The 57,671-nt window shown below is 64.4% G+C and carries 46 protein-coding genes and 1 pseudogene (1 of these 47 running past the window's edge); 25 read left to right on the forward strand and 22 right to left on the reverse strand.

The window, feature by feature from the left end:
• From GXH28_RS08660 to GXH28_RS08670, 3 genes and pseudogenes are all read right to left on the reverse strand, one after another.
• Positions 1 to 3,419 (reverse strand): annotated as a pseudogene (locus GXH28_RS08660) (hypothetical protein); the annotation flags it as partial.
• A 155-nt stretch (positions 3,420 to 3,574) separates the two neighbouring features.
• Positions 3,575 to 6,217: an NB-ARC domain-containing protein gene (locus GXH28_RS08665; RefSeq protein ID WP_169238632.1), complete on the reverse strand. Its 2,643-nt coding sequence runs from the start codon at positions 6,215 to 6,217 to the stop codon at positions 3,575 to 3,577.
• 64 nt (positions 6,218 to 6,281) lie between these two features.
• Positions 6,282 to 8,180 carry a hypothetical protein gene (locus tag GXH28_RS08670; RefSeq protein ID WP_169238633.1) on the reverse strand — a complete coding sequence of 633 codons (1,899 nt, stop codon included), beginning with the start codon at positions 8,178 to 8,180 and terminating at the stop codon, positions 6,282 to 6,284.
• Positions 8,181 to 8,628: 448 nt separating this feature from the next.
• Here GXH28_RS08670 and GXH28_RS08675 point away from each other — a divergent pair, with 448 nt between their 5' ends.
• The 9 genes from GXH28_RS08675 to GXH28_RS08715 all read left to right on the forward strand — a co-directional run bounded on the left by GXH28_RS08675 (position 8,629) and on the right by GXH28_RS08715 (position 19,198).
• Complete coding sequence (locus GXH28_RS08675; RefSeq protein WP_169238634.1) at positions 8,629 to 9,876, forward strand: ROK family protein; 1,248 nt, start codon at positions 8,629 to 8,631, stop codon at positions 9,874 to 9,876.
• On the forward strand, positions 9,873 to 11,228 hold the full coding sequence (locus GXH28_RS08680; protein ID WP_169238635.1) for an L-fucose/L-arabinose isomerase family protein: 1,356 nt from the start codon (positions 9,873 to 9,875) through the stop codon (positions 11,226 to 11,228). The genes GXH28_RS08675 and GXH28_RS08680 overlap by 4 nt, the downstream gene beginning before the upstream one ends.
• A gap of 218 nt (positions 11,229 to 11,446) precedes the next feature.
• A complete protein-coding gene (locus GXH28_RS08685; RefSeq protein ID WP_169238636.1) occupies positions 11,447 to 12,871 on the forward strand; it encodes an extracellular solute-binding protein in 1,425 nt (474 codons plus the stop codon).
• Between the two features lie 74 nt (positions 12,872 to 12,945).
• On the forward strand, positions 12,946 to 13,869 hold the full coding sequence (locus GXH28_RS08690) for a carbohydrate ABC transporter permease (RefSeq protein WP_169238637.1): 924 nt from the start codon (positions 12,946 to 12,948) through the stop codon (positions 13,867 to 13,869).
• The gene (locus tag GXH28_RS08695; RefSeq protein WP_169238638.1) at positions 13,869 to 14,756 is read left to right on the forward strand and encodes a carbohydrate ABC transporter permease; all 888 of its coding nucleotides are present in this window, start codon (positions 13,869 to 13,871) and stop codon (positions 14,754 to 14,756) included. Before GXH28_RS08690 ends, GXH28_RS08695 begins: the two co-directional genes overlap by 1 nt.
• A gap of 57 nt (positions 14,757 to 14,813) precedes the next feature.
• A complete protein-coding gene (locus GXH28_RS08700) occupies positions 14,814 to 15,476 on the forward strand; it encodes a transaldolase family protein (RefSeq protein WP_169238639.1) in 663 nt (220 codons plus the stop codon).
• A gap of 62 nt (positions 15,477 to 15,538) precedes the next feature.
• On the forward strand, positions 15,539 to 16,966 hold the full coding sequence (locus tag GXH28_RS08705; protein WP_169238640.1) for an aldehyde dehydrogenase family protein: 1,428 nt from the start codon (positions 15,539 to 15,541) through the stop codon (positions 16,964 to 16,966).
• A gap of 48 nt (positions 16,967 to 17,014) precedes the next feature.
• Positions 17,015 to 18,241 (forward strand): threonine synthase, encoded by a 1,227-nt coding sequence (locus tag GXH28_RS08710; protein WP_169238641.1) that lies wholly within the window; start codon positions 17,015 to 17,017, stop codon positions 18,239 to 18,241.
• 9 nt (positions 18,242 to 18,250) lie between these two features.
• Entirely contained in the window at positions 18,251 to 19,198 is a 948-nt protein-coding gene (locus GXH28_RS08715; RefSeq protein ID WP_169238642.1) for a hydroxyacid dehydrogenase, read from the forward strand.
• Positions 19,199 to 19,202: 4 nt separating this feature from the next.
• Here the strand turns inward: GXH28_RS08715 and GXH28_RS08720 are convergent, their stop codons facing one another.
• The 3 genes from GXH28_RS08720 to GXH28_RS08730 form a co-directional block, all read right to left on the reverse strand.
• Positions 19,203 to 20,159 (reverse strand): NAD-dependent epimerase/dehydratase family protein, encoded by a 957-nt coding sequence (locus GXH28_RS08720; protein WP_169238643.1) that lies wholly within the window; start codon positions 20,157 to 20,159, stop codon positions 19,203 to 19,205.
• 97 nt (positions 20,160 to 20,256) lie between these two features.
• A complete protein-coding gene (locus tag GXH28_RS08725) occupies positions 20,257 to 22,005 on the reverse strand; it encodes a long-chain-fatty-acid--CoA ligase (RefSeq protein WP_169238644.1) in 1,749 nt (582 codons plus the stop codon).
• Positions 22,006 to 22,196: 191 nt separating this feature from the next.
• Positions 22,197 to 23,387 carry a mandelate racemase/muconate lactonizing enzyme family protein gene (locus GXH28_RS08730; RefSeq protein ID WP_169238645.1) on the reverse strand — a complete coding sequence of 397 codons (1,191 nt, stop codon included), beginning with the start codon at positions 23,385 to 23,387 and terminating at the stop codon, positions 22,197 to 22,199.
• Between the two features lie 129 nt (positions 23,388 to 23,516).
• Here GXH28_RS08730 and GXH28_RS08735 point away from each other — a divergent pair, with 129 nt between their 5' ends.
• A complete protein-coding gene (locus GXH28_RS08735) occupies positions 23,517 to 23,699 on the forward strand; it encodes a hypothetical protein (RefSeq protein WP_169238646.1) in 183 nt (60 codons plus the stop codon).
• 31 nt (positions 23,700 to 23,730) lie between these two features.
• Here GXH28_RS08735 and GXH28_RS08740 read toward each other — a convergent pair whose 3' ends face one another.
• A complete protein-coding gene (locus GXH28_RS08740) occupies positions 23,731 to 24,534 on the reverse strand; it encodes a polyphosphate kinase 2 family protein (protein ID WP_169238647.1) in 804 nt (267 codons plus the stop codon).
• Positions 24,535 to 24,627: 93 nt separating this feature from the next.
• Positions 24,628 to 25,569, reverse strand: a complete 942-nt coding sequence (locus GXH28_RS08745) for a glycosyltransferase family 2 protein (RefSeq protein WP_169238648.1) — start codon at positions 25,567 to 25,569, stop codon at positions 24,628 to 24,630.
• A gap of 41 nt (positions 25,570 to 25,610) precedes the next feature.
• Between GXH28_RS08745 and GXH28_RS08750 the strand changes: the two genes are divergently transcribed.
• The 5 genes from GXH28_RS08750 to GXH28_RS08770 all read left to right on the forward strand — a co-directional run bounded on the left by GXH28_RS08750 (position 25,611) and on the right by GXH28_RS08770 (position 29,647).
• Positions 25,611 to 26,273 (forward strand): RNA polymerase sigma factor, encoded by a 663-nt coding sequence (locus GXH28_RS08750; RefSeq protein WP_169238649.1) that lies wholly within the window; start codon positions 25,611 to 25,613, stop codon positions 26,271 to 26,273.
• A gap of 5 nt (positions 26,274 to 26,278) precedes the next feature.
• Positions 26,279 to 26,557: a hypothetical protein gene (locus tag GXH28_RS08755; protein WP_169238650.1), complete on the forward strand. Its 279-nt coding sequence runs from the start codon at positions 26,279 to 26,281 to the stop codon at positions 26,555 to 26,557.
• Positions 26,554 to 27,759, forward strand: coding sequence for a sensor histidine kinase (locus GXH28_RS08760; protein WP_169238651.1), 1,206 nt, complete (start codon positions 26,554 to 26,556; stop codon positions 27,757 to 27,759). The genes GXH28_RS08755 and GXH28_RS08760 overlap by 4 nt, the downstream gene beginning before the upstream one ends.
• An 81-nt stretch (positions 27,760 to 27,840) precedes the next feature.
• Positions 27,841 to 28,572 carry an HAD family hydrolase gene (locus GXH28_RS08765; RefSeq protein WP_169238652.1) on the forward strand — a complete coding sequence of 244 codons (732 nt, stop codon included), beginning with the start codon at positions 27,841 to 27,843 and terminating at the stop codon, positions 28,570 to 28,572.
• A 181-nt stretch (positions 28,573 to 28,753) separates the two neighbouring features.
• A complete protein-coding gene (locus tag GXH28_RS08770) occupies positions 28,754 to 29,647 on the forward strand; it encodes a class I SAM-dependent methyltransferase (protein WP_169238653.1) in 894 nt (297 codons plus the stop codon).
• A 12-nt stretch (positions 29,648 to 29,659) separates the two neighbouring features.
• On the opposite strand, the gene GXH28_RS08775 is transcribed toward GXH28_RS08770, so the two are convergent.
• From GXH28_RS08775 to GXH28_RS08790, 4 genes are all read right to left on the reverse strand, one after another.
• Entirely contained in the window at positions 29,660 to 31,777 is a 2,118-nt protein-coding gene (locus tag GXH28_RS08775; protein ID WP_169238654.1) for a hypothetical protein, read from the reverse strand.
• Positions 31,767 to 33,869: an NAD-dependent DNA ligase LigA gene (gene ligA / locus GXH28_RS08780; protein ID WP_320447938.1), complete on the reverse strand. Its 2,103-nt coding sequence runs from the start codon at positions 33,867 to 33,869 to the stop codon at positions 31,767 to 31,769. The genes GXH28_RS08775 and ligA overlap by 11 nt, the downstream gene beginning before the upstream one ends.
• On the reverse strand, positions 33,866 to 34,828 hold the full coding sequence (locus GXH28_RS08785) for an alcohol dehydrogenase catalytic domain-containing protein (RefSeq protein ID WP_169238655.1): 963 nt from the start codon (positions 34,826 to 34,828) through the stop codon (positions 33,866 to 33,868). The genes ligA and GXH28_RS08785 overlap by 4 nt, the downstream gene beginning before the upstream one ends.
• Positions 34,829 to 34,902: 74 nt before the next feature.
• Positions 34,903 to 36,249, reverse strand: coding sequence for an aspartate aminotransferase family protein (locus GXH28_RS08790; RefSeq protein WP_240550292.1), 1,347 nt, complete (start codon positions 36,247 to 36,249; stop codon positions 34,903 to 34,905).
• A gap of 265 nt (positions 36,250 to 36,514) precedes the next feature.
• Here GXH28_RS08790 and GXH28_RS08795 point away from each other — a divergent pair, with 265 nt between their 5' ends.
• Positions 36,515 to 38,653 carry a carbohydrate binding domain-containing protein gene (locus GXH28_RS08795; RefSeq protein WP_169238656.1) on the forward strand — a complete coding sequence of 713 codons (2,139 nt, stop codon included), beginning with the start codon at positions 36,515 to 36,517 and terminating at the stop codon, positions 38,651 to 38,653.
• A gap of 23 nt (positions 38,654 to 38,676) precedes the next feature.
• Here GXH28_RS08795 and GXH28_RS08800 read toward each other — a convergent pair whose 3' ends face one another.
• Genes GXH28_RS08800 through GXH28_RS08820 form a run of 5 tightly spaced genes read right to left on the reverse strand, consistent with a single transcriptional unit; the run spans position 38,677 to position 42,726 of the window.
• A complete protein-coding gene (locus GXH28_RS08800; protein ID WP_240550293.1) occupies positions 38,677 to 39,516 on the reverse strand; it encodes a Fumble domain-containing protein in 840 nt (279 codons plus the stop codon).
• Between the two features lie 14 nt (positions 39,517 to 39,530).
• The gene (gene wecB, locus GXH28_RS08805) at positions 39,531 to 40,667 is read right to left on the reverse strand and encodes a non-hydrolyzing UDP-N-acetylglucosamine 2-epimerase (RefSeq protein WP_169238658.1); all 1,137 of its coding nucleotides are present in this window, start codon (positions 40,665 to 40,667) and stop codon (positions 39,531 to 39,533) included.
• A gap of 37 nt (positions 40,668 to 40,704) precedes the next feature.
• Positions 40,705 to 41,595 (reverse strand): disulfide oxidoreductase, encoded by an 891-nt coding sequence (locus GXH28_RS08810; RefSeq protein ID WP_169238659.1) that lies wholly within the window; start codon positions 41,593 to 41,595, stop codon positions 40,705 to 40,707.
• Positions 41,596 to 41,650: 55 nt separating this feature from the next.
• Entirely contained in the window at positions 41,651 to 42,133 is a 483-nt protein-coding gene (locus GXH28_RS08815) for a pyridoxamine 5'-phosphate oxidase family protein (protein ID WP_169238660.1), read from the reverse strand.
• A complete protein-coding gene (locus GXH28_RS08820) occupies positions 42,130 to 42,726 on the reverse strand; it encodes a UbiX family flavin prenyltransferase (RefSeq protein ID WP_169238661.1) in 597 nt (198 codons plus the stop codon). Before GXH28_RS08820 ends, GXH28_RS08815 begins: the two co-directional genes overlap by 4 nt.
• Before the next feature lie 68 nt (positions 42,727 to 42,794).
• On the opposite strand from GXH28_RS08820, the gene lysW reads away from it, so the two are divergent.
• From lysW to GXH28_RS08840, 4 genes are read left to right on the forward strand one after another with little or no spacing between them, the layout of a single operon-like run.
• Complete coding sequence (lysW, locus tag GXH28_RS08825; protein WP_169238662.1) at positions 42,795 to 42,983, forward strand: lysine biosynthesis protein LysW; 189 nt, start codon at positions 42,795 to 42,797, stop codon at positions 42,981 to 42,983.
• A gap of 51 nt (positions 42,984 to 43,034) precedes the next feature.
• Positions 43,035 to 43,883 carry a lysine biosynthesis protein LysX gene (gene lysX, locus GXH28_RS08830; RefSeq protein WP_169238663.1) on the forward strand — a complete coding sequence of 283 codons (849 nt, stop codon included), beginning with the start codon at positions 43,035 to 43,037 and terminating at the stop codon, positions 43,881 to 43,883.
• Positions 43,880 to 44,965 carry an N-acetyl-gamma-glutamyl-phosphate reductase gene (gene argC / locus GXH28_RS08835; protein ID WP_169238664.1) on the forward strand — a complete coding sequence of 362 codons (1,086 nt, stop codon included), beginning with the start codon at positions 43,880 to 43,882 and terminating at the stop codon, positions 44,963 to 44,965. Before lysX ends, argC begins: the two co-directional genes overlap by 4 nt.
• 9 nt (positions 44,966 to 44,974) lie before the next feature.
• Positions 44,975 to 45,781, forward strand: coding sequence for a [LysW]-aminoadipate kinase (locus tag GXH28_RS08840; protein ID WP_169238665.1), 807 nt, complete (start codon positions 44,975 to 44,977; stop codon positions 45,779 to 45,781).
• 215 nt (positions 45,782 to 45,996) lie between these two features.
• Here the strand turns inward: GXH28_RS08840 and GXH28_RS08845 are convergent, their stop codons facing one another.
• The 4 genes from GXH28_RS08845 to GXH28_RS08860 form a co-directional block, all read right to left on the reverse strand.
• Positions 45,997 to 47,292, reverse strand: coding sequence for an MFS transporter (locus GXH28_RS08845; RefSeq protein WP_169238666.1), 1,296 nt, complete (start codon positions 47,290 to 47,292; stop codon positions 45,997 to 45,999).
• 78 nt (positions 47,293 to 47,370) lie between these two features.
• Positions 47,371 to 47,781, reverse strand: coding sequence for a hypothetical protein (locus GXH28_RS08850; RefSeq protein WP_169238667.1), 411 nt, complete (start codon positions 47,779 to 47,781; stop codon positions 47,371 to 47,373).
• 370 nt (positions 47,782 to 48,151) lie between these two features.
• The gene (cobS, locus tag GXH28_RS08855; protein WP_169238668.1) at positions 48,152 to 48,937 is read right to left on the reverse strand and encodes an adenosylcobinamide-GDP ribazoletransferase; all 786 of its coding nucleotides are present in this window, start codon (positions 48,935 to 48,937) and stop codon (positions 48,152 to 48,154) included.
• A 43-nt stretch (positions 48,938 to 48,980) separates the two neighbouring features.
• Complete coding sequence (locus GXH28_RS08860) at positions 48,981 to 49,643, reverse strand: histidine phosphatase family protein (RefSeq protein WP_169238669.1); 663 nt, start codon at positions 49,641 to 49,643, stop codon at positions 48,981 to 48,983.
• A gap of 117 nt (positions 49,644 to 49,760) precedes the next feature.
• On the opposite strand from GXH28_RS08860, the gene GXH28_RS16965 reads away from it, so the two are divergent.
• The 3 genes from GXH28_RS16965 to GXH28_RS08875 are packed head-to-tail and all read left to right on the forward strand — an operon-like array spanning position 49,761 to position 53,153.
• The gene (locus GXH28_RS16965) at positions 49,761 to 50,078 is read left to right on the forward strand and encodes a ferrochelatase (protein WP_445082649.1); all 318 of its coding nucleotides are present in this window, start codon (positions 49,761 to 49,763) and stop codon (positions 50,076 to 50,078) included.
• Entirely contained in the window at positions 49,960 to 51,930 is a 1,971-nt protein-coding gene (locus GXH28_RS08870) for a glycosyltransferase family 39 protein (RefSeq protein WP_169238671.1), read from the forward strand. The genes GXH28_RS16965 and GXH28_RS08870 overlap by 119 nt, the downstream gene beginning before the upstream one ends.
• A gap of 2 nt (positions 51,931 to 51,932) precedes the next feature.
• Positions 51,933 to 53,153, forward strand: coding sequence for a 2,3-bisphosphoglycerate-independent phosphoglycerate mutase (locus GXH28_RS08875; protein ID WP_169238672.1), 1,221 nt, complete (start codon positions 51,933 to 51,935; stop codon positions 53,151 to 53,153).
• Positions 53,154 to 53,210: 57 nt separating this feature from the next.
• Here GXH28_RS08875 and GXH28_RS08880 read toward each other — a convergent pair whose 3' ends face one another.
• A complete protein-coding gene (locus GXH28_RS08880; RefSeq protein WP_169238673.1) occupies positions 53,211 to 53,819 on the reverse strand; it encodes a DUF305 domain-containing protein in 609 nt (202 codons plus the stop codon).
• A gap of 641 nt (positions 53,820 to 54,460) precedes the next feature.
• On the opposite strand from GXH28_RS08880, the gene GXH28_RS08885 reads away from it, so the two are divergent.
• Both GXH28_RS08885 and GXH28_RS08890 read left to right on the forward strand, forming a co-directional pair.
• The gene (locus tag GXH28_RS08885; RefSeq protein ID WP_169238674.1) at positions 54,461 to 57,079 is read left to right on the forward strand and encodes an FtsK/SpoIIIE family DNA translocase; all 2,619 of its coding nucleotides are present in this window, start codon (positions 54,461 to 54,463) and stop codon (positions 57,077 to 57,079) included.
• A 30-nt stretch (positions 57,080 to 57,109) separates the two neighbouring features.
• A protein-coding gene (locus tag GXH28_RS08890) for a PHP domain-containing protein (RefSeq protein ID WP_169238675.1) crosses the window boundary here: on the forward strand, positions 57,110 to 57,671 show its 5' portion. Its footprint extends 95 nt past the window's final position; the window shows 562 of its 657 coding nt (coding positions 1-562); the start codon lies at positions 57,110 to 57,112; its stop codon lies off the right edge, out of view.

Here is a 57,671-nt window from a genome sequence, read left to right on the forward strand (position 1 = left end):
TACGTCGCGCTCGCCGAACCGGGCACATACGTCGTGTTCATCGGAATCGGGTCGAACACCTGCGCCTCCGACGCCGCCGCCGTGCTGTTCCGCACCACCACCTGCCACGTCAGCGTCCCGCCCGGCGCCGTCGTCCCCGGCGTCACCGCCTTCACGCTCCCCTCCAGGCTGCCAAAGTTCGCCACCAGAATGCTATCCGTGAACGTCGGCCCGGAGGCGTTCGCCCCTTTGTAGCTGATCACCTCCAGGAAATACCGCCGCCCCGGGATCAGGTTCGACACCAATCGCCGCTGCGGGTTGGGGTCGTTCACGCACAGCGTCACCCCCATCACCGTCGCACCAGGCGTGTGCGCCACGTTCAGGTAGCCATCGGTCATCAGCGCGCCGCCCTCGTCGCGCAGCGCAACCCGATACCCCGCCGGCTGACCCAGGAACGGATCGCTCGTCGCCCGCCAGTGGCCGGTGTAGCACGCCTGCGACACCTGCACGTCGGCGTCGTCGTTGATCACCGGACTGGGGCCGTCCCACGCGCTCTGCGGCTTGGCAAAGCTCTGCTGCTCCAGCGCATACAGGAAGCCGTCCGCCACGCTCACCAGCACCTCGAGCTGCGGATCAGCGTCCACGTTGGCGGCGATCACCCGGCGGGCGGGATAGTAGAAGTTATAGCCCCACAGCAGGCTGCCGTTCTCAGCGTTCAGCGCATACAGGTAGCCGTTCTCCGAGGCGGCCAGGATTTCGTCCTTGCCGTCGCCGTCCACGTCCGCCACAACCATATCGTTGATCTCCGCAAAGCGCCCCGCGCCGGGGCACAGCGCCTCGAGCGTGGCAAGCTGATGGCCTGCATAGGACATCGGGTTATTGATGTTCGTCTGACACGTGCCCGTATCAAACGACACACCCAGCGCGCGGGTGTAGATGTCCGCGCCGTCGATGCCGGACATCGCCCCCAGCACCCCCTCAACGCGATACAGGATCTCCAGCCCAGGCTCGCTCAGGCTGGCGTCAGCCAGCGCCGCGACCCGAGATGAACCAGGAATCCAACGTGAGAAACTCACCCCCCCTGAAAAGCTTGGCGCATAGTTGGCCACCACAAATTGGCCGCCAGTAGAAGCAGCATACACGGCCTCCAGCGTCGGGTCAGCGTCCACGTTGCCGAGCATCGGTTGGTGGAGCCATTCCATACCGGCATTGGCGATGACATTGCCGTTGGTGCCGTCAACGATGGACGCATTGAAACCCTGATAGTCCCACGCAAGATCGTCGGCACCGTCCCCGTTGGCATCCGCCACGGCTCCTTGCAATGAATTATTGGCAGTCCACCATGTGTTGCTATACGCCCACATCACCTGAAGGCTGGTGCCGCTGCGTTGTAGCATCCGGCCATGACTTAGATAACCGAAGGACACAAACATCTCCAGGTTGCCATCGCCGCTGCCGTTGAAATCGCCTATCGCCAGTAGGTTTATGGGGCGCCATGAGGCATCTGCGACCAACGTGCCGCTGGCCAGAATGCTCTCTACGCCGCTGATCGGATCTTTCTGCAGCAAGAACAGCGTCAGCGTGGGGGCTTGCGAGCGATCCACCAAGGGATACTCCCAGGGCCCGGCCGAATCCAGATTCACCGGGTGCCATTTTCCAAGCCAATCGTCAGCCAGCGCCCGCCCGGCCAGCCCGAGCGGATAGGACCAGTTGACGCGCGGTGCCGCCTGCTGCGTGGCGGTGAACGGATCGAGGTTTTGCAAGGAGTCAGCGCCGTTGACCAGCACCACCTCGTTCTTGTTGTCGCCGTTGGTGTCCACCACGTACGGGATGACCACGCCCTGGCCGGCGTAGAACGCGCGCTGCACCGTCAGCGTGTTGTCCAGGTAGCGCACGTAGCCATCGGCGCCCGTCACCACCAGCTCAACGGTGCCGGCGACACCCACCGCGCCGACATAGCTCAAGTTATGCGACACCCCACCCGGGAAATTAAAGCGGCGGATCTCCTGACCGTCAATGCCACGATACACCACAAAGGCCAGGCCGCTCCCTTCCAGCGCCAACACGTCGTTCTGGTTATCGCCGTCGAAGTCTGCGTCCACCCGCAGCACGCTGCGCACGGTGCGCTGCCATTTGAGTTGCAGGCTGCCGTTGATCGAATCGTAATCGTAGACATAAGCAATGGCATTGGCCCCCGCCAGCTCGCACAACACCAGCTCGTCGGCAGCATCCGCATCCAGGTTCGACGTCCCACAGTACTGCTGGTTACTTGCGGTGGCCAGCACATTGCCGTTCAACGCATTGCGCACCTGAGTGGTCCAGGCGCCGCTCATATAACGCGACACGATCACCTCGCGGTCGCCGCTGCCGTCAAGCTGCGCCACCCCCAGGCTGTGAGGAATGTAAACCGACGGCGAGCCATCCACCCAGTAGGTGGTGACAACATAGGTCGGAGCTATGCCACCGATGCTAGCCAACGCCACGCCAGCGTAGCTTGTATCTCCCGGATTTGTTAAACTGATCAGCACCTCTTCGCCGGGATAACTCGGGCCAACCAGGACATCAGTGATGATGACCTGTTTTTCGTAAAGATAAGTATTCTGCATACCGGTTATCGTGACCGGCACGAAGCCCCAGGTGTTCGGATCAACCACATAGATGCGCGGGCTGTCGTTGGGATACAGAATTTCTTTGTTGCCGTCCCCGTTCACATCACCCACGTAAGGCCAGCGGGCCCGAGCTGGGCCGGGGCCATCGCCGAAATTCAGCGTCGCCACCTGGACGGGGTTGCTCGCGCCGCCGGCGAAGCTGAACACGGCCTGAGCGTTGTTGAAACCCGTTTGCAGCGCCGCGTATTTGCCGTCACCGTCGGCGTCGAGCACTCTATAGCCGTATGAGTCACCAGACGCAGCAATAGCAATGGTGGACAACAAGGCGCCGCTCGCGCCGGCCAGGATATATGCCCGCGCGAACGATGCGTTAAACACCAGTTCGACGCTGCCATCGGTGCTGCCGTCCACGTTGGCTGCTGCAGATATCCCATGCAGATTGGGAAGCAGGTTGCTTATCCACAAGAGATTGCCGTTGCGCGGGTCAAAGGCGCGCACGCGCCCGCCGGCCGCGACGATCACCTCCGGCTGGCCGTCGGGTAGGCCGCCCGGGCCGGTGATGTCCTCCACCCAGGCCCCCGGCGCGCCGCCTACGGGATACGACCACTTGATCGCCGGCTGGCTGATGTTCGCGCTCGCCACAGCCGGCGGCACGCGGTTGGTGCGCTGCATGTCGTAGCGGAAGAACGGCCAGCTCCCGGCCGGGGGGGTCGGGGCGGCCTGGGCCGGCCGGGCCGGCATCGCGCCCCACACACCGGCCAGCAACACGGTGCCGGCCACGACTAAACCCAATCGTCGTCGCGTTTGCATCGCTTTTAACTCCTTCGACATATCTAGCCTCTTTCAGCAGCGCAACCGCTGCGCATCTTTGAGCAATAGCGCGCCTGAGCAGTCACCACACGACAATTCTAATACTTCAGGCGTCGCAGCGCAAGGTCACAAAAATGACAAAATAACGTAACGCCCAGGCCCAGCGCGCCGCACGCTCACGCGAGCGTCGCCGCTGCCCAGGCTGCAATCTCCCCCGCCCGATAGTGCCCAGAGCGTTGCACCTGGGCCAGCGTCGCCTCCGCCAGCCGGCGCGCAGCCTCCACCTCGCCCCGCGCATAAGCCGCTCGAGCCAACACATACTTCAGCAACGCAGCCACGTCGGCGTAGCCCCCCGCCTCGGCGCGCGCCAACCCCTCCCAGCACACCGCCTCGGCTTGTGCCGGCTGTCCCATCGCCAGCAGACATTCCCCCAGCTCGATGGAGACATTGCCCGCCAACCCGCTCCAGCCCGCGGTCATACTATGAGCCAGCGCCTCGCGCAAGGCGGCCTCGGCCCGCGACCAGTCTTGCTGCCGCATCGCCAACACCCCTTGCGCGTGCCGCAAGAAGATCAGAAGATAAGGCAAGCCCAACCGCCGCGCCGGCGGCTCTGCCTGGGCAAAGCAGGTCGCAGCGCGCGCTGGCTGCCCGCGCTCGTTCGCCACGATGCCCAGCAGCGTCAAGGCGAGGACCTCCTGCTCGCTCATCTCGGCCTGCTGCGCCAGGTGCAGACACTGCTCGGCCACGATCTCGGCTTCATCGTAACGCCGCTGTTGACGCGCCACAGCCGCCAGCGCATACGTCAGCCGCGCTTGTTCCTCCAGCAGCCCATGCGCCCGGGCAAGCTCCAGTGCCTGGCGCAGCACGTCCGCGCCCTCGGTATAGCGCCCCAGGTTGACCAAGGCAGAGCCGCGCAAGCGCAGCAGCAACAGCTTGACCTCCGGCGCAGGCGGGTCAAGCGCCAGCCCACGCGCACACGCTTCCAACGCACCGGCCACATGGCCGCTGCTGAGCCTGACCTGGGCCTGGGCCGCCAGCGCCAAGGGAAGCAGCGCCGGCGCGTTGACCTCGGCCAGCGCCAATGCCTGTTCGGCTTGCGCCTTGGCTGCATCCAGCCGCCCCAGTCGCGCCAGAATGCGCGCGTGGCACGCTTTCAACTGCACTGCGTCGGCATCCTGCGCGCCGCTCGATCCGCCCAAGGTCAGCAGCGCGTCGGCCATGTGCAGCCGGCCGCAGGCGTCCAGGATGGGTGCGACGCGCAGGGCCAGGGCGCGCGCCACCGCAGCGTGGCCCTCCTCTACCACCGTGTTGACGGCGGCCAACAGCAACGCGCGCTCATGCGGGGCAAAATCGGCGATGCGCGACTTGCCCTCGGCCACGGCCTGCGCGATCTCCAGCAGGCGCGCTTGGCCAATCTGCCGCGCTTCGGCGGCGCGTGCATCAGCCCACATCACATCGCGCACCACCGGGTACAGGCTGTACCACCCGCCGGCGCAGGTCAGCAGGCCGGCGTCCACCAGGGCATCGAGCGCGCTCACATCGCCGGCCAGCATCGTCAGCACCGTCGTCTCGTCAAATTCTGCCGGGCGCGGCGGCAGCGCCGCCAGGCTATACAGCGCGCGGGCATGCGATGGAGCAAGCTGGGCGATCTGGGCCTGCACGATTCGGCCTAATTCACCCCAGGGCGCGCCCTCTGCGCCGGTAAATAAGGTTTGGCGACCGCGCACGTCGCGAAGCTGATCTAAGACCGCACGCAGGCGACGGGGTTGTTGGGCATGCGTCACGCGCGCCAGGTAACGCCCCACCAACACAAGCGCCAAGGGCAGCCCGCCGCACCATTCCAAGATCGGCTCTAGCGCTTCGGCCCCCACCTCGGCCAGCACAGGGGCCAGCGTGGTCAGCAGCGCGCGCGCCTGTTGCGGGGAGAACAAAGGAACTGCAACATGATGCACCGGAGCAAGCGCGACGGCGACCTCGACGCGCCGCGCAGCGATGAGATAGCCACACGCCGGCCCGCCAAGCAGCAGCACCCGCGCCCGCGCGATGTCGTCCACGTCGTTCAGCACGATCAACATGCGCCGATCGGCCAAGGCGCGCTGCACCCACCCGGAGAGCATTCGCACATCGTCGCCGAGCGCCGCCAAGTCGAGCACACTCGCGCCCAGCGCGCTGCTCCAGTTTCGCAATAGCTCGGCCGGCGTGGCCTGCGCCGGCCCCAAGTCGGCCCACAGCACGCCGTCGGGAAATTGCCGGATCACCTGCGCATGATTGGCCGCGTAGGTCAACAACGCGCTCTTGCCGATGCCGGGCATGCCCCACAGGGCGACCACCGGCGCAGGCTGGGTGAGCCGATCCACAATCTGGGCCAACAGCTCCTCGCGCCCGATGAGCAACGGATGTTGAGCCAGCGAGGGCGCCAGGTTGACGCGCAGGGCGGCCGGCGTTTCAAGCGCGCGCTGTTCCAGTTGGTTGATGGCGGCAGCCAAATCGTCCAGCGCCTCGCCCAACACGCGCCGGGCGCTGCGCTCGTTCAAGTGGAGGGCCTCGGAGACTTGCTTGAGGGGTTCGCCGCGCAGGTAATGCGCCTCAATCAACATGCGCTTGCGGCGGCCGCGCCATTCGGCCATATCGTGCGGCCAGGCCAGCTCGATGGCGCGTTCGATGAGATGGCGCAGCGCCGCCACGGCATCGCAGCCTTGCTCGGCCTGCACAGCGGCAACCATGTGTGAGCGGGCCAGCGGATGCTGCGCCAGCGCCTGCGGGCTGGACCAGAGGCGCAGCATACCGCGCACAAGCTGGGGAGAAAGCAAACCAGACATCAGCCAAGCGCATTGTAAGCCCGCTGTAAACAGGCTGGCGCACGACCAATGCCGAGGCAGGGGTTCAGCGCACAACGGCCAGTGTGGGCAGCAGCACCGAACCGTGCAAGGAACGCGCGGGCGGCGAGGCAAACGTGGGCGGGCGCTGGCCGGTCCAATAATCGTACAAGCCGACGAAGACAGGGTATGAGCCAGGGGGCGTATCGGGCGCGATGTAGAGCGGCATCTCGTCGCGCACCACCTGGCCCAATTGCCAGCACGTGGTGGGGAACTGAGAGCGCATCGGCATTTCATCGTGCTGGGCAACGCGCACCTGATCGCTCTCATCTATGGCCACATGCACAAAGCCCTTGTAGGGCACGGCGATCGGCCGCTCGGACATTCGTTGCCAAAACAAGACGATGCGTCCCTCTCTGCCGCGTTCCAACGGCTGAAGCTGATACGCCAGCAGCGCGATATGGCCATCCGCGCCGAAGCGCGTGTCCACTGCGATGGCGTCGGGCGGCAGCTCGGCGCCGGGCAATGACTCTGGCGTGTGGCCGTAGTCCACCAACACGCGCAGCACTGCCGACTGAACGATGAGTTGCAACGCTAACAGCGCCAGCACCGCCGCACGCGCCGGGCGTGATAGGTTCACCCACACCCACGCCGCCGCAGCGACGCCGAGCGGGCCGAAGTACAACCACACGCGGCCGGTCTCGGCGCGGGCCACATGCGCCAGTGAAAGCACGACCAGCGTCGTCGTGAACGCCGCAGTCAACGGCAGCGTGTGTCGCCAGCCAGCAAACAGTGCCAGCATCCCAACCGGCAGGCCGATCATCGTCAGCATGTCCCAGGGGTGCCAAAAGACAAACGGCCAAAAGGGAAATTCGATGCCCAGGTGACTGTCGAACACTACGCGGTACAACGCGAGCGGGTCTAACCCCGCCCAGGCGTAAACTGCCAACCAGATGGAGGCGCTGCCGATCAGCGCCATCGCCCCCGCCCCGGCCAGCCAGCGCACCGCCTCGTTGCTCAGGCCGTTGCGCAATTGCCACCATCGCGCCAGCGTGTAGGTCGCCGCCATCAGCGCAATCGGCGCTGCGCCAAAGGTCACAAACGTCGCTGCCGAGAAGGCCAACCCCGCCAGGAACGCAAAGCGCAACCGTCGCTCGACCGCCAGGCGCTCGCAGCAGTATAAGATGGTCGGCGTCGCCAGCGCCACGCCACGGTCGAACTGCGACACCCACAGGCTGAAGCCGGGCATCAACGGATAAAGCACCACCGCCCAAGCCGCCGTTCGCTCATCGGCAATGCGGCGCACCCACGCAAAGAGCGGGATCATCACCGCCATCGCCGTGACGATCTCCACCGCCATGCCCAGCGCTGCGCCGGCCATCATCGGCGCGGGCGCGTCCACGCTCACCCAACTCAGGCAACTGTGCGGGCGAAGCCAATCGGCGATCGGCTGCGCAATCCCGGGCCAGCGGGCGAACAGCCACGTGCCGAGTGTGAAGACCAGGGCCAGTGCAGGCGGATGGCGGGACACATGCACAGGATACGAAGGCGCGCGCTCCACGTAATGCGCAAGGAACTCGCGCACATCGGTCACGCCTGCGCCGACGGTCCAGTAGCCGCCGGTCGCCCAGGAGAACGTGCGGCGGGCGAGGCCGGCGAGCACATCGGGCTCGGTTGCCGCCGTCACGAACCACTGCAACGCCAGACTAACGGCGAGCACAAGCCCGACCAACGCCCATCGTCGCAGACGGCCCAAGCGTCCGGGGCGGCGCTCTAACAGCAGCCAAGCCAGGATGAGATGTATGCCTGTGGTCAGCGCGATGGCCAGCGCCACTGCCGGCGCGATGCCAAAGTCGCGCTTCCACAGGATCAGCAGGTCGCGTTGGGGATACCCCAGCAACATGCCGACGTAAATGAGCGTCGGCGCGGCGCACAGCAGCACGACGCCGATTGTCGGCGAACGCAAAGCACGCAGCGGGTTCATATCACGCACGCAACCATTCATGCCTGCAACCCTCGCCGGCAAAGTAGCCCGCCAACTCCGCCGCCTCAGCCTGAGGCAGTCCGCGCATCGCTTCCACAATTGATTCAGAATCCCCAACCCCCGGCTCACCAACGCCTGCCGCATCGGGCAGGCCCGGGCTTCGATCTCAGCGGACGCGGCGTCCGAAGGCTGGTCATCCCATGTCTCCCATTCTTCATAGGCTTAGGCGCCAGGGCCAGGAACGGGCCGCGCCGCTGCGCGTCGTTAGGTGCGGGTGATGTCTTCATTGTCCCCTATTTTGCCCCTGCCGTAGAAAAGCTCGCCCACATTTCTGCGCTACACCCTCTATCCGGGCCACATTTGACATCCGCCACGCCTGCCCTTACAATCTGATTACTTTCTCAATTTGAGAAATTATCGAGGCGCCGCCGTGTCCAAGCCGACATTCGCCGGGAGCAATGCCAGCCTGGTGCGCGCGCACAACCTGCGCGCCGTGCTCAACCAGTTCCTCGACGCCAGCAGCGTCTCGCGCGTTCAACTCGCCGAGCGCACGTCCCTCTCCAACACCACGATCACCCATCTGATTGACGACTTGCTGGCGCACGGCATCGTCGTGGAAGACGAAAGCGAAACCGCGCGTCACAACGGCCACCGGCGGGTGGGCCGACCGCGCACCGCGTTGCGCATCAACCCCAACGCGCGTCACGCCGTCGGCGTGCACATCGGCATCGGCATCTTGCGCGTCGCCGTGGTCAACCTGCACGCCGAGATCATCCACAACACCATCGCCGAATTCGACGTGGGCGCGCCAGCCGCGCGCGTCTTGAGCCAGATCGCCGTGCTGGTGAAGCGAGCCATCGCCAATAGCAACATCCAGCTCGACCGTCTGATCGGCCTAGGCATTGGCGCATCAGGGCTGGTGGACTATGAAGCCGGCGTCAATGTGTTTGCGCCCAACCTGGGCTGGCGGGACGTGCCGGTGCGGGCGTGGATGCACGACCGCCTTGGCCTGCCCACCACGGTAGATAACAACGTCCGCGCCATGGCGCTGGGCGAAGCATTGTTCGGCAGCGGGCGCGGCGCCGGCGTGTTGGCGTTCGTCTACGGCCGCATCGGCGTGGGCGCCGGCTTTGTGGTCAACGGACGCCCCTTCCGCGGCAGCGGGGCGGGCGCCGGTGAGATCGGCCACACCGTGATGATCCCCGACGGCGGCGACCGGTGCATGTGCGGCCGGCGCGGCTGCCTGGAGACGCTGATCTCCGAGCCGGTGCTCGTCCGCGAGGCGGAGCGGCTGGCGCGCCGACGTCCGCGCGGCGCGCTGGCGCGCGCCCTGCGGCAGGACGGCCGGGCTAAACCCATCGAACGCATCTTCGCCGCCGCCCGCGAAGGCGACGCCTCAACGCTTGGGCTGCTCGAAGATCGCGCGCGTTACCTGGGGATCGCACTGGCCAACTTGGTGAACGTGCTCAACCCTGAGTTAATCCTGCTGGGTGGCATGTTCGCCCAGGGCAGCGAGTTCTTCCTGCCGGTGGCCGAGCGCGTCATGCGGGAGCAGGCCTTCGCCAGCCTGGGCGACCGGGTGCGCGTGCGCCCCACCCAGTTCGGCTGGCGCGCCGGCGTGATCGGCGCGGCCGCGTTGGCGCTGAGCAAGTTCTTCTACCAACTGGAGGACGCATGATCGCAGCGCACTGCGCCACAGACAAGCTCCGCGCCGGCTTCGTCGCCTACGCCCGCACGACGTTCGACCTCGCACGGGCCGAGGAGGTCATGCGCGCCGCGCGCACAGCGCTCGAACGCGCTGGGTTCGAGCTGATCGGCAACGCGCACCTGGCAACCGACCTGGACACGTTGGACGCCATGACGCGCGCGCTTGCCGATAACCCCCTCGATGTGCTGATCGGCTTCCAAGCCACCTTCACCGATAGCACATTCGCGGTGCGATTGACCGAGCGCTGCGACGCGCCGCTGCTGATGTGGGCGATGCCCGAGGCGCGCACCGGCGGGCGATTGCGGCTGAATTCGCTATGCGGCATCAACCTGGCTGCGCACGCGCTGAGGCTGCGCGGGGTGAACTACCACTGGGTGTATGCGCCACCCGACGACGCGCAGGCGATCGCGCAGATCACCGCTGTCGCCAAGGCCGGCCGCGCACGACGCTTGCTGCACGCGACGCGGCTCGGCGTCGTCGGCGAGCACCCGCCCGGCTTCGAGAGCTGCCGCCTCGACGTCGAACGCCTGCGCCGGCGACTGGGGGTGGAAGTGGCGCATTTTGAACTCACCGAGGTCTTCGCGCGCGCCCGCGCGGTCAACGGGCAGGTCGGCGCGCTGCGCGAGCAGCTCGGCGCGCGCATCGCCGGCCTCGACGCGCTCCCGCGCGAACCGGTGGACGGCACGCTGGCGGTCTACGTTGCGCTCAGACAACTGGCCGAAGCAGCGGGGTGTGACGCGCTGGCCGTGCGCTGTTGGCCGGAGTTCTTCACCGAGCTGGGCTGCGCCGCATGCGGCGCCATGGCCCTGTTGAACACCGATTGCCTGCCGTGCGGTTGCGAGGCCGATGCCAACGGCGCGCTCACCCAGCTCATTTTGCAATGGATCAGCGGCGAGCCGGCTTTCGGCACCGACTTGGTCGAATGTCACACACAAGAGAACAGCGCCGTCGTCTGGCATTGCGGACAAGCGCCGTTGACGATGGCCGATCCCAGCGGCGCAGTGCGGGGCGGGCTGCACGCCAACCGCCGGCTGCCGCTGGTGATGGAGTTTGCCTTGAAGCCGGGCCGGGTGACGATTGCGCGCCTGAGCCAATCGGGCGGCGATCTACGCCTGGTCATCGGTGGCGGCGAGATGTTGGCTGCGCCGCCTAGCTTCAGCGGCACATCCGGCGTGCTGCGCTTCGACCGGCCGGTGGGCGACGTGCTCGCGACGATCATGGCGGAAGGCCTGGAACACCACATTGCCCTGGCTTACGGCGATCACACCGCCGCGCTGCGTGCGCTGGCCAGGATGCTCGACATGCCGACGCTATCGCTCTGACGGGCAGGACACAAGAGACGACGGCAAAGGGCCACCCGAAAACAGACAGGACGGAGCAATTCTGGGTCGGCGCAGGCGCTGCCCTCGCTGACTTGACAGGCGCTAAGGAGGTGATCGTTTGGGAAAGGAAATAGGCGGTTGATTCCACGCAGCGCGCTATCGCGATTGACCGAAAAGTTGGCTATTGCTCAAGCAATGAATTTCCAGGAGGAAAGGATATGAACTCGAAGAAGACTTCATCTGTCCGAATTTCGCGCCGCCGCTTTCTCGTCCTAGGCGCACAAGGCGCAGGATTGGCTGCGCTGGCCGCGTGCGCTGCGCCGCCTGCCATGCCGGCTGCACAGCCCCCTGCCCAAGCGCCATCGCCGCCCGAAGCCGCGCCGACCACGGCGCCGGCCGCAGCGCCGGCCACAGTGGACTTCCTGGCCTGGGGCGACAACGCCGATATCCCGGCCTGGGAGGCGCTGGTGAAGCGCTACAAGGAAATCGCGCCCAACGTGACGGTGAACGTCACGCCGGTCGCCGAACCCAACGCGAACTTCTATCCCAAACTGCAGACCAGCATCGCCGGCGGCACGCCGCCCGGCGTGTCTTCGTTCCAGGGATGGGAATGGCAACCCTACGCCGATCAGGACGTGCTGGCGCCGATTGACGAGTTCGTGAACGCTAACCCGTACTTCAAAGACGTGTACCCCGAGGGCGTCGCAAGCATCGAGGGCACGACGATGCGCAACGGCAAGCGCTATCTCATCCCACTGCAGCGAGCAGCGATGTTGATGTTCTACGCGCGCAAGCCGTTTGAAGAAGCCGGCTTGGAGTTCCCCACCGACGATTGGACGTTCGACCAGTTCATTGATCTGGCGACCAAGCTGACCAATCCCGAGAAGAAGATGTACGGCTTGCAGGCCAACGGCAACTGGTTCCGCGACATCGGTTGGATTCGCCTGACCGGCAAACAGGAGTTCGACCAGCTCTACGATCCGAAGAAGGCGATGTTCAACCAGCCGGAGATCGTGGATATTGTGCAGAAGATGGCATCGGACGTGTATTACAAGATGAAGATCGCGCCGACGCCGGCCGACCTGCAAGGCGGCGCCAACACCATCCAGACCGGCAACGTGGCGATGAAATACGAAGGCCCGTGGTTCTTCCCTGCGCTCAACAGCCCGCAACTGCGCGAGGACAAGAAGAACGTGCCGTTCGATATCGTGCTCATGCCGAAGATCGGCGAAGGCAAACGCCGGCACCGCGGCTGGACCGAAGGCGTCGCGCTGCTCAAGGGCGATCAACTCCAAGCGGCGTGGGACTTTGCCTCGTTCATGGCCGGCGAGGAGGGCAACAAGATCTACTCGCAGATCACCGGCCGCATCCCCAACACCAGCGCGCTGATCGAAAACTTCTGGCTGCCGGTGGTGACCGAGCGCTTCGAGGTGAAGAACGGCAAGGCGCTGCTGGAGGCCTTCAACCTTTCGGAGGTGGACGTCGTGGGCGGCATCCCGCGCTCGAAGATGTGGAGCGAGGTGGTCAAGCCGGTCGGCTGGGATCCGCTCATCGGCGGGAGCGCTACGGCGGCGGAAGTGCTGCCCAAGGTGGACGCGGGCCTGCAGGCCATGCTCGACGAGTACTGGAAGTCGAAGCAGTAGGCATGCGCGGCGGGCGTATCGCGCATCGCGCGCCGGCATGATGCGCGATACGCGGCTCATCACCGGAGGGCGCGATGGCAGCGATCACCCAGGCGCAGGCAAAACCGCAAACGCGGCGCATCGGGCGCGCCAGGCTGCGCGATTGGCTGGATGGCTACCTGTTGACCTCGCCGTTCATCATCGGATTCCTCGTCTTCACGGCCTTCCCGATGCTATACGCGATCTGGTTGTCTTTTCACAAATGGAATCTGATCGGCGCGCCGACATTCGTCGGCCTGGACAACTACATCAAGGCGCTCACCCACCCGACGGCGCAGCTCAGCCTATACAACAGCGCGTTCTATACGGTCTTCGCCGTGCCGATCCAGCTCGTCATCTCGTTCACGCTGGCGCTGGCGTTGACGCAGGCGATTCGCTTGCGCGACCTGTATCGGGCTGGCTTCTACCTGCCGATCATCGTGCCGCTCGTCGCCAGCGCGGTGGTGTGGCAGCGCGTGTTCCACCCCGAATTCGGCATCTTGAACGAGGCGTTGGGCTGGTTCGGCATTCCGCCGGCCAAGTGGCTCTTCGACCCCGCCCTGGCCAAGCCCGCCTTCATCCTCATGTCGTTCTGGATGATCGGGCGGCAGATGGTGATTTTCATCGCCGGCCTGGGCAACATTCCGCAGTCGCTGCTGGAGGCGGCGAGCATTGACGGCGCCGGTCCGGTGCGCCGGCTGTTCAGCATCGTCATCCCGCTCATGACGCCGCTGATCTTCTACAACTGTGTGATCGCCGTCATCAATTCGTTCCAAATCTTCGTGCCGGCGCTGATCATGACCGACGGCGGCCCGCAAAACGCCACGCTGTTCGCCGTGCTCAACATCTACCGCGAGGGCTTTCAGTTCTTCAACATGGGCTACGCCGCTGCGCTCTCGTGGGAGCTGTTCATCATCGTCATCGGCTTCACGATTGCCCAGTTCAGGCTCTCGCAGCGCTGGGTGTATTACTCGGACTAATGGCTACGCAAGCTATAACGCCCTCGCTGGCGACCGGTCGGCCCGGCAGCCGGCAGCTCAGCCGCATCGCCGGCCTGGTCATCCTGCAGATCGTGATGACCGTCTGCCTGATCACCTTCCTCGCGCCGACCTTCTGGATGATCTCGTCATCGCTCAAGGCTTCGACCGAGGTCTTCCAGCATCCGATCGTGTGGATTCCGGAGTCGCCGCAATGGAGCAACTACGCGAAGGTGTTCCAGACGCTGCCCTTTGCAAAGTTTGCCTGGAACACGTTCGTCGTCGTTGTGCTGGCGGTGTTCGGCACGGTGGTCTCAACGGCGCTCGTCGCCTACGGGCTGGCGCGCGTGGAATTCCCCGGCCGGCGCATCCTCTTCGCGCTGATGGTGGCGACGATCATGCTGCCGGACATCGTGACGCTCATCCCGCGCTTCATCATGTTCCGCACCTTCCGTTGGATTGACACCTTCGCGCCGCTCACCGTGCCGTTCTGGTTCGCGCTCACCACGCTCTATGTCTTTCTGATGTATCAGTTCCTGCGCGGCATCCCGAAGGAGCTGGACGAGGCCGCGACGATTGACGGCGCCAACCGCTGGCAGATTTTGTGGCATGTGATCCTGCCCCTGTGCAAGCCGGTGATCGCCACCATCGCTGTGTTCGCCCTGATTCAGCACTACAACGAATTCCTCACCCCGCTGATCTACCTGAACCGGCTCGACAACTGGACGCTCGCGCTCGGCGTGCGCGCCCTGAACGATTCCAATGTAGCCAACTGGGAGTTGGTGTTCGCGGCCAGCACCCTGATGCTCATCCCGGCGCTGCTGTTGTTCATCGTCGCCCAGCGCTACTTTGTGCAAGGCATCGCGCTGACGGGGTTCGGCGGCCGCTGAGCGCATGGCGAGATGTCATCGTTCACACAGTAACCGTAGTGGAGAGTTTCAAACGCTATGAAGTTCTTTCTTGACAGCGCTATCGTAGACGAAATCGCCTATGCGCTCGACCTGTGGGACATTGACGGCGTGACGACCAACCCGCGCCACATCCTCGCTTCCGGCAAGCCGATGTTGCAGGTGATTCGCGAGATCGGGAAGCTGGTGGAAGGCACCACGAAGACGGTCTCGGTGGAAGTCAACCCGCACTACAGGACGGTAGATGAGTTCGTGTGCGAAGGGCGCAAGCTGGCGTCTCTGCACCCCAACTTCGTGATCAAGCTGCACTGCATCGAGCCGGCCTTCAAGGCGATTCCGATCCTGGCCAAGGACGGCATCCGCGTGAACGTCACCTTGATCTTCAACGCCGTGCAGGCGCTGGCCGCCATGCGTGCCGGCGCGTATTACGTCTCGCCGTTCATCGGCTGGAAGGAAGCCAACGCCGAAGAGACGCGCGACTTGATCGCCGACATCGTTCAGATCCGCGACAACTACGGCTTCAAGACGGAGGTGCTGGTGGCCGCCGTGCGCAACGGGCGACAGATCGCCGACGCCGCCGTCGCCGGCGCGGACATCGTCACTGCTGCGCTGAGCGTCTATAAAGACGCCTTCGACCATCCCTACACGCGCGACGGGCTGGCCAAATTCCAGGAGTTCTGGGATCAGGGGCAGTACGCGTGAGCCTGCGCAACCGTCCGCACTGCGCCGCAACGGCGCGCCCAGGCGGATAGACTACACCCACTATGAGTGAGCCAAAGAAGTTCCTCATCGGCGGCCAATGGCGCGCCGGTCAGACGACGTTTACAGTCCGCTTCCCATACACCGGCGAGCCGGTCGCCGAGGTCTGCTCGCCGGGCGACGACGACTTGGAGGCCGCCGTGCAGTCGGCGCAGCGCGGCGCGCGCGTCATGCGCAAGCTGCCGGCGCACGAGCGTTCGGCCATCCTGCGCCGACTGCATGCCCAGATGGAAGCGCGCACCGAAGAGTTGGTCAACGCGTTGGTCATGGAAGGCGGCAAGACGAAGAAAGCCGCGCGCGGCGAAGTGGCGCGCGCGAAGCAGACCGTCTTCGTCGCGTCCGAGGAGGCGCGGCGCATCCCCGGCGAGGTCGTCAACATGGATTGGACGAAAGACGGCGAGAACCGCATCGGCATCGTGCGGCGCTTCCCGCTCGGCGTCATCTTGTGCATTGCGCCGTTCAACTATCCGCTCAACTTGGCCTGCCACAAGGTGGCGCCGGCGTTGGCAGCCGGCAACGCCTTCATCCTCAAGCCGGCCAGCGCCACGCCGCTCTCGGCGCTGCTGCTGGGCGAGATGCTGCTGGAAGCCGGCGCGCCGCCCGAAGCCGTCAACGTAGTGACGTGCAGCGGCGCGCAAGCTGAAAACCTGGTGCGCGACGAACGCATCGCCATGTTCTCTTTCACCGGCAGCAGCGACGTGGGCTGGCACCTCAAGCGCGTATGCGGCCGCAAACGCGCGGCGCTGGAGCTGGGCGGCAACGCTGCGGCCATCGTGCATGAAGATGCCAACGTCGGCTATGCCGCCAAGCGCATCGCTTTCGGCGGCTTCACCAACGCCGGCCAGAACTGCATCAGCGTGCAGCGCGTGCTGATCCATCGCCCGATCTACAACGAGACCGTCGAGACGCTGCTCGACGAAATCAACGCGCTCCAGGTCGGCGATCCGCGCCTGGAAGAGACCGACGTCGGCCCGATGATCACGGAGCGCGCCGCCATGCAAGCCGAGGCATGGGTGGAAGAGGCGCTGCGCCAGGGCGCGCGCAAGCTGCTCGGCAACGGCCGGCAGGGCGCGCTGCTGCCCCCCACCGTGCTGAGCGACGTGAACCGCGAGATGAAAGTGAGCTGCCAGGAGGTGTTCGCGCCGGTGATCACCCTACAACCCTACGACACCTTCGAGGAGGCCATCGCACTGGCCAACAGCACTGACTACGGCCTGCAAGGCGGCGTGTTTACGCGCGACCTGGGCCGCATCATGCAAGCCTACGAGGAGATCGAAGTCGGCGGCTTGCAGGTGAACGACGTCTCCACCTTCCGCGTGGATCACATGCCCTACGGCGGCGTGAAGGCCAGCGGCATGGGACGCGAGGGCGTCAAGTACGCCATCGAGGAAATGACCGAGCCGAAGCTGATGGTGATCAACCTCAACGGGTGAAGGCAGCGTTCGCAGTGGGCGAACCTCAAGTTGGGACATCGCAGGCTCATGCGTTCTTTTCTCTCCCATCTCGAATGCTCGTACTGCGGCGCGACGTATTCCGCCGACGAGCTTCACACAACGTGCGCGCAGTGCGGCAAGGTGCTGCTGGCGCGCTACGACTTGCAGGCCGCGCGCCAACATCTGACGCCAGAGGCCCTTTGTCGGCGACCCACGACTATGTGGCGCTGGTTCGAGATCATGCCGGTGCGCGACCCGGCTAACGTGGTGACGCTCGGCGAAGGCTGCACGCCGCTGCTGCCCGCTGGCCGGCTGGGCGAACGGCTGGGCACCGACCGGCTGTGGATCAAAGACGAGGGCCTCAACCCCACCGGCAGCTTCAAGGCGCGCGGACTGTCCGCAGCCGTGTCCAAGGCCAAGGAGCTGGGGGTTAAAGCGGTCGCCATCCCCTCGGCCGGCAACGCCGCCTCGGCGCTGGCTGCCTATGGCGCGCGCGCCGGCTTGGCCGTGTATCAGTTCATGCCGCAAGACGTGCCGGAGATGATGCGCAAGGAGAGCTTCCAATACGGCGCGCGGGCTTATCTGGTGCAGGGGCTGATCAACGATGCTGGCCGACTGGTGCGCGAGCGCGCCGCGCGCAAGGGTTGGTTCGACGTGTCCACGCTGCGCGAGCCGTATCGCCAAGAGGGGAAGAAAACCATGGGGCTGGAGCTGGCCGAGCAGTTCAATTGGACGTTGCCCGACGCGATCATCTACCCCACCGGCGGGGGCACCGGCATCGTCGGCATGTGGAAGGCGTTCGACGAATTGGAGCAGCTCGGTTGGATCGGCCCTCAGCGCCCGAAGATGATCGTGGTGCAAGCCGAAGGTTGTGCGCCGATCGTCCGCGCGTTCGAGGCCGGCCGGCGCCACGCCGAGCTATTCCCGGACGCGCACACCATCGCGCCGGGCATCCGCGTGCCGGTCGCCATCGGCGATTACCTGATCCTGGACGCGGTGCGGCAAAGCGGCGGCACGGCGGTGGCGGTGAGCGACGCCGAAATCCTGCGCGACATGCGCGAGATGGCGCAATGGGCCGGCGTGTTCGCCTCGCCGGAGGGCGCGGCGACGCTCTCAGCCTACAAGCGCCTGCGCGCCGGCGGCTTCCTCTCGCCCGACGACACGACCGTGCTGTTTAGCTGCGGCAGCGCCTTCAAGAACGCGGAGCTGATCACACCGCCGCCGCTGCCGGTGCTCGATCCGCACCGACCGGACGTGCTGGATATGCTCGACTGACCATCCGCAATGCCCATCCTGATTACCGAATGGATGCCCATGGGGGTAGATCACCTGGCCACATTCGACGCCACCACCTACGACCCGCAGCTTTGGCGCGACCGCGCGCGTCTGCTGGCGCAGCTTGTGGATTGCACGGCGCTCATCGTGCGCAACCAGACGCGCGTAGATGCGACGCTCCTCGCCAGCGCGCCGCGGCTCAGGGTGGTGGGCCGGCTGGGTGTCGGGTTGGACAACTTGGACCTGGAGGCGCTGCGCGCGCGGGGGATCACCGTCGTCACCGGCGGCAACGCCAATGCCATCGCCGTGGCCGAATACACCCTGGCCGCAATGCTGACCCTGGCGCGCAGACTGCCGGCCGCCGACCATCGCACGAAAGGCGGCGGCTGGGATCGCGCCGCGTTCGGCGCCGGCTTCGAGCTGCACGGCAAGATGCTCGGCTTAATCGGCCTCGGCGACATCGGCGCGCGGGTGGCCCGCCGCGCCCTCGCCTTCGGCATGCGCGTGATAGCGCACGACCCCCTCATCACCCCTCACCATTTCGCCGCCGCCGAACTGGGCGTGACGCTCGCGCCGCTGGATCACCTGTTGGGCGAGAGCGATTTCATCTCGCTGCACGTGCCGCTGCTGCCCACCACCCGCCACCTGATCAACGCCGACCGACTGGCGCGCATGAAGCCGACCGCCGTGCTGATCAACACCAGCCGGGGCGAGATCGTAGATGAAGCCGCGCTAGCGGACGCGCTGCGCGCCGGACGGCTAGGCGGCGCCGCGCTCGACGTGCGCGCACAGGAGCCGCCCGAACAGCCCGACCCGCTGGCCGAATTCGAGAAGGTGCTGCTCACGCCGCACATCGCCGGCCTGACCACCGAGTCACAGGCACGCGTGTGTCAGGCCGTAGCCGAGGATGTGCTGCGCGCGCTGCGCGGCGAAAAGCCTCTGTTCGCCGTCCAGTAGCCGGTCACACCAGCAACCCGAACCATGCTAGCGTATCGCGCGCGGTCTCGGCGAACGGCCTTGGGGCATGACCCAGCTCGACCTCAGCTTTTCGGGAGGAGACCGGCCCCCAAAACTCGAAGGTGCGGAAGTTCTCCGGCAGGTTGACGAACGGCAGCGCGTCGGCCAACCGAACCAGCGCACGCACCAAGCCGCGCGCCAGGTGCAGCCGAGGCCGACGCACCCCCTGGCAAGCGTCAATCGTCTCCAGCAGCTCGCGCATCGTCAAGTTGTGCCCGCCGAGGATGTAGCGCTCGCCGGCGCGGCCGCGCTCGGCCGCGGCCAGGTGCGAGGCGGCTACATCGCGCCCATCTACGCAGTTGATCACAGCGTCGAAGTAAACGGGAATGCGCCCACGCCCTGCCTCGCGGATGACCCTACCGGTGGTCGGCTTGACATCGCCGGGGCCGAACACGGCCGTCGGCAGCAGCGCCACCACTTCTAGATCGCGCGCCGCCAACGCCAGTCGCTCCATCGCCAGCTTAGCTTCATAGTAGGCGCTGTGCGCTGTGCCGGGTGCGTAGAAATCGCGCTCGTCCAACGGCGGCATGCCAGGCACGAAGCGCCGCGCCAGCGTGGTGAACGAGCTGGTGTAGATCACGCGGCGGACGCCGGCCGCGCGCGCAGCATCCAGCACGCGCTGCATTTCTGCACGCGATTCGTCAACGGCGCGCGCGATGTGCCGAAAGTCCTGTGGATAGGCCGCAGCAGCATGGAAGAGCACCTCGCAGTCGCGCATAGCCGCAACCAGCGAACGCGCGTCGCGCAGGTCAGCCGACACCCATTCGACCGACAGATCGCCGATCGCGCCGGTGTTTGTCGGATGGCGTCGCGCGGCGCGCACCGGCCACCCGCGCGCCACCGCCGCGCGCGCGATCTGGCCGCCGATGAACCCCGTCGCGCCCAGGACGCAACATTTCATACCGTTGACTCGGTGGATCTACACTACGTGCTGCTGTGAGGGAACCAACGCACCGCTACGCTCATTGGCGGCGCCGGCGCGATTGAGCCGTGCCGAATCACCCGCCGGCCACCTTTTGCTGCTCCTGGGCTTCCGCGACCAGTACCCGTCGCAGCACTTTGCCCACCTGCGTCTTGGGCAACTCTGTGCGAAACTCGATCACGCGCGGGATCTTGTACGGCGCAAGGCTTTGCTTGCAGAATTCTTTCAGTTCGTCGGCAGTCGCGCTGGCCCCCGGCTTGAGCACGACGAACGCCGTGAGCGTGTCATCGCCGCGGGTTGGATGTGGCACGCCGACCACCGCGGCCTCGAGCACCGCCGGATGCGTGAACAGCACTTCTTCCACGTCGCGAGGCAACACCTTTAGCCCACCGACGTTGATCATGTCCTTCTTGCGGTCCACGATGTAGAAATAGCCATCGGCGTCCATGCGCGCGATGTCGCCGGTATGCAACCAGCCGTCAGCGTCAATCGCTCTAGCCGTCTCATCCGGCCTATTCCAGTAGCCCTTCATCACCTGCGGGCCGCGGACACACAGCTCGCCGATCGTCTCCAGGTTGCCGTCCATGGGCAGGTCGGCGCCGGTGGCGAGGTCCACCAACTTCGCTTCGGTGTCGGGAAAGGGCAGTCCGATGCTGCCGGCGCGGTTCTCGTTGAACTCCGGGTTGCAATGGGTCACCGGCGAGGCTTCGGTGAGGCCGTAGCCCTCGACCAGCCGGCCGCCGGTGAGCGCATTGAAGCGCTTTTGGATCTCCACCGGCAACGGCGCTGAGCCGCTGATGCAGGCTTTCACGCTCTTCAGATCGTATCGGCCAACGTTGGGGCTGTTGACGATGCCGATGTACATGGCCGGCACGCCGGGGTAGATCGTGCAGCGCTCCTTGCTGATGATGCGCATGACATTCTCGATCGGCCGTGGATTGGGCACGATGACCAGCTCGGCAGCCATGGCGACGCCATACAGCATACACACCGTCATGCCGTAGACGTGGAAGAACGGAATGGCCGCCATCACTTTCTCGCCGCCTTCGACGCCGCTGGTCAACCACGCGCGCACCTGCATGGTGTTGCACACCAAGTTGCGATGGGCGAGCATGGCTGCCTTGGGCACGCCGGTGGTGCCGCCGGTGTATTGGAACAACGCCACGTCGTCCGGCTGCGCGGCCGGCGCGGGCGCTGGATCGGCCGTCGCCAGCATGTCGCCGAACAAGCGGATGCCCGGCTCGCCCGATACATCCACCCAGTCGTGCGCTTTGCGCTGACGCAAGCGCACGAGCTGTTTGAATGGGAACGGCAGCGTGTCGTCAATGTGGGCGACGATGACATGTTCGACCGCCGTCTCCGCCCGAATCTCCTTCAGCCGGGGATAGAACAAGTTGAGCAAGACGATGGTCTCCGCGCCGCTATCCACGAGTTGCTGTTTGAGTTCGCGCGCCGTGTAGGTGGGGTTGGTGTTCACCACGATCACGCCCAAGCGCGCGGCGGCGAAGAAGGCGATGATGAAATGCGGCGAATTCGGCAACATCAGCGCCACGCGGTCGCCGCGCTTCACGCCGAGCGCGTGCAAAGCGGCAGCGAAACGCTCGACCAGCGTGCCGAGCCGGCCATAGGTCAGCGTGCCGCCTACCATCACGCGATCACCCAAGATGTAGCGCAGCACAAACTTGGTGGCCAGGCGGTCGGGGTATTTACGCACAGTTTCGGCAAGCAGGTCGTAGAGCGTGGCTTTGGGGTAATTCAACGTGGCCGGCACGCCTTTGTCGTAGCGGTTGAGCCACGGCTTAGGGCTAGGCTGGTGATCCGGCATGGGGAACCTCCTCCTCTCACTTGCCGGCGTCCGGTGAACACCGGCGTCCTAAGTCGTCGTGCACAACCAGTATACTCACGGCATCGCCCAATAAAAGACGCCGGTTGGGGCGTAGGCGATCTTGGCTCGCTGCACATCCTACCCAACAGGGTCGTGGGCCCAAAACGCGCGCTATGCCCGCCACGCCGACATTACTCGAACCACGTGGTGCCCGGGTATTGGTATTGGCGCGCCACCTCCTCGTCCAGCTCGACGCCGATGCCCGGTCGGTCGGTCAGCTCGATGTAGCCGCCTTTGATGATGTCCTCTTTCTCTTTGATGATCGTCGTCCAGTAGGGCCGCTCGTTCCAATGCCACTCCAGCACCAGGAAGTTCGGCACGCTGGCGCACACGTGCGCGCTGGCCATCGTGCCGATGGGCGACGAGACGTTATGGGGGGCAAACGGGATGTAATACAGCTCGGCGAGGTTGGCGATCTTGCGGCCATCACTCAAGCCGCCACACTTGGGCAGATCGGGCATGACAATGTCCACGGCCTGCTTCTGGAGTAGCTCACGGAAGCCGAAGCGTAGATAGACGTTCTCACCGGCGCAAATGGGCGTTTTGCTGTGCCGCTTCACCTCGCGCATCGCGTCAATGTTCTCCGGCGGCACCGGCTCCTCCAGCCAAAGCAGGTGATAGGGGTCCAGGTCGCGCACCAGCCGGATGGCGCTTGGCACATCGAGGCGCGTGTGCACGTCAGCCGCTACAGCCACGTCTTTGCCCGCTGCGCGCGTCACCATATCCACCATTTGCAACATGCGCTCGTGCTCACGCTGCATGGCGGTGTGGTTGAACTTGTCTTTGCTGAACGCGCCCTCTTTGAGCGTAAGCACCTGCGTGTCGGCGTCCACCGGGATGCGATTGGCAGAATATGCGCCAATGTCCAGGTCTATCTTGAGCGCCGTAAAGCCTTTAGCCAACACGCCATGCACGACGCGCTCGACCTCATCGAACGACATGCCCGGGTCCACCTGACAGTCGCAATACATCCAGATCTTGTCGCGGAACTTACCGCCGAGCAGCTCATACACCGGCACGTTCAGCGCCTTGCCCTTGATGTCCCACAGCGCGATCTCGATGCCGGTGAGCGCAGTGATGAGGGCGCCGCCGGTGCCACCGTCGAAGACATGGCTGCGACGCATCTCCTCGAACAGCGCATCAATGGCGAACGGGTCGCGCCCGATCAGTTTTTGCTCGAGATATTGGATGATGGCGATGGCCTGCTTGCCGCCGTGCACGCATTCGCCAATGCCGGTGACGCCGGCGTCCGTCGTGATCTTGACCCAGAGGTGCATGCCATGGCCGATGGTGGCAGCCGTTTTGATAGATGTAATTTTCATAGTTGCTCAGTTAATAGATTGACCGATTGTGAGATACAAGTGTGTGCGTAAAACGCCTGCGATGCAACTCGGCGCCGACGATCCAGGGCGCGGATCGGAGCGCGTGAGCGCGCATGCTTACACATCCGCATGGCTGGGCGGTATGGCATTCCCAGCCACGGCCAAGTGCGCGTGATGTGCATCCTGGCCGCGCGCCAGCACCAGGACACAGGCATGATCTCAATCGAGCTGGAGGATGCCAACTTCAACGTTGCCGCCGAAAGCGAACCACAGGTCATCCTGCGGGGGCGCGATTTCCGACCGGCTTGTTGAAGAGATAACGGGACTGTCTGCGCCTGAGCGGTTACTCGATTACGACCCCGCTCAAGTCCTCCTGCGACTGTGGATAGCGCATCTTGAACCCCTTCAGCGTGTCCAGGATAATGTTCAAGGCGACCCAGTCGCGATACCACTTCTTGTTAGCTGGGATCACATACCATGGCGCCCATTCGGTGCTGGTCTCGTTGAGGGCATCCTCGTAGGCCCGCATGTAGTCGTCCCAGCGCGCACGCGCTTTCAAGTCGCCGGTGTTGAACTTCCAGTGTTTGTTCGGGTCATCCAGCCGCGCCTGTAGCCGGCGCTTCTGCTCGTCCTTGCTGATGTGCAGATAGAACTTGAGGATGGTCACGCCCTCGTCGGCCAGCATCCGCTCGAACTCACGGATGTGCCGATAGCGACGCCGCCATACTGACTCCGGCACCAGCGCTTGCACGCGCACAATCAGCACATCCTCATAGTGGCTGCGGTTGAAGATCACCATCTCGCCTTTGCCGGGTACATGTGGATGTACGCGCCACAGGTAGTCGTGATCGAGTTCGATTGGCGTGGGCGCTTTGAAATTGACAACCTTCACACCCTGCGGGTTCACGCCGTCGAACACCGAGCGGATCAGTCCGTCTTTGCCGCCGGTGTCCATGGCTTGCAGCACCACCAGAAGTTTGCGCTTGTGCTCAGCATACATCAGCTCTTGCAAGCTTTCGAGCTCGTCGTTCAGCTTGTCCACTTGTGCTTTGGCCGCTGCCTTCTCGCCATCGAACAGACCGGTGTCTTCGGGGTCAAAATCGCTGAGTCGAATAGGACGGCCAGGGGTCACTTTATATCGGTCCATCGCGCTGTGATCCTTCGATGCTCGACGACGCGGCGGGTTCGCACATCCGCCTATCATCCTTTTACGTTCACGTCACGGCGTTTGAGCGAGCCTTCAAGCCGTCAAGATCGCGCGCAGCACCGCTGATGAGACGATGCGCGTCTGCTGCACCTTGCGCCGGGCGCACAACATGCGCGGGATGCCGAGCAGGCCGGCGAGCTGGCCCTTCAGCCGGTTGCGCGCGGCTTGCCCCCGCCAGGCCCGCAGCGCGCTCCAGGCGATGCGCAACTGTTCACCGACGATCGCGCCGAAGTGCGCGCGGATCACCTCGCCCGGCACGTCCTTGGCCAGCAGCCAGATGAAATTGCGGCCATCGTAGTAGCTGTTGATCACCCCGCCGCCGGTCGCACTGACTTTGTGATAGACGATGGCATCGTGGGCGAAGGCACACTTGTAGCCGGCTAACTGCGCTCGCCAGGCCAAATCCACGTCCTCGCATGAGAACTCGAACCGCTCATCCAGCAATCCAATCGCGTCGAGCATGTCGCGGCGATAGACAGCCGCTGCGCCGCACGCCCCAAAGACGTATTCGACGTCGAATCGGCCGTCATCCAACTGCCACACGCCGCGGTTGCCCGGCACGCCGCGCACCGAGTAGAAATCGCCCGCGCTGTGCAGGTGGTCGCGCCGGTCGAATAGGCGCAGCTTGCTGGCCACAAAGCCGGCATCCGGATGATCGTGAAAGCAGCGCGCCACATGCGCCAGCCAGCGCGGATCTGCTTCCGTATCGTTGTTCAGAAGCGCGATCGCCTGGGCGGAGGGGCTGGCTGCGCGGATGCCGACGTTGCACGCCCCGGCGAAGCGGCGATTCTCCGGCAGCGCCAGCAGCTTCACCTCGGGGAAGGACTCGGCCACAAGGCGGCGCGACTCGTCCTGCGAAGCGTTGTCCACCAGGATGACTTCCAGCGGCGGCAGCGTCTGTCGGCGCAACGCATTCAGGCATACCGGCAGGTGAGGCGCGCCATTCCAATTCGGAATGACCACGGAGATGAGCATGTGCAGTTGAAATTATAATTTCGCGAGTAGGAACTTTCTGCATGCCTACGCTCACGTCATCTCCTACGCGTGAGGCCAAGCCGAATGCCCTGACCGCGACGCAGTCAGATCACGCGACGGCCAACCCATTCGCGGGCGAAAGCGACCAGGCGCTGGCCCGGCGTGCAAGGACAGACCGCGAGGCATTCGGCGCGCTCTACGAGCGCCACGTTGCGGCGATCTACCGCTACGTCTTCTACCGCGTCGGCAGCGTGGAGGATGCCGAAGACCTGACGGCGCGTGTGTTTGCCCGCGCGCTGAAGCACATCCACCATTACAACGACCGCGGCATACCGTTCACGGCCTGGCTGTATCGCATCGCGCACAACGTCGTGGTCAACTTCCATCGCGACAACCGCCGTCGCCCTTCTGTGCCGCTCGATGAAATCGAGACGCTGCACGAGCCGGCCTCACACACAGACCACGCAGACGCCGATCAGCGCATTGACAGCGAGCGCGATCGGCAGCGGCTGCTCCAAGCCATTCGCCTATTGCCCCCGGAACGACAACATCTGATCGTGCTCAAGTTCGTCGAACAATTGCCAAACGCCGAAATCGGCCAGATCATGCACCGCAGCGAAGGCGCCGTCAAATCGCTGTATCACCGCACATTGCTGCAATTGCGCGAGATCATGGACGAACTGGAGCACCCACGCACACCGTAACGCACATGACACACACCACGTCAAAACTCACTCCCGAGGACATCGCCTGGCTAGAGCGCCGGCTCAGCGCTGCAGTTGCGCCGGTTGCGCCTCGCCCCGAGTTCGTCTCGCGCGCCAAGCAAGAGCTGATGGGGGCACCCGTCGTCCATCCACGGTCGGCGTGGGTGAAGCGCAGCGTGCTGGCGGCAGCCGCGCTTTCTACGTTCTCACTGGTGGCCATGTTGGCCTATTTACGCCGCCACAGGCGAGCCCCGTCGGTGGATCGCGCGCACAACAACACATGAACACGGCGTTTGTGATCGGCGTCACGGCGGTTTCTTTTCTCGTCATCGCCATTTTGCTCACACAACTCAGGCGCGCGCTGGACAGCGCGACGCGCCTGGGCGATACCATCCGGCGGTTGCGCCGACAGCTCGACACGACCCGCGAAGAACTCGCACGATGCCAAGAAGCTAAAGCAGCGATGGGCGAGGCGGTGTTCGATCCAGTCATCTTCGTGGACAATCACCGGCAGATCACGGCGTGCAATCACGCCGCCGACCGGCTCGGGATTTGCAAAGTCGGCCACAGCCTGATCGAAGCGACCCGCTCGTATGAGCTGGATAGCCTGGCCGGCGACACGATCGCCGGGCGCACCGAACTGTCGCGCCAGTTGACCCTGCACAACCACCTGTTCCGCGCACAAGCTGCCCGCTTCACCGGCGGCGCGGTGATTGTGCTGCGCGACGTGAGCGAACTACAACGCCTGGGCCGCGCCCGGCGCGACTTCGTCGCGAACATCTCACACGAGCTGCGCACTCCGCTCACCGCCATGAGCCTCCTGCTCGACACCTTTCGCGCCGAATCGGCCAACATCACACCGGCGCAACAACGCCTGCTTGGACAGATGCAAGACCAGACCGAGTCGCTCACCCAGTTGGTGCAGGAGCTTTCGGAGTTAACGCAGATCGAGTCAGGCCAAATGCCGATGCGCATGCTGCGCGCCTCACTGTATGACGTCGCCAACGCAGCCATCACCCGTCTGTCGCCGCAGGCCGAACGGGCCGGGTTGCGCATGATCAACGCCGTCCCCGAAGCGCAGCGCGGCCTGTTCGACCCAGACCAGATCCGACGTGTGCTCTCCAACCTCCTGCACAACGCGATCAAGTTCACGCCGCAGGGCCAGATCACGGTTTTCGTCCTGACGGACGAGGAGGCCGAACAACAACTTCAACGGCTGCGCGCCGATCCCAACGGCATAGATTTGACCGCACAGGATGTGTTGATCGTCGGCGTGCGCGACACGGGTGTCGGCATCCCACACGAGGAGTTGCCGCGCATCTTTGAACGCTTCTACAAAGTGGATCGCGCACGCGGCCAGGGCGGCACCGGCCTCGGCCTGTCCATCGCCAAACACATCGTCGAAGCGCACGGGGGGCGCATCTGGGCCGAGAGCACGTTGGGCAAAGGCACGACCTTCTACTTCACTGTGCCGCGCGAAGACTAAAGCGGGTCAGATCGTTAAGCAGCATGGTAACATCGCAGTATCTTCCCATAGACTCGCTCAAAAGCGATGGCCGATTCCCCTATGCACACCCGAAGATACCGAGCCGTGCTCTTCGACCTGGATGGCACCCTGCGCGCGAACCAACCCGAAGGCTTCGAAGCATTCGTGGAATACGCGGGGCGGGTGGGCATCGCCCTCACTGAAGAGCAGATCAAGATCTGCGAGCGCGAAGCGCATCGCTACTGGGCCAGCGATCGCGTGGATGCCGACATGGCGCGTTACGATCAGCGTGGCTTTTGGGTGAACTACAACCAGATTTTGCTCAACGCCATGAACGTCGCGCGCGACTGCGCGGATTGCGCCCATCGCATCCAGGACTTGTTCGACGGATACGACCCACAAGATGTGGTATTCGCCGACACGCGCCCGGTGTTGCAGGCGCTCCACGACGCCGGCTACACGCTCGGCCTGGTGTCGAACCGCGAAGAGCCACTCGAACCATTCGCAGAGCAATACGGCATTCGCCAGTTCTTCGCGTTCATGCTCTCGGCTGGCCAGGCCGGTTGCTACAAGCCAGATCCACGCATCTTTTATCGCGCGCTGGAGTTGGCCGGCAATGTCCCACCGTCGAAAGCCGTGTATATCGGCGACAACTTCTTCGCCGACGTGATCGGCGCGTTAAACGTCGGCATGGATGCGATCTTGATTGACCCGCGCAACGTGTTCGAGCGCTACTACACGACGCGCGTCAGGCGCCTGAGAGATGTGCTCAGCTTGATCGAAACGCGCCAGGCCGAGAGCAATGCGCGCTGACCGGACGGACAGGCGACCCCATGGGCGGGTTCGTTGCGCGCCGTGGCGCGACAACGCCGATGCGCATCCGCGCAAGGTGAGGGGGTGACGCCAGACATACCGAATCCCGCTCGGCTGGGATGAGTACACGGCAGAGGACGATCCCGTGCTCGGCGGCAGCCCTTGAGTATTTCGCATCGCGATGATTTGCGACTACGAAGGTTCGGACTACCGCACGCGCTTCTGGGAAAACGCCGATCGCGCCTACGAGGACGCCGTCGAACGCATTGCCATCGCGCACATGCTGCCGCCGCGCGGCGCGCGCATGGCCGAATTCGGTGCCGGCTTCGGCCGCCTGGCCGATCTGTATGCCGGCTATGACGAGGTGATTTTGCTGGACTACTCCCGCTCGTTGCTCGCAGAAGCGCGGCAGCGGTGGGGGCGCGACCCACGCTTCAAATTCGTCGCCGCCGACATCTATCACCTGCCGTTCGCGCCCGGTGTGCTCAGCGCCGCCACGATGATCCGCGTCATCCATCACATCGCCGATGTGCCGGCTGCGCTGATGCAGATCCGGCGCGCCATCGCGCCCGGCGGCACGTTCGTGCTTGAATTCGCCAACAAACGCAACCTCAAAGCGATGATGCGCTACCTGGCGCGGCGCCAACGCTGGAACCCCTATGCGCCCGAACCGATCGAGTTCGCGACGCTCAACTTCGACTTCCATCCGCGATGGATGTTGCAGGCGCTGCGCGCAGCCGGCTTCGACATCCGCGCCAAGCGGGTCGCATCTTACCTGCGCGCCGGTTTCCTCAAGCGCGTCCTGCCGCTCCAAATGATGGTGCGCATAGACGCGGCGCTCCAGCGCACCGCCGCGCTGGCGCTGCTCTCGCCCAGCGTGTTCGTGCAGTCGGTGGCCGTCGGCCAGGGTCACGAAGCCAAAGGGGAAGGCGCAGCGCTAGTCGGCGAGGGGATCTTCCGCAGCCCGCGTTCCGGGCAACCGCTGCGACGCGAGGGCGATACGCTGGTGTGTGACGCAGATGGCACGCGCTGGCGCGCAGAGGATAACTTCTATGATTTCAAGGCGCCACTCTAGCGACCGCCTCGATCAAGGCTGCGCGTTAGGTGCAGCTTCCGGCTGCTGTGGCGCTGCAGGACGCACGGTGATGCTATAGAGGCGCTCGCGCGTGGCGACATAGAGCGTGTTGCTGGTCGCATCCAGCGACATGTCCTGCGCGCCTACGAACTCGTCCTGTATGCCGCGATATTGGCGCACGAACCGGCCGCTCTTCGTCAGCTCCACGATCGAGCCGCTGCCGGCATCGAGCACGAATAAACTGCCGCGATTGGGATCGTCGCCGCTGAGCGCAATCGCCACAACCCGGCTCCACTGCTGATCGGGTAAGCCCGTCATGTTGAACTGCATCGGCTGACGGCTGAAATACTTCAAGATGGCGCCGTTGCGCTGCAACACATAAATCGCCCCATCAATCGCAAGGTCCAGGCTTTCTTTAAGGGGGTTATAGGGCGAGCGAAAATAAGCATCGCCCGAACCCAGTTTGTCGCCGGCCAGCCGGTAACGCCAGATTTGGCCCACCCCCGTGTCGAGCAAATAGACCGTGTTGTTGTATAGCTCGCCGGCCTGCACCCGCACCAGCGTTGCATCGGCATCAGCGGAGATGGGGATCGGCGAGGCGCGGCCCGTGGCCGAGCTGTACTCGAAGATTTGCCCGTCGGCGAACAACACCGCGCCCTCCGTCCGCCAGCGGTTATCGGTAGTGGTCGCCCAGGCCAGATCCACCAACGCTGCATTCGTGGTCGTCAAGCCCTCGCCGAACGCGATGCTCACCTTTTTGCCGGTCGTGCCGGTGCGTTCGGCGTTGAGCACGTAGTAGTCGGCGCTGTTGGTATCCCGATTGAGCACGTATACCCCCAGCGCCGAGGCGGCGATGCGGCGTGCTGCGCTGCCCTCCAACACGGCCAGCAGAATCGGCTGCACGCGCGTCACCTGGTTAATCTCATCAAGGCGGGCGCGCGCCTGCATCTTTGCCTCATCGAAGGCCGCGCGGTCTTGGGGGTTCTTCGCCTCATATTCGGAGATCATCTCCAGCGCTCGCGTCCAGTCAGCTTTGGCCTGAGCAGGGTCGGTCACAGCTCGAGCCGCTTCCACCTGGGCCTGCACATCGTTGCGCAGGCGAATCCGCTCTGCCTCGCCGCTGAACTGCAAATACAACACGGCCACGATGACAGCGACGACGATCGGGATCAAGACGGCAATGGCAGCCAAGAGAAAGGTTGCAGCGCGAGCGCGCTGTTCTACCTCGGCGGGCGTCTCTTGGGGCAACAAACGCGCGCCCAGGGCGACCAGGCTGCGCTGCACTGAACGCGCTGCCTGGTTGACTGTGGCGGCGACGGTCGCCGCTACCGGCAGGCCCGCCGATGCAGCGGCCTGCGCCGAGCCAGCAGGGGCAAATGGCGATTCAGCGCGGCGCGTGGCAGCGCCGGTTTCGGCGGAGGATCGCGCCGGTTGAGCAAAGGCGGATCGGGTCGCGCCGGAGGCGACATCCACCGATAGCGCGACGCCGATCATGCGGCCGCGTTTAACGTTGGCGTTGAGATACCCGGCGACCATGCGCGCGTCGCCCTTGCCCATACAGACGCGGATCAGCTCATCGCTTACCCCCAGGGTCGAGCGCGAACCGGTCAGCACGAAGACATCGCCAGGCTGTACGGCAAAGTTATTGAACTGCACATCCACCGACGGGCTGATGCCGACGACCTGAGCCGGAGTTGCGGCATAGGGCGCGACCACTTCAAAAGCCCCAGCGTCCGAACGCGCATAGGCGATCGCAGGGCCGGCCTGCGCGATGATCAAGCCGTTCTCCATAACCAGCGCACAGCTAATCGAACCTTCCAGACGGCGGCTAGGTGGCGCACCCTTGTTCAACTGCAAGATGCGGTCGTTGGCCAGTTGGATCGCCAAGCGCAATGCGGAGGTCACGCCGCCCGGCGCCCGCATAAACGCATCGTGCAACACGCGGGCGATGTCGGCGCATGTCGAAGGCGAGGCAGTGGGCAGATCGAGGAAGACGACCAACTTCTCGCTCTCTGAGGCCGTGCGCTTGCCCACAACGTGCAGCGAAACTTGCGGCGTGTCGCCCAACTCTTCACCGTTGATGACGTTGATGGAAGAGAACGAGATGTCGTACATCAAATCAGCGCGCAAGGCGGCGCAATTCTTCCTCGCTAATTGTCGGCACGTTCAACTGCTGCGCTTTTTTTATTTTACTCGCGCCCGGCGCGTCACCCACCACCAGATAAGTCGTATTTTTGCTGACGCTATCCGTCACTTTGCCACCCTGCGACTCGATCCACGCAGCAATCGCCTCGCGTGGCTGCGACAGTGTGCCGGTTATGACAAAGGTATAGCCGGCAAGCGGCCCTTCCGCCTTCGCCTGCGAGCCGCGCGCCGCTTGTCGCGGATCCACGCCGGCGCGCTTCAGCTTTGCGATGAGCGCACGGGTGCTCTCACGTTTGGCCCACTCGCTCACGCTCTCAGCAATGACCGGGCCGACGCCCTCAATCGCCTGCAGGGCTTCCGGTGACGCGCTGGCCGCCTGGACCAGCGCGTCTAAACTGCCGAAGCGGTCGGCCAGCGCCCGCGCCGCCACTTCGCCCACATGACGAATGCCCAACCCGATGATCAGGCGATACAGCGGCTGTCGCTTCGACGCCTCGATCGCATCCAGCAGCTTCTGCGCCTTGCGTTCGGCGAACTTCTCAAGCCCCAGCAGGTCTTCCTTCTTCAGCGTGTACAGATCGGCGACATCGGCAATCAGCCCGGCTTCGATCAGTTGCGCGACGATCTTCTCGCCCAGCCCTGCGATGTCCATCGCGCTGCTGCCGACGAAGTGGCTGATGGCACGATCCAGCCGACCGGGGCAATCCGCGTTCGTGCAATAGAGCGCCACCTCACCTTCGCGGCGCACGAGCGCTGTCCCGCAGAATGGGCATTCGGTTGGCGGTGTGATGATGCGTTCCCGACCGGTGCGCGCAGCGATCACCGGGCCGGCGACGTAGGGGATCACGTCGCCGGCGCGCTTGACGATGACGCGGTCGCCGATGCGAATGTCCTTGCGAGCGATATCGTCGTAGTTGTGCAGCGTGGCGTTGGTGATCGTGATCCCGCCGATGTGCACCGGCTCCAGCACCGCGTTCGGCACGATGTTCCCTGTTCGGCCAATCGTGACGTTGACATCTTTCAGGATGGTCGTAGCTTCGCGGGCCGGGAATTTGAAGGCAATCGCGCCGCGCGGATCCTTGCCGACGTAGCCCAACCGCTGCGCCAGCTCCAAGTCATTCAGCTTGATGACCATGCCATCAATCTCGAAGGGCAGATCGTCGCGCTTCTCGACGTACGACGCGCAATAGGCGATGGCGCTTTCCAAGTCGCCGAAGCGTTGGGCGATGTGCGTGACCGGGAAGCCCAATTGCCGTAGATAGTCCAGCGTCTCCCACTGGGTGCGGGGCGGCGTCTGGCCGTCGGCGCCAGGGGCGAAATCCACGATGGCGTAGCACAACAGGCGCAGCGGACGCCTTGCCGTTAAGCTAGGATCGAGTTGGCGCAGCGCGCCGGCGGCGGCATTGCGCGGATTGGCAAACGTTCGCTCGCCGGCTGCCCGTTGCGCTTGATTCAGCTTCTCGAAATCGGCGATCGGCATGAACGCCTCGCCGCGCACACTCAGGCGAGCCGGTGGGGTCATAGCGCCCTCGCGCCGCAGCGCTAAAGGCACACTCTTCACGGCGCGCAAATTGGCCGTGATGTCTTCGCCCACCAGGCCATCGCCGCGCGTCGCGCCCTGTACGAACACGCCATCGGCATACGTCAGCACCACGGTCAGCCCGTCAATCTTCGGCTCGACCACGTAGTCGTCCAGGGCGCTGAGGTCGCTGCTGGCGCCGAGATACTGCTGCGCATACTTGATTAGGCGGTCGCGCCAGGCGCGCACATCGGCCGCGTCGAACGCATTGCCCAGGCTGAGGATGGGTTGCGGGTGACGCACTTTAGCAAACCCCTCGGCTGCCGGCGCACCCACCCGCTGAGTCGGCGAATCCGGCGTGATCAGCTCGGGATATCGAGACTCGATCTCGCGCAGCTCGTTCAGGAGCGCATCAAACTCAGCGTCGCTGATGATCGGCGCATCGAGCACATGGTAGCGATAGTTGTGCTCGTTAATCTCGGCGCGCAACCAGGCCGCGCGCTCAACAACGCTCTGAGGCACGGGGTCGGCGCTAGAGGCAGCAGGCGAACGGCTCACGGCTCCAGGATCACCTTAACGGCCTCGCGGCGGTGGATGCGTTCGAGCGCCTCCGCCATGTGAGAGAGCGACAGGGTATGCGTAATCACCGGCGCGGTGCGCACCTGCCCGCGCGCGATCAGGTCCAGACTGGCCTCAAAGTCGTCCCAAGTGTAGCAGAAGCTCCCCTCGACGCGCAACTCGCGGCGGATGATCTGCGCTGGGTCGAACATCCCGCGCTCGTGGAAGATGCCCAGCAGCAACACGCGCGCGCCTGGCGCCGCTGTGCGATACAGATCGGCAAACACGCTCGGCTTGCCGGTCGCCTCGATCACCACCGAGGGCAATGCGCCGCGGTTGGCCGCGCGCACGGCCTCAGTCAGGTCGCCGCAAGCCGCGGATTCGATCACTGCGTCGGCGCCGACGCGATGGGCGATCTCGCCGCGCAGGCCACGGCGCGGGGTGATGGCGATGACGCGCCGGACGCCGTGTGCGCGCACGGCCTGCAACGCATACAAGCCGATCGGCCCTAGGCCGAAGATCGCCACGTCGTCGCACGGTTGCAAGTTCAGACGACGGATGCCGCGGTAGGACGAGGCGAGCGGATCAACCGATGCGCCGTCGGCGAAGCTCAAATGATCGGGTAAACGATGTAGCGTCTTTGTTGGCGCCAGCACATACTCGGCAAACGCGCCGTTGATGTGGATGCCGATTTCGGTGATGCGCGGGCACAGGTTTTCCTGGCCGCGATAGCAAGCCGGGCACGCGCCGCAGCCGATCACCAAGCCCACCGCCACCCGGTCGCCGGTCTGCCAATCGGTCACGCCCGGGCCGAGCGCATCTATCTCGCCGGCAAATTCGTGGCCGGGGATCAGCGGATAAGGCACCGGCCGAATGCCCTCGAAGATGGGAATGTCGGTGCCACAGATGCCCACCGCGCGCACGCGCACGCGCACCCAGCCGGCCAGTGGTTGCGGCACAGGGACATCCTGCAAGACAAACCCCGGCCCCGGCGACGCTTTCACTACGGCAAGCATATCTCGGCCAGTTGGAATCAGGCGGCCAGACCTTGCACCACTTCGATCACTCGCGTCACGACCTCATCGGCCTGTCGCTCGGTGAGGATCAGGGCCGGCGCAAAGCGCAGCGCGCTGGGGCCGCACTTGGTCATCACCACCCCGTGCTTGCCGAGCGACTTAATCACTTGCTTCAGCAGGTCGGTGCTCAGGGGTTGGCCTTGCCGATCTACCAAGTCCACGGCGACCATCAACCCGCGCCCGCGCACCTCGCCGATGGCCGGCGCATACGGGCGCGCCTCCTCGAAGCCCTGTCTGAGCCGCGCGCCGACGCGCACGGCGTTCTCCAGCAGGCCCTCCTCGCGCATGATCGCGATCGTCTCCAGGCCGGCGCGGCAAGCGATGGGGTTGCCGCCGAAGGTGCTGCCGTGCGCCGCCGGCCACCAGCGGTCCATCAGATCGGCGCGGGCGATGATGCCACCCAGCGGCAGGCCGCCGCCGATGGCCTTGCCCAGAGCGACGATGTCGGGCGCGATGCCGCTGTGCTCAAAGGCAAACCAGCGCCCAGTGCGCCCCAGACCGGTCTGCACTTCGTCCACAATCAGCAGGGCGCCGGTGCGGTCGCACACCTGGCGCAGGAAAGGCAGAAAGTCATCTGGCGGCACGATGTAGCCGCCCTCGCCGGCAATCGGCTCGACGAGGATCGCGGCCAAGTCGTCGGGATGCACCAGCTTGTCGAGCGTCATCTGGATGAACGCCTTCCACTGGCCGCAGCAGTCCTGCGGCGCGCGCGGCCCATGGCCAAAGGCGCAACGCCCACAGCTCGGATAGGGCACGTGCTCGACGCCCGCGAGCAGCCCGCCCAAGTGTCGCCGATAGCCGCTGCTGCTGCCGGTAGCGGCCAGCGCGCCCATCGGCCGGCCGTGAAAGCCGTCAATGAACGCCAGCACCATGCTGCGGCCGGTGACCGCGCGCGCCAACTTTAACGCCGACTCCACGGCTTCGCTGCCGCTGTTGACCAGCAGCGCTTTGCCAACGTCGAGCGGCGGCGGCATCAGGCTGCGCAATGTCTCCACGATTTCTACGTAAGGCGCCATGTAGCCCACGTGCGCGGCAGCATGGATGAGCCGGCCGGCCTGGTCGGCGATCGCCTGCACCACGCGCGGATGGCAGTGGCCGACGTTCATCGTGGCGATGCCGGCGGCCATGTCGTAGTAACGATTGCCCTCGAAGTCATAGAGGAACACCCCCTCGCCGCGCGCGAAGGCGATATCGGTATAGCGATAGATTGCCGGGCTGACCACCGCGCGGTCACGGGCGATGAGGTCAGCAGAGGTCATTTGCGCCGTTCGCCCATTGGTCTTCTCGTGTGATGGGTGGATCATGGGCACAATTTTATTGCAACGGCGTTTCAAGCGCCTGCGTGGATGGGTCTTTCCGACGCGCTGATTGCCCCACATACTGTGGGAGAATAGCCGTGGAAGAATAGCGTGGCTTGTGCTGATGCATGTCTCACCCATGCAGAGGAATGCCCCTGCGTGTATGGGTGCCGATAATGCGGCATAATCCCACGGCGTTCAATAACATGCCCTTAAACGATGGCGCTTAGATTAGCGTAGAAATATGAGAGGAAAGGGTCGATATTTCACTGTGCTGTCGCTCGCGATGGGGGTGATTCTTTGGCTCGTCTCGGCGAACTTGCAGCAGGCGAGCGCCAAGCCGACCGCCGATCGGGTGGTGTATGCCGATAGCTTGGCGTCGGGGTGGAGCAACTGGTCGTGGAACACTACGGTCAACTTCAACAACACCAGTCCCGTCTTTGGCGGCAGCAAGTCAATCGCTGCGACGTTGAACCAAGCCTGGGCAGGTCTGTCGCTCAGGACGGATACGCCGGTGCTGCCCTCCCAGCACTACACGCTGACGCTGCGGGTGCACGGCGGCGTGGGATCGCCCAAGCAGCTTCGGTTCTACGTGCAAGAGAATGATGCTTCTGGAGCAGTCGGTCAGTATGACTTTACAGTTGCCGCAGGCACGTGGATGGCCATCACGCGCACCTTTGCCGATCTGGGCGACCCCGCACAAGTGGCGCGCATCACCATCATGGATCGCGCGGGCTTCGCGCAGGGGACGTTTTACGTGGACGAAATTCGCTGGCTGAGCGCGCCATCGTCGGTCAGCCTGGCGGTGACGGTCACCATCCAGGCGAGCAACGTGCTCACACCGTTTTTGCCGGATATGCTCGCCAGCAATCTCCCTGCCTGGCTTGGCCCCACCCGGTTCGGCAATGCGACCTTCCACGCGCGGACAGCAGCTTCCGGGCTTACGTTGCTGCGCTTGCCCGGCGGGAGCTGGAGCAACAGCTACGGCTGGCTGAGCTGTGAGATGGGCAGCAATCAACCGGGCGTCGAGCCTTGCGGCCCGGTGTCGGCGTCGTGGGCACCGTGGGCATCGAGGCCGACCGATTTCATCAACTTTTTGAAGGCGACCGGCATGCGCGGCATGTGGGTGGTCAATCCCAACAGCACGTCCAAAGAAGCCGCTGCGCTGGTCGCCTTCATGAATGGCAGCGTCAACGACTCTCGCCTGATCGGCACGGACATTCGCGGCACGAACTGGTACACCGTGGGGCGTTGGGCGGCGCTGCGCGTGGCCGGCGGCAATCCCGATCCGGTCGGCATCAAGCTGTGGGAGTTCGGCAACGAAATGTATGCCAGCAAGTCCAGTACAGCCTCATCCAGCAGCGCTGGTCTGTGCGTCGGTTGGGCTTGGGAGGACACCTGGACGTGCGACGGCTATGAGTACGTCAACGGCGTGGGCAGCGGGTCAAGCCGCCGAGAGGGTTACCTGGAGTTCCGTCAGCAGATGCAATTGGTGGACCCCACCATCACGCTGGCGGCAGTAGGAATGGAATATCCCGGCACGCCCTCCGATGTTGGCGGCCCCACGTATTCCGGCTGGGGCAGCCGCGTGATCTCGGCGGCGGGGGCCCATTTGGAGATGTACGCCATTCACCCCTACCCCTTCTTCAACCTTCCTTCGCTGATGTCTCAAGTGCTGGCCTCCCCTCAAACGCACTGGCCAACCATTATGAGCCATGTGCGCAGCGCCTTCAACATCTATGGCGGAGGGCGACAGGCGCCGGTGGCGGTTACCGAATTCAACCTGGTGAGCGTATCGAGCCAGGACACAGGTCAATGGATGACGCGCGCGGTCAATGCGCTCTTCCTTGCCGATTCCCTCGGCCAAGCGGCCCAGCAGGGGGCTGTGCTGTTTGCGCAGTGGGATTTGGCCAACGGCCGGGATGGATCCAGTGGCTCGGAATACGGCCTGATGCATGAGGACAACGGCTTTTTCCGCGCGCCGCAGTACTATGTGTATCCCCTCTGGTCGCGCTTTGGCACGCGCATGGTGGAAGCGACCTCCACGGCCGACCCTGCATCTCAGGTCAGCGTGTATGCCGGCTGGGTGAACACCAGCACAGTGTCGCTGTTGGCCGTGAACAAGATGGCAACGCCGGTTATAGCAACCATTCAGACACCAGGATTTGGGCCGCTGATCGGGGGGATGAAGTGGCAGATCGTGGCCGCGAGCCTGGGCGCGCAAAACGTGACCTACAACGGCGTGCTGAACCCCACCGACGACTTGTCAAACGCGCCGCCGACGGCGCTGACCGTGTCCGGGTATTCCACCACGCAAGTGCTGCCGCCCTATTCGGTGACGCTGTTTCATCTACAGCAGCCGCCGCCAAGCTACCCGCCGAGGGTGTGGACACCCATCGTGCGGCGGTAATCCATAGCGGGTGGTTCTCTGCATTACTGCACTCGCGCAGCGCCAACCAGCGCGCCGATGGCTGTGGCGCAGCCCGGCATCTCCGGGATGGTGAAGTTTACGCCGTAATACCCACCGACCGCTTGAAGCACCCTGCGCACACACGCCAGATCTACCAGGTGGCCGACGACGACGATCGGCTCCAGCCGCTCCGCGCGCGCGGCGTTGATGGCGATCACCGCGATCACCTGGCCAACCATCACGGCCACGCCGGCGGCCAAGTCTTTGCGATCCACTTGGGCCAGTTCGGGCGTCGCCGCGCGGCCAAAGTTGACCGCGTTTGCATCGGCCGGCAGTCGGCCAATTGCGCCGCCGGTTGCCTCGAGCAATGTGATGTCTACTTTGTTGGAATCGCCGGCCATCGCCAGCGCGTCAATTTCCCGCGCATCGGCAGTGCCGATCAGCAGTTTACACAGGCCGATCAACGTCCCGCCGCCAACTGCGCTGCCGGTGACATGCTGTGCGCTGTTGTTGCGGACGGCGACCATGGCTGTGCCCGAGCCGGCGCTGACCACGAGCGCTTCTTGCAGCGCGGGTTGTTGGCGCTGCGCAAGGCGCAGCCCGCCCAGGCCGATTGCTTCGATCTCGCCCACTTTGACGATGGGCACGCCATCGATCGCATCCGGCAGTTGGCGATGCCGACCGCCGGTGACACAAATCTGTCGGAAGTCGGCAACGTCGCATCCCAGCGCGGCAAGGGCGCGCCGCACCTGCGCCACATCCACCGCACGCTGGCTGGGCAGTGTAGCAACGTGTAGGGCGTCCCCATCGCTTGTCGCCACAACGTCCACGTGCGTCAAGCCGAAGTCAATCGCAGCGCTCATCGTAGCCATTCATCCTAAGAGTCACGCGCCAGAATCGCTTCGACAATCCGTTCGCTTGCCCGGCCATCGCCATAGGGGTTCTCGACTGAAGTCATGCGTCGGTAGGCCTCGCGATCATCGAGCAGGCGCGACGCCTCGGCAACGATCCGATCAGGGTGGCTGCCGACCAGGCGCGCTGCGCCGAGCGTTACGACCTCCGGTCGCTCGGTCACCTCGCGCAATATCAGCACGGGTTTGTGCAGGCTGGGCGCCTCCTCCTGGATGCCGCCCGAGTCGGTGAGTATGAGATAAGCGTGCTGCATCAGCGCGATCATAGTCTCGTAGTCCACCGGCCGGATCAAGGCGATGTTGGGCACACCGCTGAGCAGGGCCTGCGCCGGCCCGGCGATATTCGGGTTGTAGTGAACCGGATAGACGATCTGGACGTCGGGATAGCGCTCGGCAATGGTGCGCAAAGCGCGACAGATATTCGCAAAAGGCGCGCCGAAGCTCTCGCGCCGATGGGCGGTGACCAAGATCATCCGCTTGCGGAAGCAGTCGTCGCGCGTGCCCAGCTCGCCGATGCGTTCGATCAGCGCGCGCGCGTTGATGCGCCGGGATGTGATGAGCAGCGCATCGACAACCGTGTTGCCGGTGACGATGATCCGTTCGGCGGGGATACCCTCGCGCAGCAAGTGGTCGCGCGCCGTCGCCGTGGGTGCAAAGTGCAGGTCGGCCAACAAATCGGCGATGCGCCGATTCGCTTCTTCGGGGAACGGCTGTTGCAAGTTGCCGCTGCGCAGGCCGGCCTCGACATGCCCGATGCGAATGCGCCGATAGAACGCGGCCAAGCTGGCCGCCATCGCGGTTGTGGTGTCACCTTGCGTCAGCACCCAATCGGGTCGGGCATCGTTGAACACGGCATCGAGCGCCGCCAGAATGCGTGCGGTGGAGTCGGCCAGGCTTTGATCGGGCCGCATGAGCTGCAAATCGAAGTCTAGGCGAATCGCGAAGGAGCGGAGCGCAGCATCCAGCATCTCGCGATGTTGGCCGGTGGAGCACACCAATGTCCGGATGCGATCCGCGCGTCGTTGAAGCGTGCGGATCACCGGCGCCAGCTTAATCGCCTCTGGGCGCGTGCCCAGCACGACCATCACGTTCAGAGTTGGCATCGGGGAGCGAATGTCGAATGCGCAACGTCGGGAAGCGCTATGGGCCTCTCATCTCGCGCAAGTAACGCACCAGGGCGACGAGTTGTTCATCCGAGATGCCAACCTGCCCGCCGTTGGCCGGCATGGCCGCGCCGCTGAAGTTCTCTGGGTCGGTGGCGCTGCGGCCGGCCCGGATGAGCGCGATCACTTCGAGGTCGCTGCGCTGGCGCAGATACTCCGCGCGGATGAGCTGCATCCCTGCGCCGGCCGGCCCATGGCAGCCGGCGCACGCTTGCGTATAGAGGGCCGCCGCTGCCTCACGCGAGGCGCCGACGGACGATGATGCTGCGGGGACGTCAGCAATCGCGGGCGCCGGCTGACGGCTGCGCACCATTGCGCCGCTAAGCGCAAACAGCGCCACGACGGCGGCAACGATGAGACCAACCGATGTTGTCGGAGATAGCACGGCTACCGGACCCTGTGACAGGTAGTTTTGACCGACCTGCTCGCGTGCGCCGAGCGCGATGACACATGCCCCGATGACGATGACAAACGCCGTCAGCGCCAGCATGGGTATGGTGATGAAGCCGAACAAGTTGAGATAGTCGGCGGCGCACGGCACCCCGATAACACATGACTCAAAACGCACAAAGGCCGGCACTTTTTGCAGTAAGATGTGATACATCGAGGCCAACGCGCCGGGGACCGCTAGAGACAGCGCATATGTTGGCAAGTTGCGATCGCGCAGCGCGAGGCCGGCGGCCAAGATCACCGCCAGCGGATACATGGCGATGCGCTGATACCAGCACCACAAGCAGGGAATCCAACCCAGCACTTCGCTCATATATAGGCTGCCGCATGTAGCGACCCACGCTGCTATCAATGCGACGTACAGGGCCACGCGCGCAAGCGCGTCGCGGGACAATCGCGCCGGTATGAGTTCTTCCATTTCTTGTTCTTGTTTCGCGGTGACCATTCAGCCCTCTCCGAAAGCCGGGACTTGTTTACGGCGCCAAAATTATCTCCTGCTTATAGCCAAAGCCGCGCGCGTTATCTATCAGGCGCAGCCACGTTGGGGCAATCCGCCACAGCCAGGCTTTCTTCAGCGCCGCTTCAAGATCGGGGAACTGTTGCGCGACGAACGGGAAGCGCCTCAGATATAGCTGCCACGGATTGGCGGCATCGGCCGGTGGCACCGGCGCACACCATCCTCGGCCCTGCACCCCACAAATTGCGCGCCAATCCTGCTCGTCTTTGTGGACGGTAAAAGCGACCGGCCCGCCGTTGCACAGCGCTCGCCCGTGCCGCGTGTCCGGCGAGGAGAGGAAGTAGCACGTCAAGTCCGCGTCGGCAGCAAACCACAGCCCGCATGCGCCTACGCCAGCTTCGTCGGCATAGGCCAAGCTCAACGCTTGATGGCGCGCCAGAAAGCGCCGCAGCGCATCTTTTAGCTCGGCGCAGTCACTATGACCGATCTCGTGATTCATGGACGATGCTGCTTGTGACCCGCCTGCAGACCTTCCCAACGCCTAACCAGGTCATTTTCGATGCCAAGGCGGTCTAACACACGCCCAACGACCTGGGTCACCATGTCATCTATGCTCTGCAAGCCGGCATAGAAGGCCGGCACCGGCGGAAAGACTACCCCGCCGATTTCAGCGAACTGCGTGAGCGCGCGCAAATGGCCAACGTGCAGCGGCGCTTCGCGAACCACCGCAACGACCGGACGGGCTTCCTTCAAGCATACATCCGCGGCTCGGGTGATCAGGTTGTCGGTGATGCCGTAGGCGATTGAAGAAATCGTGTTGACCGAACACGGCACGATCACCATGCCGCTGGTCTTAAACGAGCCGCTGGCGATGCTGGCGCCGATGTTGCCGATCGGATGCACCACCCGCGCCAACCGCTCCACGTCCTCCGCGTTCCACTTCGTCTCGGCGTGAATCGTGGCGCGCGCGGCTGAGCTGAGGATGAGATGCGTCTCGATCTCCGTCGCGCGCAACACCTCGAGCAAACGAATGCCCAGGATCGCGCCGCTTGCTCCACTCATGGCAATGATTAACCGGCACGGCGTCGTCATAGAATGAGGCGAGTATAACGGCGGATGCAATTGACACATCCTACCGCACATGGATAGAATCACGCGCTATGTCTAGTCCACTTTCTTCGACAACTGCAGAGTGCTCTGAATGTGGCGCAACCATTTCTTTCAAGGGCGCGCCTGTGCTGCACGAACTCGTCCGCTGTCCCGATTGCGGCGCCGAGCTTGAAGTGATCTCTCTGGAGCCGCTGGCGCTTGACCTGGCGCCAACCGAGGAGGAAGACTGGGGGGAGTAGGCGATTACATAGCCACGAGCATCGCATCTGCGCTACACATTCGATGACCCGATGAAAGTCTGTATCGTCTGCAGCCTCGTTCGCCCTGAGGAGAAGATGCTGCTTGAAGCCTTTAATCGGCGCGGCGTTGCGGTAGACGTCGTGGATGACCGGAGCGTCGTCTTTGACTTGTGTGACTTGAGCGACTGGAAGCGCTACGATGTGGTCATGGAGCGTTGCGTTTCGCAGAGCCGCGCGACGTATGTCCAGCGCATCATGAAACTCGCCGGCGTGCGCACCGTCAACCGGCATGAGGTGATCGAGAATTGCGGCGACAAATTCATCACGACGCAGCTCCTGATGCAACACAACGTGCCAACTACGCGCGTCATGATGGCATTTACGCCGGCCAGCGCGCTTGAGGCCATCGAACGCCTGGGCTATCCGTGCGTGCTCAAGCCGGTCATCGGTTCCTGGGGGCGCGGCGTCGTTCGCGTCAACGACCGCGATGCCGCCGAAGCCGTGGTGTCGCTGCGCGACGAATTGGGTGGCTACGCTCAGCACATTTACTACATTCAGGAGTTGGTCAATAAGCCCGGGCGGGACATCCGCTCGTTCGTTGTGGGCGATCGGACGATCGCCGCGATATATCGCACCTCTACACACTGGATTACGAATACGCACCTGGGCGGCAAAGCCAGCAATTGCCCGGTCACCGCGGAGATTGACGCGATCAGCGTCGCGGCAGCGCGCGCAGTAGGTGGCGGCATCGTTGCCGTGGACCTGTTCGAGCACCCGGAGCGTGGGCTGTTGGTCAACGAAGTCAACCACACGATGGAGTTTCGCAACAGCGTGCCGGCTACCGGGGTGGATATTCCGGGCGCCATGGTGGAGTATGTCTTGCAGGTGGCCCAGCCATGAGTCGAGTGCAATGTGCCATCGTCGGCGCCGCCGGCTATACCGGCGGCGAGCTGCTGCGGATCCTGAACTTCCATCCTTGCGCTGAGGTGACTCAGATCACTTCGCGTACGCGCATGGGCGAGCACGCGCATGTGCCCCACCCCAACCTGCGCGGCACTCGTCATGGTGGACTTCAGTTCATCCGGCCCGATGATCTTCAGAAGACCGATGTGCTGTTCCTGTGTTTGCCCCATGGCGAGGCGAGCGCACAGATTGAGCGTTGGTTGGGACTTGGTGATTTTGTCATTGATCTCAGCGCCGACTTTCGTCTGTTCAACATGAATGCCTATACGAAATGGTATGGCGCTGCACATCCGGCGCCCAGTCGGCTGGGCCAATTCGTGTATGGCCTGCCGGAGTTGACGCGCGACCGGCTGCGCGGCGCGCGCTATGCCAGCGGCGTGGGCTGCAACGCTACCGCGACCAACCTCGCCCTGCTGCCGCTCGTCCGCGCCAACCTGCTCGATTACAACCAGCCGATCATCGCCGACGTTAAAGTCGGCAGCAGTGAAGGCGGCGCCGAGGGCAGCGCCGCCTCACATCACCCGGAGCGCAGCGGCGCAGTACGGTCCTATGCGCCGGCCGGCCACCGGCACATCGCCGAAGTCGAGCTGATGTTCGAGATCGAAACGGCCAAACTGCCCGAAGACCGCCGGCCCAGCACTGCGCCCGCCATTCACATGACCGTGACTTCGATCGAAATGGTGCGCGGCGTATTGGCCACCGTGCATGCCTTCTTGAGACAACCGGCACAAGAGAAGGATCTCTGGAGGGCCTTTCGCGCATGCTACAAAGACGAACCGTTCGTCCGCATCGTCAAATCGAACACCGGCATCTTTCGCCTGCCCGAGCCGAAAATCCTGGCCGGCAGCAACTGGGCCGATGTGGGCTTCGCACTGAGCGATGACGGACGCAAAGTCACCCTGCTGTGTGCCATAGACAACCTGATGAAAGGCGCAGCCGGCAGCGCGGTGCAGTGTTTGAACGTGATGATGGGCTGGGACGAGCGCGCCGGCCTGGAATTCCCCGGATTACATCCTTGAGCGCAACCCATGATTGTGATCAAAGTCGGCGGATCGGCCGGCATCAACTATGACCTGGTGTGCGACGACATCGCATTGCTGGTGAAAGAGGGACAGCCGCTCGTGCTGGTACACGGCGGCTCGCACGAGACCAATGTGCTCAGCGAAAAACTCGGCAAACCGCCCCGCTTCCTCACTTCGCCGCAGGGGTTCACCTCGCGCTACACAGACGCCGAGACGTTGGACATCTTCGCCATGGTGTATGCCGGCAAGATGAACACGCGCATTGTCGAGCGACTGCAAAAGCGCGGCGTGAACGCCATCGGCCTGAGCGGACTGGATGGGAGATTGCTGGAAGGCCCGCGCAAGGCCAGCGTGCGCGCCGTGGTTGACGGTCGGCAAGTGTTAGTGCGCGACGACTTCACCGGCAAGGTCGAGCGGGTCAACGTCGCGCTGCTTCGCTTACTCCTGGACCATGGCTACACGCCGGTCGTATCGCCGCCAGCTTGCAGCACAGCCGGTGAAGCGATCAACGTGGACGGCGATCGCGCCGCCGCCATGATTGCAGCAGCGCTCGGCGCCAAGCAACTCATCATCCTTTCAAACGTGCCCGGTTTGCTGCGCGATTTTCCCGACGAGCGCACGCTGATCCCACGCCTCGCCTACGGTGAACTCGAACAGGCGCTCTCGTTCGCCGAAGGCCGAATGAAGAAAAAAGTGCTGGGCGCCAGTGAGGCCATCGCCGGCGGCGTGTCGCAGGTGATCTTCGCCGATGCACGCATCACCCGCCCGGTGTTCCATGCGATGAACGGCGCAGGCACAGTGATCGAGCGATAAACGCTACGGGAAAAGCGCACGCACCGCTGATCGAGCCAGGTCATTCGCTGAAATCGCTGGGAGTGTCCTTGTGTTAATCTCCCAAAGAGGCAAAGGCGGCTTGCGCGCCTTCGACCTGCCGCAGCGGTGCGCCGTTTCTGCGCAGAATTTACACCCAGCCGCCCAGGCGTCAAGTGCAAAGTCTCAAATAGGACATTTGTTCGCAAGCCCGCGCATCAAGGGGTGGACGGCACAGCCGGCATGCTGATCTCGCGGGTCGCCAGAGCAAACAAGCCGATCAGGACGAAGCCGCCGATGAGGAACGGCGCCGCCTCACCGAAAGTTTGATAGAGCGCCCCGCCCACAAGCGGCGCAAGCGCATTCGCGGCGCTCACCAGCGCCGCCGACACGCCCAGCATTCCGCCCACTTCGGTCGCCTCGATGCGCTTGGTAATGGCGCTGTTGATCGTAGGGGCTAACACCGAGCCGCCGATCGAAGCTGGGATCATTGCAGCAAAGATCCATATCACCCCTAACCAGCCATTCCCGCCATCCGGCGGGAGCGCCACGTTCAGCGGTGCGGTGGCAGAGCGCTGCAGTTCGGCCAGCAGGGCAGCGCGCGAATACCAGGGCGGCGGCACACGCGGCGTGAGCGCCGTCATGAGCATGCCGACCGTCAACGTCGCCAAACCGACGAGGATGATCCAGCGATCCCCATAGCGGCGGCTCCATACGCGAATGACGCCGCCGAGCATCGCCACGGTAATCAGGCCGATGAACACAAACAGGAGGGCGTTGGCGCGCGCATCGAAGCCCAGGCGATTTAGCGTGAACAACGACAGCAACTGCTCCATACCGCCGAAGATGAACTGTTGGGCGAACATCAGGGCCAGAAGAAAGCCCACCAGCGGATGGCGCAGCGCCGAGATCAATCCTTGAGGCGAGAGGGCATGTTGGCGCTTCACCCTGCCGCGAAGCTCGGCCGGCAGCGATTCTTTCAGCCAGAAGATCGTGAGCAGCAACGACAACAACGAGCACGCGGCTGCCAGGAAAGCCGGCGCCTGATAGTTATTGCCGCTGAGCGACAACGCGGCAAACGCGACTGCCGGCCCAATGGTGAAGCCGATCCCGAACGCTGCGCCGATCAGGGCCAGACCTTGCGTGCGATGCTCCTCGGTCGTGTTATCGGTGATCACCGCCTGCGCAGTCGCGATGTTTGCGCCGGAGAGTCCATCAATGACGCGCGCGACGAACAGCAACGGCAAAGCGTTCGCCAGCCCCATCAGCACAAATCCGATGAACGTGCCGATCTGGCTGACGATGAGCACGGGCTTGCGGCCGAACTGGTCCGATAGACGACCCAGAATCGGCGCGCCGATTGTCTGCATGATGGGATACGTCGCACCCAGCAAGCCCACCATGAACGGGTTCGCGCCGAACGACGCCGCATAGAGCGGCAAGAGCGGCACGATGATCGTCAAGCCCAGCAAGTCCACAAGCACGATGACGAAGACCGGCAACAGCCGACTCATCTCGGACCGCGCCGCGCTCGAACGCCCCGAGGTTGAACTGCGAGACATCAAAACGCCACCTCGCCGAACGCCGACGAATCACAACATCCCAAACAGGAAGCTGCCGCGCAGGCGCACAACGCTGAGCAAAACGAGCAACAGCGAAGCCAGCACCAGGAAGAAGGCATTGCGGAAGCGCGCCGCGTCAGGTTGATTCTTAAACATCGGCATCATGTGCGTCAATCCAGTCGCAACCAAGCCATAGAACGCATGCTCGATGTGGGCGCCGGGTCGAAAGGCGCCACTCATCCCCAGCCAGATGAGGTTGACCAGGCCAAGCACGAACTGCACAGTGACCGCGCCGGCATAGATCGCACCGAGCTGACGATCTGCGGCAGTGAAGGAACGCTTACCCAGCCAGCCTGTCGCGTAGCGAACCAGCACGATGAGCGCCAGCGCTACGAGCACCCAACGAATCAACCCGTGAACTGTGATGAGTGTCGCAAGCATATCGTCCTTTCTCCTTTTCAACGAGCAGTAGCAGATGAGTTTCTATATCGGTCAAGTGCGCTTGGCATTACCTTCGTATGTCGCGGCGACGCGATCGAGTGCGGGCCTCTCCATCTTGTCCAAGCGACTCGCGCGATAACGATGATACATCAGCACATACGCCGCCTACGGGTGCAGCATGAATTTCTTCGTCCGTGTCTGGGCTTATTAGATGACCCGCGCCAGCCGCCGGCAACCGCGCATGGCACCGTCGAACGGCCAGGCAGTCAAACGTGGCCGTCACCTCGACGGTAGGCGTGTGGCCTCAGCCGGCGTTGCTGGAGCAGCCGGAGGCGCAGCGCCAGCGGCGCGCGCTGTTAGAACTGCCGCGCTAGAGTGGCCGCGCGCTCATCGCCGCCAGTGCAACCACTTCGCCGATCTCGCACATCGCCCCGTAGGTGTCACCGGTCAGCCCACCTAGTGACCGGGTCCAGCGCGTGAAGACGACACGCGCGACGAGCAGCGTTAGCCCAATCGCGATGCCGCCGCGCAGCAGACTGTCCGGCCAGGCTGGCGGCGGGCGGCCCACAGCACACACGAGCGCGACGATGACCAGCATCTGAAGCGTGGCAAAGATGAAATCGCTGCGCCGGATGAAGTCATGGAAGCTTCGCCCCAGCCCGCCTTCGCGCGCGGCCGGGAAGAAGAAAATACCGTAGAGGTCGGCCCAGCGGCCAAGCGTCGTGGCAACCAGCACGGCGCGTGGCCAGTTCTCTCCGGCGGCGGCGACAAATGCGACCTTGAGCGCGACCACCGCGATCAGCGCAAGCGCGCCCATCGCGCCGATGCGGCTATCCTTCATGATCTCCAGCTTGCGCTCGCGCGACCGCCAGCTCATCACCGCGTCGAACGTGTCGCTCAGGCCGTCTAGATGCAGGCCGGCGGTGACGACGGCGAGGGCGACCACGACGGAGACGGCGCGGGCGAAGTCGCCCCATAGCGTGCCGGCCAGGCCCCCTGCGCCGCACGCGATCAGGCCGATGAGCGCGCCGACGGCCGGGAACCATGCCATCGCTCGCGCCACCGTCTGCTCGTAGTCCTTACCGGTCATCGGTGGCATAAACGGCAGCGGGATGAGCGTGAGAAAGCGAACGGCCTCGAAGAACGCAGTGAGCATAGGATGGCAGATGAGTGATGATTGCTAACTGCCTGCCCCTAACTTACGACCCAGAACGAGCCACAATCGGGGAGAGGGAAGTCACGGGAGCCGGAAGCGGCGGCACATGATTCACCATGCGCACAATGGTCGTCGAAGGATAGCAATCCACTGCGGTGATGCTGCCCAGGTCAATGCGCCAGCGCCAATGCTCGGCCAGTGGCGTCCCCATCAGCGAACAGAGCAAGGCTTGGATCGGGCCGCTGTGCGTCACCACAACCACACGCCGACCGGGTAACTGCGCGATGAGGTCTCCCCAGGCCTGAAGCACGCGCTGCGTCAATTGCGCCAGCGATTCACCGCCGAGCGGCGCGCAGTTGATTGGATCGGCAAAGCGCTGCGCTGCGTTGTCTGGGTAACGCCGCACCACCTCGCGATAGGTCAGTCCCTCCCATGCGCCGTGTGATGCCTCACGCCAGCGCAGATCGCTCAGCATCGGGATCGCGCGCTCGCCCCGGATAGCTAGCGCGGTCGCCTCGGTGCGAACCAGGCCGGTGTGAACGATCACATCCACCTTGCGCGTAACGAAGAAGCGTGCCAGCGCCTGTGTCTGCCATTCGCCAAATGGGGTCAGCGGACGGTCGGCGGCGCTCATGTAGCGGCGGGCGACGTTCCAATCCGCCTGTCCATGCCGTACTAACCAGACGCTGCGGGGCACGCCGGACATCGGGGGCGAAGGCTACCATAGCTCATGCGCAATGACGAATCGCGCACTCTAGCCGGGCGTCAGACTGAGCGCGGCGATGCCTATCCCCAGGAGGTCGCGGCTACCGTGCAGGCGGTCATGGAGCAGCTCAATTTCTCGAACGAATTCTTGCTGGCCTACCAATCGGACATCAAGCCGTTCAAGTGGCTCGGTCCCAGCACCGAGCAGGTGATCCGCAACCCGGTCGCGCGCAAGCGCAGGAACATGCTGATCGTGCCGGTCGCTTTTACCATGGTTAGAATGCGGCAGCAGCGCTTTGTGCGCTTGCGTCGCACCCATGCTCGCGCGCCTGCGTTTCAACCCGTTGCGCCCGTACTGGCTGATCCTGGGCGCGATCCTCATACTGGCCGTGGCGCTACGCCTGCACAAGATCGGCGCGCAGTCGCTCTGGTATGACGAGGGCAACAGCGCGCGCATCGCCGAGCGGTCGCTGGCGTTGATCGTCGAGGGCGCCGCCGGCGACATTCACCCGCCGCTCTACTACATCGCGTTGAAGTACTGGCGCGCCGTCTTTGGCGAGAGCGAGGCTGCGCTGCGCGCGCTCTCCGCCGCGTGCAGCACGCTGACCGTGTTGTATGCCTACCTGATCGGCCGCGATGCGTTCGGCCGGCGCACCGGACTCGTCGCCGCGTTTTTACTGGCCGTCATGCCCTTCGCGATTTACTACGCCCAGGAAGCGCGCATGTATGCGCTGCTGGCGCTCTGCGCCGCGGCCAGCACGTGGGCGATGGTGAGGATGGGGAGGTTGGGGATTGGGGATTGGAGACTGGGGATTAGAGATTGGCGATCTCCAATCTCTAATCCCCAGTCTCTGATCCTCGCATCGCTTTACGTCTCGGCCACCGCTGCCGGCCTGTGGACGCACTACGCCTATCCCTTCGTGATGATCGCGCAGGGAGTCGCTTACCTTGTCCTCAGCCTGCTGCGACCTCCGCGGAAGATTTGCCTCGGCACACTCGCTCCCTTTATCGTGTCGAGTCTCATCGCCGTCGCCCTGTTCCTGCCCTGGTTGCCGGTGGCGGTTCGTCAAGTGCAGGGCTGGGGCGTAGATCGGCCGGCCTACGCGCTCGGCCCGGCGCTGCTCGACGCCTACCGCACATTGATCGTCGGTCGCACGTTGCCGCCTGACCAGGCGCTCCTGCCAGTTGGGCTATTTACCGTGTGCGTCGCCCTCGGCGTCGGTCTTGGCAGGCAAGAGGCATTGGCCGAGCGGCTGGCCACGCTTGCGCTGATGGGCACACCGCTGATCCTGTTGCTCGCCCTGGGCTTGTATCGCGAGGCCTACCTCAAGTTTTTGCTGGTGTGCGTGCTGCCGTTGTGCGTCTTGGCGGCGCGCGGCATCGTAGAGACTGGAGATCGGGGATTGGAGATTGTCAATCCCCAATCTCCCATCCTCAATCTCCTCATCACAGCCATCGCCTGCATCCCGGCCGCGATGCTCATCCCTTCGCTGCGCAACCTCTACGACAACCCCGCCTACGCCCGCGACGATTACCGCGGCATCCAGCGGCTGATTGCCGCAGACGCGCGCCCCGATGATGCTGTGCTGTTCCTCGCGCCGAATCAGTGGGAAGTGTTCACCTACTACCAGCGCGACGACCGCAACCTCTTCCCGCTGACCTATCGGCCGGCCTCGTATGAGACTGTTGCTGCGCAGATGCAGGCGATTGCATCGGCGCACCGGCGCATCTTCGCGCTGTACTTCGCCGAGCGCGACGCCGACCCGGAGGGTTGGTACGAGCTGTGGATGAGCGGCAATCTCTACAAGGCGCATGAGCGTTGGATTGGCAACATTCGTCTGGCGATCTACGACAGCGGCACCGACCGCGACGCCTGGCCGGTCATTCCTGGCGCGACGTTCGGCGATGCCATCGTGCTGGTGGAAGCGCGAGGCCGGCTCGATGAAACGCGCCGCGGCGACGTCATGCCGTTAGAGCTGACCTGGCAGGCGCAGGCCAAGCCCGCTCGGCGCTACAAAGTGTTCATCCACATCGGCCCGCCGGACGGCCCGCCGGTTGCCCAACACGACAGCGAGCCGGTTGCCGGCTACAGACCGACGGATGGCTGGTCGCCCGACGAACGCATCGTAGATCGGCGCGGCGCGTGGATCGGGCCGGATGTACCACCCGGCGTGTATGGCGTGTTCGTCGGCCTCTACGACCCGGACACCGGCGCGCGCTTGCCGGTGATCCAGAACGGCGCGCCCGTAGGCGACCGGCTAAAGCTCGGCGAGATTACAATCCGCTGAGCATGGCTGACTTTGAACTCATCAAGGCGCTGATTCAACCGGCGCAGACGAAGATCGTTTTGCTCGTGATGGACGGGCTGGGCGGGTTGCCGCGGCCCGAAGATGACAAGACCGAACTCGAGGCGGCGCATACGCCCAACCTCGACCGGCTGGCGCGCGAGGGCTGCCTGGGCCAGCACTATCCGGTGGCCATCGGCGTGACCAGCGGCAGCGGGCCAGGGCACCTGGGCTTGTTCGGCTACGACCCATTGCGCTACGAGATCGGGCGCGGCGTGCTGGAGGCCGTCGGCATCGGCTTCAACGTCACCGATCGCGATGTATGCGCGCGGGGCAACTTTTGCACGCTCGATGCGCAAGGTCGCATCACCGACCGGCGCGCCGGCCGCATCCCCACCGAGGTGTGCGCGCGGCTGGTCAAAAAGATCAACGATGCTCAGATCGCCGTCGGCGACGGCATCGAGGTCTTTGTCGAGCCGGTGCAGGATTACCGCTTTGTGGTGGTGATGCGCGGCGATGGGCTGGCGGGCAACATCGAGGACACCGACCCGCAGCGCACCGGCGCGCCGCCTTTGCCGGCGATTGCCCGCGATGCGGCGTCGCAACGCGCCGCCGAGCTATTCAACCGCTGGATCGCCCACGCCGGCGAGGTCATTCGCGATGAGCACCCGGCCAACGGGCTGACGCTGCGCGGTTTCGCCAAAGAGCCGGGCCTGCCGAAGTTTGCGGACGTGTACGGCCTGCGGGCCGGCGCGATTGCCATCTACCCGATGTATCGCGGCGTGGCGGCGTTGGCCGGCATGGCGCGCATCGCGCACCACGCGCACAACGCGCGTGAGCAGTTCGAGACTGCGGCGCGCGTGTGGAACGATTACGATTTCCTCTTCATCCACGTCAAGTACACCGATAGTCGCGGCGAGGACGGCGACTTCGAGGCCAAGCGCGCCGTGATCGAAGAAGTGGACGCCGCGCTGCCCGTCTTGCTCGACCTCAGGCCAGACGTGCTGATCGTCACCGGCGACCACAGCACGCCGAGCCAACTGCGCAGCCACTCGTGGCACCCTGTGCCGCTGTTGCTGTGGGCGCCGGCCACGGCCCGCCGCGACGGCAGCACGCACTTCGGCGAGCGCGCCTGCGCGCGCGGCGGGCTGGGCACCTTCTACGCCAAGGACATCATGCCGCTGGCGCTGGCGCACGCCGGCCGGCTGCAGAAGTTCGGCGCGTAGTTGTCGGGTAGCGTCACGGTCAGGCCGTCAGAGGACGCTCGACCGTCTGCGCGATGATCACTTTGTCCACGCAGCGCGCCACTGCTTCATCTGCTCAATCTCGGCCTGCTGGGCGGCGATAATCGCCTCGGCAAGCTGTCTGATCTCCGGCCGCGTGGACTTTTGCAGCGCCATCTGGGCCATGGCGATTGCGCCCTCGTGATGGGGGATCATCGCCTCTATGAAGCGAATGTCGAACGGGGCATCCCCTGCGGCGACCGACATCGGCCCCATGTCCACGTCGTGCATGCCGCCGGTATCGCTCAGGTTCGGATACCAGGCAGCGCGCCATTGCTTCATCTGGGCGATCTCCGCCTCTTGCGTGGCAATGATCGCCTCGGCCAGCTTTTTGATCTCTGGGCGCTGTGCCTCGGCCAGCGCCTGCTTGGCCATCGCGACGGCACCGGCGTGATGCACGATCATGCCGTCAATGAACATCGCGTCGAAGGGCGCATCCTTCATCATCGCGCCGTGCTCGCCCGAGTGCATTGGAGATGGGGCTTGGGATGCCGTCGCCGTCGGTTGTTGATCGGCGGTTGTTGTGGGTAGCGCAGGCTGGGCGCCAACGCATGCTGTCAGGAGCGAAAGGGTCGCGGCAATGCAGGCCGCGCGGATGTATGTCTTCATGGGTCTTCTCTTTACGCCAAAATTGCATGGGCCATCGTCCGGCGGCCCGGTGTGTGTTGGGGCGCCGGCTTGGATCAGGTTCGTCGTGCGTCTTTGGCCGCAACGCGCCGGGATGAGCGCTGCGGCGCGTCAAAGGTCAACCGATAGCGCCGCGGGGCGGTTGGCGCGGGACGGCGGGGATGAACGGCCGGTTCGCTGCGCCGAGGGGATTTGCTGCGCCGCAACAATGCGTCAACAGGCAAATGCGCGGATCGGGCAATGCCACGCAGCAAATCATGCCGTGCACACAACAGGCTGAGCTTCCGTGCGCCGAATGGCAATCCGACGCAGCAGCAGGATCAGACTTGTGCTGAAGGTGATCGGTGTGCCATCCGTGGGCAGCGGCTGAGGCGAGCTGCTCACCGGCGGGTAATCTCCCCGACTGGTTTGACCCGTCAGTCAATAGCGCTGCAGCGGCGATCAACGCTGCAACCAGGCAGATCAGATTCTTTCTCATCAGGTCGAGGCGACCGAAGAAGGATTATAGCCGCTGCTGGGATCCCCTGGGTGGGTGAAGGCAGTGCCTTCGCCCTAAGATATTCGCGGCAGTTCTGGATGCCTTATCGAGCTGCGTCCCGCATATAATGTAGAACATCTGTCCGATGAGGAATTTCGCCGATAAGTCCAGCGCAAACAAGAGAAAGCCCAGGAAGGGCGGCCCGCCCGATCCTGCGCCGTTGCAGTTTGACCTCGACCGCTGGCTCGACGTGTGCGGCATCGTGCTGCTGGCCGCGGCTGCGCTCACCCTCTTCGGTTTGCTTTCCACGCAACGCAGCCCAATCCTCAACGGCTGGCTGGAGATCGTCGGGCGGCTGTTTGGTTGGGGCGTGTATCTTGCGCCGGCCATCCTGGCGGCGCTCGGCATCTATCTTCTCGTCCGGCGTTTCGGCGATCGCTTCCCGCGCCTCCGGCCCGAGCGCCTGGGGGGCGCGGTGCTGGCCTATCTCACCGCTCTGGCGACCCTGCACGGCCTGGCGATGATCGCCGCCGAAGGGGCGGACGGCGCGGCCATCGGCGCCGCATCGCAGGGCGGCGGTGAGCTGGGCTGGCTCATCCTCAGCTTGTTCACCGGACTGCTGGGCAACATCGGCGCCGGCTTCATGATCGTCGTGGCCTGGATTGCGGCTGTGATGTTGATCGCGAACGTCTCCCCCGCTCAGCTCCTCCAGGCGGCGCGGCAGGTCTTCGCTGCGCCAAAGCGCGACCCAGCGGCGACCGAAGTCGCCCGCGTCCCCGGCGCGCCCACCGACGACATCATCGAGCCGGATTACGGCCGGGATGGCCGGCTAATCATTCGCGGGCCGAAATCGCGCAGCGCGCAACACTGGCGACCACGCGAGACGAAAGGCGATGCGACACCCACCACGCTACCGGATGCCGATCTGCCCCCTGCGCGTGCGATTAGCGAGACGCCGCACAGCGCGGAGCCGGCCGCAACTCTGAAGATCAACACGCCGGTATCGCGCGGACAGACCAACCGCATCCCACCGCCGCGCATCATCGGCGCGCCCGACACAGCAGCTCCCTCGGCCACGCCGAGCAAGGCCGAGCCGGCGCCACAGCAACAACCGCCCCCCGCGGCAGCTCCGGCGGCTGCGGCCTCTGCAATCTATCCCGTGCCGCGGGACTGGACGCTGCCTAAAGTAGAAGATGTGCTTGCGCCGGGCAGCGACTCGGCCATGCAAGAGGCCGACATCCGACAGCGCGCGGCGCTGATCGAGGATACGCTGCGCGCGTTCGGCGTGCCGGCCCGCGTGGTTGAAGTCAACCGCGGGCCGACCATCACCCAATTCGGCGTCGAGCCGGGCTTCAACGAGCTGAAGGGCGGCAAGCAGGTGAAGGTCAAGGTCAGCCGCATCGCGGCGCTGGCCGACGATCTGGCGCTGGCGTTGGCGGCGCCGCGCATCCGCATCGAGGCGCCGATCCCCGGCCGCGCCCTGGTCGGCATCGAGGTGCCTAACAGCGAGACGGCGCTGGTGGCCCTGCGCGATGTGATGGAAAGCGAAGAGTTCGAGGCGCTGTGCCGCAAGACGCGCCTGCCGCTGGCGCTGGGACAAGACGTGAGCGGAAGGCCGGTAGTCGCTGACCTGACCAGCATGCCGCATCTGCTGATTGCCGGCACGACCGGCTCCGGCAAGAGTGTATGTGTGAACGCCATCATCGTCACCTTGCTATGTGTGAACTCGCCGGAGGACCTGCGCCTGTTGATGATTGACCCCAAGCGCGTCGAGCTGACCGGCTACAACGGCATCCCCCACCTCATTGCACCGGTGGTGGTGGACCTGGAGAAGACGACGGCGGCGCTGCAGTGGGTCACCCGCGAGATGGACCGGCGCTACCGCTTGTTTGCCAAACGCGGCGCGCGCAACATCGTGGAGTTCAACGCGCACGTCGCGGCCCAAGCCTCGGCTCCCTCTGCCGCGCCAGGGCAAGCGGGGTTTGGAAAGCTCGACGATGAACTGCACAAGCTGCCTTACATCGTCGTTGTGATTGATGAGCTGGCCGACTTGATGATGATGGCGCCGGACGAGACGGAGAAGATCATCTGCCGGCTGGCTCAGATGGCGCGTGCAACCGGTATCCACCTGATCCTGGCCACGCAGCGGCCCAGCGTGGATGTCGTCACCGGCCTGATCAAGGCCAACTTCCCGGCGCGCATCGCCTTCACGGTAGCGACCAGCGTGGACTCGCGGGTCATCCTCGACAGCCCAGGCGCAGAGAAGTTGCTGGGGCGCGGCGACATGCTGGTGGTGACGCCGGAGCAGCCCGCGCCGATGCGCGCGCAGGGCTGCTTCCTCGGCCCCGCAGAGATCGAACGCGTGGTGCGCCACTGGCGCGCGCAGTTGGGTGACGCATCATCGCCGAACGCAGCCGGCGCGCTCGATCAAGCAACCGCCGCCCCGCCGGAGGAAGCCACGCCTCCCTCCGACCTGTTCGGCACGCCGCCCACCTGGGAGGAGGCCCGGGCGCTGAGCGAGGCGGCCCGCGAAGTGAACGCCGGCAGCAAAGACGACAAGCTCTTCAACGAGGCAGTGGCCACAGTGCGGCTGCAAGGCAAGGCCTCGATCTCGCTGTTGCAACGGCGACTGCGCATCGGCTATACCCGCGCCGCCCGACTGATCGAGGAGATGGAAGAACGCGGCATCGTCGGCCCGGCAGTGCCGGGACAACAGTACCGCGAAGTGCTGAACTCTCCGCTAAGCGGGACAGACGAAGCATAGCCCCAGCCGGCCTCCTCTACAATGGCGCACATGCTCGATATCGAACTGCACTGCCACACGCGCTATTCGCCGGACAGCCTGGTGAAGCTGCCCGACCTGATCGAACAAGCCCGCAAGGTCGGCATTCATCGCCTGGCCATCACCGACCACAGCGAGATCGAGGGCGCGTTGCTGGCCAAGCAAATGGCGCCAGACCTGATCATCGTCGGCGAGGAGGCGATGACCGCCGAGGGCGAGTTGCTGTGCCTCTTCATCCACGAGCTGATCCCCGACGGCCTAACCCTGAAAGAAGCGATTGACCGGGTGCACGCGCAAGGCGGCATCTGTGGCCCGTCGCATCCGCTCGATCCACGACGCTTCGGCATCGGCATGGAGAACCTGTTGGAATACGCTTCGGCGTTCGACTTCGTGGAGACGTTCAACGCGCGCATACGCGACGCCAGCAAGAACGACGAGGCAGATGCGGTGGCGCAGCAGTTAGGTTTGCCGCGGGTGTGCGCCAGCGACGCGCACACGCTGCAGGAGGTCGGCATCAGCCGCATGCGCATCCGCGAGTACACCACGCCGCAGGACTTCGTCGCGGCCCTGCGCG

This window comes from Candidatus Roseilinea sp. NK_OTU-006 (assembly GCF_012931985.1).
In the GTDB taxonomy this organism is placed as follows: domain Bacteria; phylum Chloroflexota; class Anaerolineae; order J036; family Brachytrichaceae; genus JAAFGM01.

Excerpts from the sequence above, each read along its gene's own strand:
- GXH28_RS08735 (WP_169238646.1), top strand. The coding sequence starts at position 23,517 with ATGGCTGGGCGGTATGGCATTCCCAGCCACGGCCAAGTGCGCGTGATG.
- GXH28_RS08885 (WP_169238674.1), top strand. The coding sequence starts at position 54,461 with ATGAGGAATTTCGCCGATAAGTCCAGCGCAAACAAGAGAAAGCCCAGG.
- GXH28_RS08765 (WP_169238652.1), top strand. The coding sequence starts at position 27,841 with ATGCACACCCGAAGATACCGAGCCGTGCTCTTCGACCTGGATGGCACC.
- GXH28_RS08730 (WP_169238645.1), bottom strand. The coding sequence starts at position 23,387 with ATGAAAATTACATCTATCAAAACGGCTGCCACCATCGGCCATGGCATG.
- GXH28_RS08750 (WP_169238649.1), top strand. The coding sequence starts at position 25,611 with ATGCCTACGCTCACGTCATCTCCTACGCGTGAGGCCAAGCCGAATGCC.
- GXH28_RS08845 (WP_169238666.1), bottom strand. The coding sequence starts at position 47,292 with ATGAGTCGGCTGTTGCCGGTCTTCGTCATCGTGCTTGTGGACTTGCTG.
- GXH28_RS08715 (WP_169238642.1), top strand. The coding sequence starts at position 18,251 with ATGCCCATCCTGATTACCGAATGGATGCCCATGGGGGTAGATCACCTG.
- GXH28_RS08745 (WP_169238648.1), bottom strand. The coding sequence starts at position 25,569 with ATGCTCATCTCCGTGGTCATTCCGAATTGGAATGGCGCGCCTCACCTG.
- GXH28_RS08680 (WP_169238635.1), top strand. The coding sequence starts at position 9,873 with ATGATCGCAGCGCACTGCGCCACAGACAAGCTCCGCGCCGGCTTCGTC.
- wecB (WP_169238658.1), bottom strand. The coding sequence starts at position 40,667 with ATGCCAACTCTGAACGTGATGGTCGTGCTGGGCACGCGCCCAGAGGCG.
- GXH28_RS08700 (WP_169238639.1), top strand. The coding sequence starts at position 14,814 with ATGAAGTTCTTTCTTGACAGCGCTATCGTAGACGAAATCGCCTATGCG.
- lysX (WP_169238663.1), top strand. The coding sequence starts at position 43,035 with ATGAAAGTCTGTATCGTCTGCAGCCTCGTTCGCCCTGAGGAGAAGATG.
- GXH28_RS08755 (WP_169238650.1), top strand. The coding sequence starts at position 26,279 with ATGACACACACCACGTCAAAACTCACTCCCGAGGACATCGCCTGGCTA.
- GXH28_RS08705 (WP_169238640.1), top strand. The coding sequence starts at position 15,539 with ATGAGTGAGCCAAAGAAGTTCCTCATCGGCGGCCAATGGCGCGCCGGT.
- GXH28_RS08685 (WP_169238636.1), top strand. The coding sequence starts at position 11,447 with ATGAACTCGAAGAAGACTTCATCTGTCCGAATTTCGCGCCGCCGCTTT.
- GXH28_RS08710 (WP_169238641.1), top strand. The coding sequence starts at position 17,015 with ATGCGTTCTTTTCTCTCCCATCTCGAATGCTCGTACTGCGGCGCGACG.
- GXH28_RS08875 (WP_169238672.1), top strand. The coding sequence starts at position 51,933 with ATGGCTGACTTTGAACTCATCAAGGCGCTGATTCAACCGGCGCAGACG.
- cobS (WP_169238668.1), bottom strand. The coding sequence starts at position 48,937 with ATGCTCACTGCGTTCTTCGAGGCCGTTCGCTTTCTCACGCTCATCCCG.
- GXH28_RS08860 (WP_169238669.1), bottom strand. The coding sequence starts at position 49,643 with ATGTCCGGCGTGCCCCGCAGCGTCTGGTTAGTACGGCATGGACAGGCG.
- GXH28_RS08690 (WP_169238637.1), top strand. The coding sequence starts at position 12,946 with ATGGCAGCGATCACCCAGGCGCAGGCAAAACCGCAAACGCGGCGCATC.
- GXH28_RS08850 (WP_169238667.1), bottom strand. The coding sequence starts at position 47,781 with ATGCTTGCGACACTCATCACAGTTCACGGGTTGATTCGTTGGGTGCTC.
- argC (WP_169238664.1), top strand. The coding sequence starts at position 43,880 with ATGAGTCGAGTGCAATGTGCCATCGTCGGCGCCGCCGGCTATACCGGC.
- GXH28_RS08790 (WP_240550292.1), bottom strand. The coding sequence starts at position 36,249 with ATGATCCACCCATCACACGAGAAGACCAATGGGCGAACGGCGCAAATG.
- GXH28_RS08760 (WP_169238651.1), top strand. The coding sequence starts at position 26,554 with ATGAACACGGCGTTTGTGATCGGCGTCACGGCGGTTTCTTTTCTCGTC.
- GXH28_RS08840 (WP_169238665.1), top strand. The coding sequence starts at position 44,975 with ATGATTGTGATCAAAGTCGGCGGATCGGCCGGCATCAACTATGACCTG.
- GXH28_RS08725 (WP_169238644.1), bottom strand. The coding sequence starts at position 22,005 with ATGCCGGATCACCAGCCTAGCCCTAAGCCGTGGCTCAACCGCTACGAC.
- GXH28_RS16965 (WP_445082649.1), top strand. The coding sequence starts at position 49,761 with ATGGAGCAGCTCAATTTCTCGAACGAATTCTTGCTGGCCTACCAATCG.
- GXH28_RS08800 (WP_240550293.1), bottom strand. The coding sequence starts at position 39,516 with ATGAGCGCTGCGATTGACTTCGGCTTGACGCACGTGGACGTTGTGGCG.
- GXH28_RS08870 (WP_169238671.1), top strand. The coding sequence starts at position 49,960 with ATGCTCGCGCGCCTGCGTTTCAACCCGTTGCGCCCGTACTGGCTGATC.
- GXH28_RS08770 (WP_169238653.1), top strand. The coding sequence starts at position 28,754 with ATGATTTGCGACTACGAAGGTTCGGACTACCGCACGCGCTTCTGGGAA.
- GXH28_RS08815 (WP_169238660.1), bottom strand. The coding sequence starts at position 42,133 with ATGAATCACGAGATCGGTCATAGTGACTGCGCCGAGCTAAAAGATGCG.
- GXH28_RS08820 (WP_169238661.1), bottom strand. The coding sequence starts at position 42,726 with ATGACGACGCCGTGCCGGTTAATCATTGCCATGAGTGGAGCAAGCGGC.
- GXH28_RS08695 (WP_169238638.1), top strand. The coding sequence starts at position 13,869 with ATGGCTACGCAAGCTATAACGCCCTCGCTGGCGACCGGTCGGCCCGGC.
- lysW (WP_169238662.1), top strand. The coding sequence starts at position 42,795 with ATGTCTAGTCCACTTTCTTCGACAACTGCAGAGTGCTCTGAATGTGGC.
- GXH28_RS08880 (WP_169238673.1), bottom strand. The coding sequence starts at position 53,819 with ATGAAGACATACATCCGCGCGGCCTGCATTGCCGCGACCCTTTCGCTC.
- GXH28_RS08810 (WP_169238659.1), bottom strand. The coding sequence starts at position 41,595 with ATGGAAGAACTCATACCGGCGCGATTGTCCCGCGACGCGCTTGCGCGC.
- GXH28_RS08665 (WP_169238632.1), bottom strand. The coding sequence starts at position 6,217 with ATGTCTGGTTTGCTTTCTCCCCAGCTTGTGCGCGGTATGCTGCGCCTC.
- GXH28_RS08740 (WP_169238647.1), bottom strand. The coding sequence starts at position 24,534 with ATGGACCGATATAAAGTGACCCCTGGCCGTCCTATTCGACTCAGCGAT.
- GXH28_RS08720 (WP_169238643.1), bottom strand. The coding sequence starts at position 20,159 with ATGAAATGTTGCGTCCTGGGCGCGACGGGGTTCATCGGCGGCCAGATC.